At 35.4% G+C, this 56245-nt stretch carries 65 protein-coding genes (1 of these 65 cut by a window edge); 43 read left to right on the top strand and 22 right to left on the bottom strand.

Going from position 1 to position 56245, the window contains the following annotated elements; translation table 11 throughout:
- From ACFEMA_RS12990 to ACFEMA_RS12980, 3 genes are all read right to left on the bottom strand, one after another.
- A protein-coding gene (locus tag ACFEMA_RS12990; protein ID WP_411768639.1) for a SusC/RagA family TonB-linked outer membrane protein crosses the window boundary here: on the bottom strand, positions 1–3003 show its 5' portion. It extends 120 nt beyond the left edge of the window; 3003 of the gene's 3123 nt are visible here — the first part of the coding sequence; it begins with the start codon at positions 3001–3003; the stop codon falls past the left edge of the window.
- Positions 3004–3115: 112 nt separating this feature from the next.
- Positions 3116–4753: an aryl-sulfate sulfotransferase gene (locus tag ACFEMA_RS12985; protein WP_411768638.1), complete on the bottom strand. Its 1638-nt coding sequence runs from the start codon at positions 4751–4753 to the stop codon at positions 3116–3118.
- Between the two features lie 58 nt (positions 4754–4811).
- Positions 4812–6479, bottom strand: a complete 1668-nt coding sequence (locus tag ACFEMA_RS12980) for a POTRA domain-containing protein (protein WP_411768637.1) — start codon at positions 6477–6479, stop codon at positions 4812–4814.
- Positions 6480–6683: 204 nt separating this feature from the next.
- On the opposite strand from ACFEMA_RS12980, the gene rpsL reads away from it, so the two are divergent.
- The 36 genes from rpsL to ACFEMA_RS12800 all read left to right on the top strand — a co-directional run bounded on the left by rpsL (position 6684) and on the right by ACFEMA_RS12800 (position 29211).
- Positions 6684–7058: a 30S ribosomal protein S12 gene (gene rpsL / locus ACFEMA_RS12975; protein WP_179354551.1), complete on the top strand. Its 375-nt coding sequence runs from the start codon at positions 6684–6686 to the stop codon at positions 7056–7058.
- Between the two features lie 22 nt (positions 7059–7080).
- Positions 7081–7557 (top strand): 30S ribosomal protein S7, encoded by a 477-nt coding sequence (gene rpsG / locus ACFEMA_RS12970; protein WP_411768636.1) that lies wholly within the window; start codon positions 7081–7083, stop codon positions 7555–7557.
- 6 nt (positions 7558–7563) lie between these two features.
- A complete protein-coding gene (gene fusA, locus ACFEMA_RS12965; RefSeq protein ID WP_411768635.1) occupies positions 7564–9693 on the top strand; it encodes an elongation factor G in 2130 nt (709 codons plus the stop codon).
- A 12-nt stretch (positions 9694–9705) separates the two neighbouring features.
- Positions 9706–10011 (top strand): 30S ribosomal protein S10, encoded by a 306-nt coding sequence (gene rpsJ, locus ACFEMA_RS12960; RefSeq protein WP_007650482.1) that lies wholly within the window; start codon positions 9706–9708, stop codon positions 10009–10011.
- A 167-nt stretch (positions 10012–10178) separates the two neighbouring features.
- The gene (rplC, locus tag ACFEMA_RS12955; RefSeq protein ID WP_411768634.1) at positions 10179–10796 is read left to right on the top strand and encodes a 50S ribosomal protein L3; all 618 of its coding nucleotides are present in this window, start codon (positions 10179–10181) and stop codon (positions 10794–10796) included.
- Entirely contained in the window at positions 10796–11425 is a 630-nt protein-coding gene (rplD, locus tag ACFEMA_RS12950; protein ID WP_411768633.1) for a 50S ribosomal protein L4, read from the top strand. The genes rplC and rplD overlap by 1 nt, the downstream gene beginning before the upstream one ends.
- A gap of 7 nt (positions 11426–11432) precedes the next feature.
- A complete protein-coding gene (rplW, locus tag ACFEMA_RS12945) occupies positions 11433–11723 on the top strand; it encodes a 50S ribosomal protein L23 (RefSeq protein ID WP_411768632.1) in 291 nt (96 codons plus the stop codon).
- Positions 11724–11731: 8 nt separating this feature from the next.
- On the top strand, positions 11732–12559 hold the full coding sequence (gene rplB / locus ACFEMA_RS12940; RefSeq protein ID WP_411768631.1) for a 50S ribosomal protein L2: 828 nt from the start codon (positions 11732–11734) through the stop codon (positions 12557–12559).
- Between the two features lie 10 nt (positions 12560–12569).
- Positions 12570–12848 (top strand): 30S ribosomal protein S19, encoded by a 279-nt coding sequence (gene rpsS, locus ACFEMA_RS12935; protein ID WP_008269180.1) that lies wholly within the window; start codon positions 12570–12572, stop codon positions 12846–12848.
- A 5-nt stretch (positions 12849–12853) separates the two neighbouring features.
- Positions 12854–13261 (top strand): 50S ribosomal protein L22, encoded by a 408-nt coding sequence (rplV, locus tag ACFEMA_RS12930; RefSeq protein ID WP_411768630.1) that lies wholly within the window; start codon positions 12854–12856, stop codon positions 13259–13261.
- 9 nt (positions 13262–13270) lie between these two features.
- Positions 13271–13990, top strand: a complete 720-nt coding sequence (rpsC, locus tag ACFEMA_RS12925) for a 30S ribosomal protein S3 (RefSeq protein ID WP_411768629.1) — start codon at positions 13271–13273, stop codon at positions 13988–13990.
- 20 nt (positions 13991–14010) lie between these two features.
- Positions 14011–14430: a 50S ribosomal protein L16 gene (rplP, locus tag ACFEMA_RS12920; protein WP_411768628.1), complete on the top strand. Its 420-nt coding sequence runs from the start codon at positions 14011–14013 to the stop codon at positions 14428–14430.
- Between the two features lie 11 nt (positions 14431–14441).
- The gene (rpmC, locus tag ACFEMA_RS12915) at positions 14442–14633 is read left to right on the top strand and encodes a 50S ribosomal protein L29 (RefSeq protein WP_411768627.1); all 192 of its coding nucleotides are present in this window, start codon (positions 14442–14444) and stop codon (positions 14631–14633) included.
- A 17-nt stretch (positions 14634–14650) separates the two neighbouring features.
- A complete protein-coding gene (gene rpsQ, locus ACFEMA_RS12910) occupies positions 14651–14908 on the top strand; it encodes a 30S ribosomal protein S17 (RefSeq protein ID WP_411768626.1) in 258 nt (85 codons plus the stop codon).
- A 2-nt stretch (positions 14909–14910) separates the two neighbouring features.
- Positions 14911–15279 (top strand): 50S ribosomal protein L14, encoded by a 369-nt coding sequence (gene rplN, locus ACFEMA_RS12905; protein ID WP_411768625.1) that lies wholly within the window; start codon positions 14911–14913, stop codon positions 15277–15279.
- A gap of 11 nt (positions 15280–15290) precedes the next feature.
- Complete coding sequence (rplX, locus tag ACFEMA_RS12900; RefSeq protein ID WP_411768624.1) at positions 15291–15602, top strand: 50S ribosomal protein L24; 312 nt, start codon at positions 15291–15293, stop codon at positions 15600–15602.
- 2 nt (positions 15603–15604) lie between these two features.
- On the top strand, positions 15605–16156 hold the full coding sequence (gene rplE, locus ACFEMA_RS12895; RefSeq protein ID WP_411768623.1) for a 50S ribosomal protein L5: 552 nt from the start codon (positions 15605–15607) through the stop codon (positions 16154–16156).
- A 2-nt stretch (positions 16157–16158) separates the two neighbouring features.
- Positions 16159–16428, top strand: a complete 270-nt coding sequence (gene rpsN / locus ACFEMA_RS12890) for a 30S ribosomal protein S14 (protein WP_007094975.1) — start codon at positions 16159–16161, stop codon at positions 16426–16428.
- A 79-nt stretch (positions 16429–16507) separates the two neighbouring features.
- Positions 16508–16909 (top strand): 30S ribosomal protein S8, encoded by a 402-nt coding sequence (gene rpsH / locus ACFEMA_RS12885; protein WP_411768622.1) that lies wholly within the window; start codon positions 16508–16510, stop codon positions 16907–16909.
- A gap of 12 nt (positions 16910–16921) precedes the next feature.
- Positions 16922–17464 (top strand): 50S ribosomal protein L6, encoded by a 543-nt coding sequence (gene rplF, locus ACFEMA_RS12880; RefSeq protein ID WP_411768621.1) that lies wholly within the window; start codon positions 16922–16924, stop codon positions 17462–17464.
- Between the two features lie 10 nt (positions 17465–17474).
- A complete protein-coding gene (rplR, locus tag ACFEMA_RS12875; protein ID WP_411768620.1) occupies positions 17475–17831 on the top strand; it encodes a 50S ribosomal protein L18 in 357 nt (118 codons plus the stop codon).
- Positions 17832–17837: 6 nt separating this feature from the next.
- On the top strand, positions 17838–18362 hold the full coding sequence (gene rpsE / locus ACFEMA_RS12870) for a 30S ribosomal protein S5 (protein WP_411768619.1): 525 nt from the start codon (positions 17838–17840) through the stop codon (positions 18360–18362).
- A 100-nt stretch (positions 18363–18462) separates the two neighbouring features.
- Positions 18463–18642 (top strand): 50S ribosomal protein L30, encoded by a 180-nt coding sequence (gene rpmD / locus ACFEMA_RS12865; protein WP_411768618.1) that lies wholly within the window; start codon positions 18463–18465, stop codon positions 18640–18642.
- 16 nt (positions 18643–18658) lie between these two features.
- The gene (gene rplO, locus ACFEMA_RS12860; protein ID WP_411768617.1) at positions 18659–19111 is read left to right on the top strand and encodes a 50S ribosomal protein L15; all 453 of its coding nucleotides are present in this window, start codon (positions 18659–18661) and stop codon (positions 19109–19111) included.
- Positions 19112–19122: 11 nt separating this feature from the next.
- Complete coding sequence (gene secY / locus ACFEMA_RS12855; RefSeq protein ID WP_411768616.1) at positions 19123–20478, top strand: preprotein translocase subunit SecY; 1356 nt, start codon at positions 19123–19125, stop codon at positions 20476–20478.
- A 10-nt stretch (positions 20479–20488) separates the two neighbouring features.
- Positions 20489–20704 (top strand): translation initiation factor IF-1, encoded by a 216-nt coding sequence (gene infA, locus ACFEMA_RS12850; protein ID WP_007094967.1) that lies wholly within the window; start codon positions 20489–20491, stop codon positions 20702–20704.
- A 24-nt stretch (positions 20705–20728) separates the two neighbouring features.
- Complete coding sequence (ykgO, locus tag ACFEMA_RS12845) at positions 20729–20845, top strand: type B 50S ribosomal protein L36 (RefSeq protein ID WP_008269159.1); 117 nt, start codon at positions 20729–20731, stop codon at positions 20843–20845.
- A 2-nt stretch (positions 20846–20847) separates the two neighbouring features.
- Complete coding sequence (rpsM, locus tag ACFEMA_RS12840; RefSeq protein ID WP_411768615.1) at positions 20848–21222, top strand: 30S ribosomal protein S13; 375 nt, start codon at positions 20848–20850, stop codon at positions 21220–21222.
- 96 nt (positions 21223–21318) lie between these two features.
- Positions 21319–21702, top strand: a complete 384-nt coding sequence (rpsK, locus tag ACFEMA_RS12835; RefSeq protein ID WP_411768614.1) for a 30S ribosomal protein S11 — start codon at positions 21319–21321, stop codon at positions 21700–21702.
- 118 nt (positions 21703–21820) lie between these two features.
- Positions 21821–22426 (top strand): 30S ribosomal protein S4, encoded by a 606-nt coding sequence (gene rpsD, locus ACFEMA_RS12830; RefSeq protein ID WP_411768613.1) that lies wholly within the window; start codon positions 21821–21823, stop codon positions 22424–22426.
- A 96-nt stretch (positions 22427–22522) separates the two neighbouring features.
- Positions 22523–23515 carry a DNA-directed RNA polymerase subunit alpha gene (locus tag ACFEMA_RS12825; RefSeq protein ID WP_411768612.1) on the top strand — a complete coding sequence of 331 codons (993 nt, stop codon included), beginning with the start codon at positions 22523–22525 and terminating at the stop codon, positions 23513–23515.
- 74 nt (positions 23516–23589) lie between these two features.
- Entirely contained in the window at positions 23590–24066 is a 477-nt protein-coding gene (gene rplQ, locus ACFEMA_RS12820; RefSeq protein WP_411768611.1) for a 50S ribosomal protein L17, read from the top strand.
- Between the two features lie 105 nt (positions 24067–24171).
- Positions 24172–25275, top strand: a complete 1104-nt coding sequence (gene carA, locus ACFEMA_RS12815; protein ID WP_411768610.1) for a glutamine-hydrolyzing carbamoyl-phosphate synthase small subunit — start codon at positions 24172–24174, stop codon at positions 25273–25275.
- Positions 25276–25507: 232 nt separating this feature from the next.
- Entirely contained in the window at positions 25508–26800 is a 1293-nt protein-coding gene (gene eno / locus ACFEMA_RS12810) for a phosphopyruvate hydratase (RefSeq protein WP_411768609.1), read from the top strand.
- Between the two features lie 163 nt (positions 26801–26963).
- Positions 26964–28250 carry a citrate synthase gene (locus ACFEMA_RS12805; protein ID WP_411768608.1) on the top strand — a complete coding sequence of 429 codons (1287 nt, stop codon included), beginning with the start codon at positions 26964–26966 and terminating at the stop codon, positions 28248–28250.
- A 49-nt stretch (positions 28251–28299) separates the two neighbouring features.
- The gene (locus ACFEMA_RS12800) at positions 28300–29211 is read left to right on the top strand and encodes a dimethylarginine dimethylaminohydrolase family protein (RefSeq protein ID WP_411768607.1); all 912 of its coding nucleotides are present in this window, start codon (positions 28300–28302) and stop codon (positions 29209–29211) included.
- Here ACFEMA_RS12800 and ACFEMA_RS12795 read toward each other — a convergent pair.
- The 7 genes from ACFEMA_RS12795 to rsfS form a co-directional block, all read right to left on the bottom strand.
- Positions 29208–29675 carry a DinB family protein gene (locus ACFEMA_RS12795; RefSeq protein ID WP_411768606.1) on the bottom strand — a complete coding sequence of 156 codons (468 nt, stop codon included), beginning with the start codon at positions 29673–29675 and terminating at the stop codon, positions 29208–29210. The genes ACFEMA_RS12800 and ACFEMA_RS12795 overlap by 4 nt on opposite strands.
- Before the next feature lie 2 nt (positions 29676–29677).
- Positions 29678–29944, bottom strand: coding sequence for an acyl-CoA-binding protein (locus ACFEMA_RS12790; RefSeq protein WP_411768605.1), 267 nt, complete (start codon positions 29942–29944; stop codon positions 29678–29680).
- On the bottom strand, positions 29941–30594 hold the full coding sequence (locus ACFEMA_RS12785; RefSeq protein ID WP_411768604.1) for a phosphatidylserine decarboxylase family protein: 654 nt from the start codon (positions 30592–30594) through the stop codon (positions 29941–29943). The genes ACFEMA_RS12790 and ACFEMA_RS12785 overlap by 4 nt, the downstream gene beginning before the upstream one ends.
- Positions 30584–31408, bottom strand: coding sequence for a phosphatidate cytidylyltransferase (locus ACFEMA_RS12780; protein ID WP_411768603.1), 825 nt, complete (start codon positions 31406–31408; stop codon positions 30584–30586). Before ACFEMA_RS12780 ends, ACFEMA_RS12785 begins: the two co-directional genes overlap by 11 nt.
- Entirely contained in the window at positions 31409–32017 is a 609-nt protein-coding gene (locus ACFEMA_RS12775) for an LUD domain-containing protein (protein WP_411768602.1), read from the bottom strand.
- 105 nt (positions 32018–32122) lie between these two features.
- Positions 32123–34063, bottom strand: a complete 1941-nt coding sequence (ftsH, locus tag ACFEMA_RS12770) for an ATP-dependent zinc metalloprotease FtsH (RefSeq protein WP_411768601.1) — start codon at positions 34061–34063, stop codon at positions 32123–32125.
- A gap of 33 nt (positions 34064–34096) precedes the next feature.
- On the bottom strand, positions 34097–34468 hold the full coding sequence (gene rsfS / locus ACFEMA_RS12765) for a ribosome silencing factor (RefSeq protein ID WP_411768600.1): 372 nt from the start codon (positions 34466–34468) through the stop codon (positions 34097–34099).
- Positions 34469–34564: 96 nt separating this feature from the next.
- Between rsfS and ACFEMA_RS12760 the strand changes: the two genes are divergently transcribed.
- Complete coding sequence (locus tag ACFEMA_RS12760) at positions 34565–35296, top strand: biotin--[acetyl-CoA-carboxylase] ligase (RefSeq protein WP_411768599.1); 732 nt, start codon at positions 34565–34567, stop codon at positions 35294–35296.
- Here ACFEMA_RS12760 and ACFEMA_RS12755 read toward each other — a convergent pair.
- Both ACFEMA_RS12755 and pyrE read right to left on the bottom strand, forming a co-directional pair.
- A complete protein-coding gene (locus tag ACFEMA_RS12755) occupies positions 35293–35688 on the bottom strand; it encodes an SRPBCC family protein (RefSeq protein WP_411768598.1) in 396 nt (131 codons plus the stop codon). The genes ACFEMA_RS12760 and ACFEMA_RS12755 overlap by 4 nt on opposite strands.
- Before the next feature lie 24 nt (positions 35689–35712).
- Positions 35713–36357, bottom strand: a complete 645-nt coding sequence (pyrE, locus tag ACFEMA_RS12750; RefSeq protein ID WP_411768597.1) for an orotate phosphoribosyltransferase — start codon at positions 36355–36357, stop codon at positions 35713–35715.
- Positions 36358–36550: 193 nt separating this feature from the next.
- Between pyrE and ACFEMA_RS12745 the strand changes: the two genes are divergently transcribed.
- Positions 36551–37132, top strand: a complete 582-nt coding sequence (locus ACFEMA_RS12745) for an NUDIX hydrolase (protein WP_411768596.1) — start codon at positions 36551–36553, stop codon at positions 37130–37132.
- Here ACFEMA_RS12745 and ACFEMA_RS12740 read toward each other — a convergent pair.
- Together ACFEMA_RS12740 and ACFEMA_RS12735 are read right to left on the bottom strand one after the other, a co-directional pair.
- A complete protein-coding gene (locus ACFEMA_RS12740; RefSeq protein ID WP_411768595.1) occupies positions 37110–37868 on the bottom strand; it encodes a class I SAM-dependent methyltransferase in 759 nt (252 codons plus the stop codon). The genes ACFEMA_RS12745 and ACFEMA_RS12740 overlap by 23 nt on opposite strands.
- A 3-nt stretch (positions 37869–37871) precedes the next feature.
- The gene (locus tag ACFEMA_RS12735; protein WP_411768594.1) at positions 37872–39608 is read right to left on the bottom strand and encodes a M14 family metallopeptidase; all 1737 of its coding nucleotides are present in this window, start codon (positions 39606–39608) and stop codon (positions 37872–37874) included.
- 111 nt (positions 39609–39719) lie between these two features.
- On the opposite strand from ACFEMA_RS12735, the gene ctlX reads away from it, so the two are divergent.
- Positions 39720–40652, top strand: coding sequence for a citrulline utilization hydrolase CtlX (gene ctlX, locus ACFEMA_RS12730; RefSeq protein WP_411768593.1), 933 nt, complete (start codon positions 39720–39722; stop codon positions 40650–40652).
- 9 nt (positions 40653–40661) lie between these two features.
- On the opposite strand, the gene ACFEMA_RS12725 is transcribed toward ctlX, so the two are convergent.
- Complete coding sequence (locus ACFEMA_RS12725; RefSeq protein WP_411768592.1) at positions 40662–42734, bottom strand: ATP-binding protein; 2073 nt, start codon at positions 42732–42734, stop codon at positions 40662–40664.
- 311 nt (positions 42735–43045) lie between these two features.
- A complete protein-coding gene (locus ACFEMA_RS12720) occupies positions 43046–43411 on the bottom strand; it encodes a bleomycin resistance protein (RefSeq protein WP_411768591.1) in 366 nt (121 codons plus the stop codon).
- Between the two features lie 120 nt (positions 43412–43531).
- On the opposite strand from ACFEMA_RS12720, the gene argS reads away from it, so the two are divergent.
- Positions 43532–45313 carry an arginine--tRNA ligase gene (gene argS / locus ACFEMA_RS12715; RefSeq protein WP_411768590.1) on the top strand — a complete coding sequence of 594 codons (1782 nt, stop codon included), beginning with the start codon at positions 43532–43534 and terminating at the stop codon, positions 45311–45313.
- A 1-nt stretch (position 45314) separates the two neighbouring features.
- On the opposite strand, the gene ACFEMA_RS12710 is transcribed toward argS, so the two are convergent.
- The 4 genes from ACFEMA_RS12710 to ACFEMA_RS12695 are packed head-to-tail and all read right to left on the bottom strand — an operon-like array spanning position 45315 to position 49925.
- Complete coding sequence (locus ACFEMA_RS12710) at positions 45315–45851, bottom strand: YfiT family bacillithiol transferase (RefSeq protein WP_411768589.1); 537 nt, start codon at positions 45849–45851, stop codon at positions 45315–45317.
- A gap of 47 nt (positions 45852–45898) precedes the next feature.
- Positions 45899–48439, bottom strand: a complete 2541-nt coding sequence (locus ACFEMA_RS12705; protein WP_411768588.1) for a TonB-dependent receptor — start codon at positions 48437–48439, stop codon at positions 45899–45901.
- Complete coding sequence (locus ACFEMA_RS12700) at positions 48432–49349, bottom strand: FecR family protein (RefSeq protein ID WP_411768587.1); 918 nt, start codon at positions 49347–49349, stop codon at positions 48432–48434. The genes ACFEMA_RS12705 and ACFEMA_RS12700 overlap by 8 nt, the downstream gene beginning before the upstream one ends.
- A gap of 60 nt (positions 49350–49409) precedes the next feature.
- Positions 49410–49925: an RNA polymerase sigma factor gene (locus tag ACFEMA_RS12695; protein WP_411768586.1), complete on the bottom strand. Its 516-nt coding sequence runs from the start codon at positions 49923–49925 to the stop codon at positions 49410–49412.
- Positions 49926–50236: 311 nt separating this feature from the next.
- On the opposite strand from ACFEMA_RS12695, the gene ACFEMA_RS12690 reads away from it, so the two are divergent.
- The 3 genes from ACFEMA_RS12690 to ACFEMA_RS12680 all read left to right on the top strand — a co-directional run bounded on the left by ACFEMA_RS12690 (position 50237) and on the right by ACFEMA_RS12680 (position 52788).
- A complete protein-coding gene (locus ACFEMA_RS12690) occupies positions 50237–51289 on the top strand; it encodes a hypothetical protein (RefSeq protein WP_411768585.1) in 1053 nt (350 codons plus the stop codon).
- A gap of 107 nt (positions 51290–51396) precedes the next feature.
- A complete protein-coding gene (locus tag ACFEMA_RS12685) occupies positions 51397–52167 on the top strand; it encodes a membrane metalloprotease (protein WP_411768584.1) in 771 nt (256 codons plus the stop codon).
- Positions 52168–52200: 33 nt separating this feature from the next.
- A complete protein-coding gene (locus ACFEMA_RS12680) occupies positions 52201–52788 on the top strand; it encodes a porin family protein (protein ID WP_411768583.1) in 588 nt (195 codons plus the stop codon).
- A gap of 54 nt (positions 52789–52842) precedes the next feature.
- Here the strand turns inward: ACFEMA_RS12680 and ACFEMA_RS12675 are convergent, their stop codons facing one another.
- Both ACFEMA_RS12675 and ACFEMA_RS12670 read right to left on the bottom strand, forming a co-directional pair.
- A complete protein-coding gene (locus ACFEMA_RS12675) occupies positions 52843–55071 on the bottom strand; it encodes a TonB-dependent receptor plug domain-containing protein (protein ID WP_411768582.1) in 2229 nt (742 codons plus the stop codon).
- A gap of 82 nt (positions 55072–55153) precedes the next feature.
- On the bottom strand, positions 55154–56044 hold the full coding sequence (locus tag ACFEMA_RS12670; RefSeq protein ID WP_411768581.1) for a FecR family protein: 891 nt from the start codon (positions 56042–56044) through the stop codon (positions 55154–55156).
- Between the last annotated feature and the right edge of the window lie 201 nt (positions 56045–56245).

The raw sequence follows: 56245 nt of genomic DNA, 5'->3' as shown, positions 1-56245 counted from the left end.
GTTTTCTCCAGTTATAGATACTCTAAGGTCATCGATGTCGAATGCTTCTTTTACTTTACTACCAAAACTATAGGATAGGTTAACATTTTTTAAAGATAAAAATGATGCATCAGTTAAAAAGCGATCAGAATTTCCTCTTACTAAATCTGGATTACCGTTTTCTAGTCTCGGGACATCTGTAATATCACCAGGTTGTCTCCATGCTCTTAGAATATCTGGGTGAAGTGAGCGCCCATACGTACCAGCGTGCATTAAACCAGAATAACCATTATCTAAGACAGATCCACCAATGCCATATGTAAATAACACATCTAAACTAAAGTTTTTATATGTAACACTGTTTAAGACAGATCCTAGTACATCTGGAATTGATGTATCACCAGTATAGACTCTTTCAGTTTCAGTCCAATCGTTCGTCGTTTGTATACTACCATCTGCATTAAGCACTGGTACACTTTCGTTATCGTCATTCAATTCATATAAAAAGAATAATTGATCTCCATTAGCTGGATCTACCCCTGCAGTTGGAAGCAAGTAAAAATCATATCTAGAGCGTCCTTCTGCCCATCTTTGATTACCGACTATAACTGGAGATGGTAAGCTGGTAATTTCGTTTTTAAATGTAGAAGCCTGAAGATTTAGATCCCACCTAAAGTCAGCAGTGTTAAATAAATGTGCGGTCAATCCAAATTCCAATCCAGAGTTATATAAATCACCAACATTTACAGGAACTTCATTTAACCCATTACTAGGTGCTATTGGTAAAAGATATAAAAGATCGGTAGTTGTTCTTTTATAATATTCAGCGGATCCTTCCAAGAAATTGTTAAAAAGACCAAACTCTAATGCTATGTCAAAAGTTTCAATAGTTTCCCATTTTAAATCACTATTCCCAATATCTGTAAATAGAACAGCAGGACTTCCAGCAGCTGATGTTATACTAAATAAAGGTTGAGAAACATAAAAACCACCTAATCGATCATTACCAACTTCACCCCAAGATGATCGTATTTTAAGTTGATCCACAAAAGATACGTTCTCCATAAATTTTTCTTGGTCTATACGCCACGATCCGCCAACAGAGTAAAATGTACCCTTTCTACTTTCTGGACTAAATACGGAAGATTCATCTTGTCTCACAGAACCACTTAAATAGTACTTATTATCATAGTTATAATTAAGTCTTGAAAAATAACTTTCTATAGCTTTATCATTTGTAGCACCATCGAGGTCTACAATATTTGCAAAGTTGTCAAATTCAAAAATCCCGTTAGCAGCTTGCTGAGTCGCAAGACCACCAATGTCACTAAATATCCACTCAAAACTTTCGTGACCAACAGTAACATCAAGATTGTGATCACCAAAACTTTTGGTGTAGGTAAGAACTTGATTAAATGTTTCTAAATCTCTTCTTGCGCGGTCTTGGCTATATCTTCCGACAGGTTGCGCATCTCCAATAAGATTATTTTCATATTCTCTTTCAACAAGGTCATTGATGTCTCTAGAATATAAAACTCTCAATTTTAAACCGTCAATAATTTTTATTTCTGTAAAAAGTCTCATGCCATAAGTGTTGTCTTGATCTCTCTCATCATTTAATAACAATTCTTGAAGCGCATGACGTCCTTGGTTAACAGGCCTAGATCCGATATTAAATTCTGAAAACCCTTCACCGTTGTCAAAAATAGGGTTTCCAAAATCATCTCTAACTAGATTACCGTTTAAATCGTTGACGAAAACTGGGTAAATAGCACCTATATTCTGTGCAAAAGAAAATGGATTCACAATACTACCAGTACCTCCAGAACTTGGCCCTCTTGCTTCAGTAAGAGCTATATTGGCAGTACCACCAATTTTTATACTTTCACTTACGTCAAACTCAGCATTAAGTCTTGCTGTAATACGATCAAACTCAGACCTAATGACATAACTTTCTTCGTCTAAATATGAAGCGGAAAAGAAAACGGTATGATCTTCGCCTCCAGAAGAAACGTTAACATTGTAGTTATTTCTAACTCCTGTACGCTGTAAAGTATCAAACCAGTCTAAACTTTGATAGATGACTTGAGCATTAGGATTTAATTGACCATCAGTACCAACTATTTGATCGTTAGGTACATTAAAAGGGTTATAGCCTAATTGATTGTAAATATTAGCACTTGCAAAGGCAGGATCACCGCCTCCAGCAGATGAATTTTTTAGAGCCTCCCACATGGCTTCATAATATTGTCCAGGGCCTAATCGATCATATAAAGGGACTGCATTTGTAACCATACCTGTTTGAGCAGAGAAGCTTACTCTTGTACCACTTTTAGATCCTTTTTTGGTTGTTATTATAATAACACCTCCGGCAGCACGTGATCCATAAAGAGAGGTCGACGCAGCATCCTTAAGTATAGTAAAGGACTCGATATCTTCTTGATTGATTGCATTGAGTGAACCTGAGTATTGAGCGCCATCCAATATAATAAGAGGAGCTGCACTTCCGTTAAGTGTACCTACACCACGGATAACTATACCAGGGGATGCACCAGGTCCAGCTGGTGAAGTAAATTGAACACCAGTTGCTCTACCTTCTATTGCAGAAATTGGCGAAGTTACATTTCTTACAGCTAAGTCTTTAGCTCCAACTACATCCGCAGAACCAGTAAAGGCTTCTTTTGTGGTTTGCCCGTAAGCTGTAACAATAACTTCATCAAGAGCTGTTGCATCTTCTGCCATATTAACATTAATGACGTTAGATGCACCTACAATAACTTCTTGGGTTGTAAAACCAACATAAGTGAAAACTAATGTAGCTCCTTGATTAGCATTAATGGTATAATTACCATCAAAGTCAGTTGAGGTACCTATTGTGGATCCTTTTACGACTACAGTTGCACCAGGCAGAGGAACACTGTTATCGTCGTAAACTGTACCTGTGATTGTTTTTTCTTGTGCAAAACTAAATTGTACACATAGCACTAGCAACAAGGCTAGTGCCTGTTTAAAAAGTTGTTTCATTCTTTGATTTTTTGAGTTAGTGGTTTAAAAGTCTTAATAAATGATTAAATAAACAACAATAAATAGTTAATTTTTAAATCTTAAAAAATAAGCTCGCACATAATCCTACACTTCAATACTTGATAATTTTCTTACTTATTTGATTACCATTTAAATATATGTTTAAGAAATATACACCATTTTTATATTGCGATAAATCAAAACTCGCAGAATAGGTTTCGGCTATTTTGGCACCAATGATGTTATAAATCTCAATTTTATCGATATCAAACCTAGTATTGATATTGATGACACTTTGAGTAGGATTTGGGTATATTGAAACCGTATGAGACTCATTTTGATTAGTAGACAAAGTAGTGCATGCTACATTCATAGATGAGTTATCCTCAATAGGGTCATCTGGCGTAAGATCCCTACTGTCAAAGGCAGGATAATCTAAGGGATATTTAATGGCCCTAAACGATAAGTTTGCAATTCCACCTGGATCATCCCCCTGAGAAGCAATATCACCATTGTTGTTGTTTACAGGACTAATATATTCCCAGACTTTGTTCTCTAGTTGATCGATTTCAAAAAACCTACCATTAAAACCTTCACATATAAGCGTATTACCATTTGGAAGTCTCTGAGCACTACTCAAAATACTTGAATAAAAATCTGTTGGTGTTGGAGTATTATAAATATAATCTGGTGCTAATGGCGCATATGCAGTGTTAGCAGTATAATTATAAAAGCCTGGGGAGCTTTCAGGTAAAGTAAATACATAGACATCTGAGAAAAGAGGCGTTCTCCCATTACCATTATTAAAGAGAATCATTTTACCAGCGTCGATAAGTCCATCTTCAATAATGTAAGGATAATGTTGTCCATATAATAAACGATCTGTTTCATCCCCATGTCTGTAAGATTGAGGATTACCCCATCGGTATAAAAAATCACCACCGTTGCCGTAAGTGCCTCCTGAACTTGATGCTGCTTCTAGAGAAGTTGTTGAGTGGTCAATAATATATATTTCACTAAGATTCCTTGAGCTAAGTATAATTTGATCTAAAGCTTCATTATATTGAACTGAATTCATGTGAAGCCAATTTGAACCTCCCGAACCCCCATTTAAAAAGTTAATATCTAACTTCCCCTGACTGAGGCCTACATCACCAAAATTATCCTTTGTAGCATCAAAATCCTGTATTAAATGATCGTTGATATTCCATTCCCATACTACAATAGCACCATTTAAACCAGATGGCGTTACCTCTATAACTTGCTCATTATATAGATCTGATTCAGGGAGTAATGAGGGATTTCTACCTGCTTGGATGGCTTCAGCATTACTCATCACTGTTGCAGCTAGAATTAAAACATTACCATTGGGCATTGGATAAACGTCATGGTGTTGTCTCATTTGAGGGGTGTCGTATAAGTACTGCCATGTTAGGTTGCCATCCCAATCAAATTTTTCAACAATACCACCTTGCCCCCCAAAAGTGATATCACCCGAGCTTGTTCGGCCAGCTCTTAGGATACTGCCATCTTCTAATAAATATACAGCATTGCCAGGCGGGTAGACACTCGACCATTGATTTATAACTTCTCCACAATTATTTATTAAATAAGTTTCAGTACTGGCAGTAAAGAGAGTATATCCTGGTGCTGCATCTTCAGTATTTATAATTGTACCTACTGTATTTTGAGCTAGTGCAAATGAGAAAAATAAATTTATTGAAAGTAGGGTTAGTAATTTTCTATTCATAATTTTTTAGTAATATGAAACAAATCTAACGAATTGAAATTTATATTCAATTTCAAAATTAAAATCTAGCCGTTAAACTAATATGTACTTTAGAGTCCGATATCTTAAATTGTTGACCTTCGGTTTTGCCACTAGAGTAATTTAATTTAAAAAGCCCTGCATTTGTCAATAAACCAAATCCAAACCCAAAACCGAAGAGTTTAGTTTTAGAGTCGACGATGTCATTCTCGAAGTAAGCCGCATCCAAAACGGAATTCACATAAATTGTATTGCTCAATCGGTAGCGGTATTCAGTATTTATGACTCCATAAAGATTTGCAACTAAACTGTTCTCTTCAAATCCTCGAATGGAATTTATGCCTCCAAATCTGTAAAGCTCATTGTCTAGGAAATTGTCTGAAAATAGACTAACTGCTTTTGCCTTAATGAAAATGCTATTCCTATCATTTAGGTTGAATATTTTAAAACTCTCAATTTCAAGCACAGTCTGGTCTATCACTGTTGAGTTGTTGTCTCTCTTTCCAAAACCAAATGAAGTTTCAAAAAACATGTTTACAGGAAAAAGAAAGTCATAATTTTGCGGCCTTATAAATTGATAGCTTAGATTATAAAAATTAGACGAATAATCTTGAAGGTCACTAAAAGATGTGCTTAATAGGTTGCTGGAGTTTATGCCTTTTATACCAGCACCTATTTTGTGATTTGGGTTGATTTGATAATTTATTTTTACAAATTGACTTGTTGTGCTAAAAGTGGTGTCCTTTCTAAAGATATTGAGCCCTACATTAATTTCTATTGGTGAAGAAAAAATAAAAGGGAGGCTCGCATTAATATCTATGGTTTGCTGGTCAATCTCATCACTTTTATAAAAGAGGCTTAGAGACTCTCCATAATTAAGATTATTTGTTAGTTGTAAATCTAGATAACCGTCGAACTCTAACTTGTTGGTGCCTTCATTTGTTCCAAAACCTAAAAACCCATCAAAATTATTACTCTTTGATTTTTCGGTATATATATATAATATGGTAGAATCGTTTGTAAAAAGGACCTCAGGTTCTTTTACTTCTTTTGCAAAGCGCAGCTGCTGTAGAGTAGCAGACCTTTTTCTTATTTGAGTGAGGTTAAATGACTTTCCGGTTTTTAGCTTCAAAAAATGCTTAACATAGGACTTTGGAAATTTCTCATAGCCTTTTACAATTATCTTATCAATTGTTCTTTTTTGATTACTTGTTGTTTCAAGAGTTGCTGAAAGTGTGTTTGAATGCTCTCTTTTAATATCATTTAGCTTGAGTTGTGAAAACGGATCGCCTTGTTCAGCCATCACTTGGTTAAGTGTGGCAAGTTTTGTCTCTAATTCACTGAATTTTATTTCGATAAGAGATTCTGAAAGTTTTAAGCCAGCAGATTTTAAAATGCTAATATCAAAGTTGTCCTTAATATATATCTTTACGGCATTAATTTTATCTCCTAAATAAAATTCGGCTAAATAAGTGCTGTCATTTTCTTTTATGATTTGATTCAGCTTAGTGTCTATGTAACCATTTTTAATAAGACGTTTAGAAATGGAGTCAACCTCACTGCTTAAGCTTTTAAAATCTTCATGAGATTTAGAATAGTTTAAAGAATCAATAACAGAAGTAGTGTGCTGAGATTCTCCAGAAGCGTTTAGAGTTAATTTTTGACCATGTATAGTTGCCGAGATGCAATTAAAAAAAAGAAGGAGCAAACAATAATTACGCATCATTTTGTTTCGATCACTTTAGTTGCTTAAGCGAGTAATTAATGTAAAAGTAACCTTTAATATATATGGTAAAAACGAATAAGTCAAATTCTTTGCAAAATTAATTCATTAGTGTTTGAATAATTGAGATTAATTTCTACCTTTGCAGCCCTCAAAAGTGAGGGTTTTAATATTATATAGTAAAATTATATGCCAACAATTTCACAATTAGTACGAAAAGGAAGAGCCAAAATAACCAAGAAGAGTAAATCGGCTGCTTTAGATTCGTGTCCTCAGAGACGTGGTGTATGTACTCGTGTTTATACAACGACACCTAAAAAACCAAACTCAGCAATGCGTAAGGTAGCAAGGGTTCGTTTAACAAACGGTAAAGAGGTGAATGCATACATTGGTGGTGAGGGTCACAACCTACAAGAGCACTCGATAGTATTGGTTAGAGGTGGAAGGGTAAAAGATTTGCCAGGTGTTAGATATCACATCGTTCGTGGAGCATTAGATACAGCAGGTGTATCTGGTAGAACACAACGTAGATCTAAGTATGGTGCAAAACGCCCTAAAAAGTAATTAAAAACTTTAAGAAGAAGACATGAGAAAAAGAGCAGCAAAAAAGAGACCTCTTTTACCAGATCCAAGATTTAACGATCAGTTGGTAACACGATTTGTCAATATGATGATGTGGGACGGTAAAAAGTCTGTAGCTTTTAAAGTATTCTACGACGCAATTGATATTGTTGAGGAGAAAAAGAACGACGACGAAAAAACAGCATTAGAAATTTGGAAAGAAGCATTATCTAACGTTATGCCTCACGTAGAAGTACGTAGCCGTAGAGTTGGTGGAGCAACATTCCAGATACCAATGCAGATTCGTCCAGACCGAAAGGTTTCTACTGCAATGAAATGGCTAATCAGCTTTTCACGTAAAAGAAACGAAAAATCTATGGCACAAAGATTAGCAGCAGAAGTATTGGCTGCAGCTAAGGAAGAAGGTGCTGCTGTTAAGAAGAGAGTTGATACTCACAGAATGGCAGAAGCAAACAAAGCATTCTCACACTTTAGATTTTAATAAACAATGGCACAAAGAGATTTAAAATATACAAGAAATATAGGAATTGCTGCGCATATTGATGCCGGTAAAACAACAACTACAGAGCGTATCCTTTATTACACAGGTGTATCCCACAAAATTGGTGAGGTACATGATGGTGCTGCTACTATGGACTGGATGGAGCAAGAGCAAGAAAGAGGTATTACAATTACTTCTGCTGCTACAACTTGTACCTGGAAGTTTCCAATGGAAAATGCACAGCCATTACCTGAAACAATGGATTACAACTTTAATATTATCGATACTCCTGGTCACGTAGATTTTACTGTTGAGGTAAATCGTTCGTTACGTGTATTAGATGGATTGGTTTTCTTATTTAGTGCAGTTGATGGTGTTGAGCCACAATCTGAAACTAACTGGAGACTTGCCGATAACTATAAAGTACCTCGTATAGGTTTTGTAAACAAAATGGACCGTCAAGGATCTAACTTTATGGCAGTTTGCCAGCAAGTTAAGGACATGTTAGGTTCTAATGCTGTACCTATTGTAATGAACATCGGTGACGAAATCGATTTTAAAGGTATTGTTGACTTGGTGAAGAACCGTGCTATCATTTGGCATGATGAAACTCAAGGAGCGACGTTTGACGTTGTTGATATTCCTGAAGAATTAAAAGCAGAAGCAGCTGAACTAAGAGGTAAACTTATTGAAGAAGTTGCCGCTTATGATGAGAATCTGTTAGAAAAATATATGGAGGATGAAGATTCTATTACAGAAGACGAAGTGCATGCTGCACTTAGAGCTGCTGTGATGGATATGTCTATCATCCCAATGATCTGTGGATCTGCATTTAAAAACAAAGGAGTTCAGTTCCTTTTAGATGCGGTTTGCCGTTACTTACCTTCTCCAGTTGATAAGGAAGGTATTACTGGTGTTAATCCAGACACAGAAAAAGAAGAATTACGTAAGCCAGATGTAAAGGAGCCTTTTGCTGCTTTAGCATTTAAAATTGCGACCGATCCTTTCGTAGGACGTTTAGCATTTTTCCGTGCCTATTCTGGTCGTTTAGATGCGGGATCTTATGTACTGAATAATCGTTCAGGTAAAAAAGAACGTATCTCTCGTATTTACCAAATGCACTCTAACAAACAAAATGCTGTCGATTATATCGAAGCTGGTGATATTGGTGCAGCAGTTGGTTTTAAAGATATTAAAACAGGTGATACCCTTTCAGACGAAAAGCATCCAATTGTTTTAGAATCTATGAACTTTCCAGATCCAGTAATTGGTATCGCAGTTGAGCCAAAGACTAAGGCGGATGTCGATAAATTAGGTATGGCTTTAGGAAAGCTAGCTGAAGAGGATCCAACATTTACTGTTAGAACTGATGAAGCTTCTGGCCAAACAATTATCTCTGGTATGGGTGAGCTTCACTTAGATATCATTGTAGATCGTTTGAAGCGTGAGTTCAAAGTTGAGGTGAATCAAGGTCAACCACAGGTTGAGTACAAAGAGGCAATTACAAGAGCTGCTGATCATAGAGAGGTTTATAAGAAGCAATCTGGTGGTCGTGGTAAATTCGCAGATATTGTATTTACAGTTGAGCCTGCTGAAGAAGGAAAAGTTGGTTTAGAGTTTGTTTCTGAAATTAAAGGTGGTAACGTTCCTAAGGAATTTATCCCTTCCATTGAAAAAGGATTTAAACAAGCAATGATCAATGGTCCACTTGCAGGATTTGAAGTTGATGCGATGAAAGTGACATTGAAAGACGGATCTTATCACGATGTGGATTCGGATCAATTATCATTCGAATTGGCAGCAAAATTAGGATTTAAGAATGCAGCTAAAGCTGCTAAAGCTGTAATAATGGAACCTATCATGAAACTTGAGGTGATTACGCCAGAAGAAAACATGGGTGATATTGTTGGGGATTTAAATAGAAGAAGAGGTCAAGTAAGTGATATGGGTGATAGAGCTGGTGCAAAAACTGTTAAGGCAACTGTACCGTTATCTGAGATGTTTGGTTATGTTACAACATTAAGAACATTATCTTCAGGTAGAGCAACATCAACAATGGAATTTTCACATTATGCTGAAACTCCATCTAATGTATCAGAAGAAGTAATTAAAGCAGCAAAAGGCGTAGAAGCTTAAAACTAAAAGAAAATGAGTCAGAAAATTAGAATAAAATTAAAGTCTTACGATCATAATTTAGTTGACAAGTCTGCTGATAAGATTGTAAAAACAGTAAAAAGTACTGGTGCTGTTGTAACGGGTCCAATCCCATTACCAACTCACAAAAAGATTTTCACTGTCTTACGTTCACCACACGTAAATAAGAAGTCGAGAGAGCAATTTCAATTAAGTTCTTATAAGAGGTTATTGGATATTTACTCTTCATCTTCTAAGACGATTGATGCTCTAATGAAGCTTGAATTACCAAGTGGAGTTGAGGTGGAAATCAAAGTGTAAGTGTCATTCCTGCGAAAGCAGGAATCTCATGAATAGAAACAAATAGTTTCAAAAACATGTCCAGAGCTGCGAGCAAAGGAAAAACGGTAAAAATACAATTCAAGGCTGAAGTGTATTTCGGCCTTGAGTTTTAAATAACAAATAGTAATAATTAATAATTAATAAATATGTCTGGGTTAATTGGAAAAAAAATCGGTATGACCAGCATTTTCGATGAAAATGGAAAGAACATTCCATGTACAGTAATCGAAGCTGGACCATGTATCGTTACCCAAGTCAGAACTGAAGAAGTTGACGGCTATAGTGCTGTTCAATTAGGTTTCGATGACGCGACAGAGAAAAGTGCTACTAAAGCAGACTTAGGTCATGCTAAAAAGGCAGGTACTTCTGTAAAGCGTAAAGTTGCTGAATTCAAAGGTTTTGATGCGGAGTACAAATTAGGTGACGCTGTCACTGTAGAGCACTTTATTGAAGGTGAATTTGTTGATGTGTCTGGCACCTCTAAAGGTAAAGGATTTCAAGGTGTTGTAAAACGTCACGGTTTTGGTGGTGTTGGTCAAGCTACCCATGGTCAGCATAACCGTCTAAGAGCTCCTGGTTCTATTGGTGCAGCTTCTTATCCTGCGAGAGTATTCAAAGGAATGAAGATGGCCGGAAGAATGGGTGGTGAGAAAGTGAAAGTTCAAAATTTAAGAGTTTACAAAGTAGTTCCAGAAAAGAACTTACTTGTTGTTAAGGGATGTGTTCCTGGTCACAAAAATTCTTATGTAATTATTCAGAAGTAATGAAGGTAGCAGTTTTAGATATTAACGGAAAAGACACTGGAAGGAAAGTTGAACTTTCTAAAGAAGTGTATGCTATTGAGCCTAACAACCACGCTGTTTACTTAGATGTTAAGCAATACTTAGCAAATCAGAGACAGGGTACGCACAAGGCTAAAGAAAGAGCTGAGATTACTGGTAGTACACGTAAGATAAAGAAGCAGAAAGGTACTGGTACTGCAAGAGCAGGTAGTATTAAGTCTGGTATCTTTAAAGGTGGTGGTCGTATGTTTGGTCCTAGACCGAGAAATTACGGTTTTAAATTAAACAAAAACGTAAAGCGATTAGCACGTAAATCAGCATTAAGTATTAAGGCAAATGATAAGTCGATAGTTGTATTAGAAGATTTCAATTTTGATGCACCAAAGACTAAGAATTTTACCAATATTTTAAAGGCTTTAGAGGTTGAAAACAAAAAATCTCTATTTGTGTTGGGGACGTCGAATAATAATGTATATTTGTCGTCACGCAATTTAAAGAGCTCTGAGGTCATAAACAACTCAGAATTAAACACTTATAAAATTATGAATGCTAATAAAGTTATTCTTACAGAGAGTGCTTTAGAAGGAATTGAATCGAATTTAAGTAAATAGAACAACGATGAGTATCTTAATAAAACCTATCATCACCGAGAAAGCGACCATGCAAAGTGAGTCGTTAAATGCATATGCATTTGAGGTGAATACAAAGGCGAACAAGATAGAAATCAAAAATGCAGTTGAGGCTGCTTATGGAGTTTCTGTTGAAAAAGTTCGTACTATAAATGTCCGTCCAGAAAGAAGATCTCGTTATACAAAAACGGGTATTCAACATGGTAAAACAAATGCTGTTAAAAAGGCAATTGTACAACTGGCGGAAGGTGAAACAATAGATTTATACGCTAACATGTAATTAGACTTATGTCAGTAAGAAAATTAAAACCGATCACATCAGCTCAGCGATTTAGAGTAGTAAATGGATTTGACGCCATCACTACTGATAAGCCGGAGAAGAGTTTACTCGCTCCGAAAAAAAGATCTGGTGGTAGAAACAGTCAAGGAAAAATGACCATGCGCCATATGGGTGGAGGTCATAAAAAGAAGTATCGTATTATAGACTTTAAACGTAACAAAACTGGAATTCCAGCAGAGGTTAAGTCTATAGAGTACGATCCAAACAGAACAGCATTTATTGCTTTGTTGAACTATCAAGATGGTGAGAAGCGATATATTATAGCTCAAAATGGTTTACAGGTTGGGCAAACAGTTGTATCTAGTGAAAGTGGAGCTGCTCCAGAAATTGGAAACGCAATGCCATTAAGTGAAATCCCTTTTGGTACAATTATATCTTGTATAGAATTACGTCCTGGTCAAGGTGCTGTAATGGCACGTAGTGCTGGTGCATTTGCACAGTTAATGGCAAAGGATGGTAAGTTTGCAACGGTAAAATTACCTTCTGGTGAAACACGCTTAATTTTAGCAACGTGTATGGCTACGATAGGTGTGGTTTCTAATTCAGATCATCAGTTAATTGTATCTGGTAAAGCAGGTAGAAGTAGATGGTTAGGAAGAAGACCTAGAACAAGACCAGTGGTAATGAACCCAGTCGATCACCCAATGGGTGGTGGTGAAGGTAAGTCTTCAGGTGGTCACCCAAGATCTAGAAATGGCATACCAGCTAAAGGTTATAGAACACGTTCTAGAACTAAGTCGAGTAACAAATATATTGTAGAACGTAGAAAGAAATAATTAAGATAGTATGGCACGTTCATTAAAAAAAGGACCTTATATCCATTATAAATTAGAAAAGAAAGTTGCAGAAAATGTAGCTTCAAACAAAAAGACAGTTATCAAAACTTGGTCTAGAGCATCTATGATTTCTCCAGATTTTGTTGGTCAGACGATTGCTGTTCATAATGGAAGACAATTTGTTCCTGTTTACGTAACAGAGAATATGGTAGGTCATAAGTTAGGAGAATTTTCACCAACGAGATCCTTTAGAGGTCACGCAGGTGCTAAGAATAAAGGTAAAAAATAAGAATCATGGGAAGTCGTAAAAAACAAATGGCAGATGCCATTAAGGCTGAGAAAAAGCAGGTTGCTTTCGCTAAGCTAAATAACTGTCCTACATCACCACGTAAAATGCGCTTAGTTGCGGATTTAGTAAGAGGTGAAAAGGCAGAGAAAGCTCTTCAGATTCTTAGATTTAGCCAAAAAGAAGCTGCTCGTCGCTTAGAAAAACTAGTATTATCTGGTATTGCTAACTGGCAAGCTAAAAACGAAGAAGCTGATATTGAGGAAGCAAACTTATTTATTAAGGAAATAAGAGTAGATGGTGGCGCAATGTTAAAGCGTTTACGCCCTGCACCTCAAGGTAGAGCCCACAGAATTAGAAAAAGATCTAATCACGTTACAGTTGTGATAGATGCATTAAATAAAACACAAAGCTAAGATAGAGATATGGGACAAAAGACAAATCCAATCGGAAATCGCTTAGGTATTATCAGAGGATGGGAATCTAACTGGTATGGAGGAAATGATTATGGAGACAAGCTTGCCGAAGACGATAAAATTAGAAAATACGTTCACGCACGTTTATCTAAAGCTAGTGTAAGTAGAGTAATTATTGAGCGTACGCTTAAACTTGTAACCGTTACTATCACTACTGCTAGACCTGGTATTATTATCGGTAAAGGTGGACAAGAGGTAGACAAGTTAAAAGAAGAGCTTAAAAAGATTACTGGTAAAGAGGTTCAGTTGAACATCTTTGAGATTAAAAGACCTGAGTTAGATGCTCATTTAGTAGCAGCAAGTATTGCTCGTCAAATTGAAAGCCGAATTTCATACAGACGTGCTATAAAAATGGCAATAGCTGCAGCGATGCGTATGAATGCTGAAGGTATTAAAATTCAAATTAGTGGTCGTTTAAACGGTGCTGAAATGGCACGTTCTGAGCACTATAAAGAAGGACGAATTCCTTTATCTACATTCAGAGCTGACATCGATTATGCTTTAGTTGAAGCACATACTACTTATGGTAGGCTAGGTGTTAAGGTCTGGATCATGAAGGGCGAGGTTTACGGAAAGAGAGAGTTATCACCACTAGTTGGTTTATCCAAGAAGCAAGGAAAAGGCGGACGTGGAGGTAACAAAAGAGGGAACCAACGTCGTAGAAAGTAATTTTTTAAAGTAAACAAGAAATGTTACAGCCTAAAAGAACAAAATTTCGTAAGCAGCAAAAGGGACGTATGAAGGGTAATTCCGGAAGAGGTCATTTGTTATCAAATGGAACATTCGGCATTAAGTCTTTAGATTCCTCATTTATTACTGCACGTCAGATAGAAGCAGCACGTATTGCCGCTACACGTTATATGAAGAGAGAAGGATCAATCTGGATTAAAATTTTTCCAGACAAGCCTATCACAAAGAAACCTCTTGAAGTACGTATGGGTAAAGGTAAAGGTGCCGTTGAATATTGGGCAGCTGTCGTAAAACCAGGTCGTATATTATTTGAAGTAAGTGGTGTGCCAATTGAAACAGCTCAAGAAGCGTTACGTTTGGCAGCTCAAAAACTTCCGGTAAAAACCAAATTTGTAATAGCTAGAGATTACGAAGCTTAATAAAAGATATTATGAAGCAATCAGAAATTAAACAGCTATCTACAGCTGAGTTACAAGAGAAACTTAGTGAAACTAAAAAGAGTTATGCGGACCTAAAGATGGCTCATACGGTGTCTCCACTAGAGAACCCAATTCAATTGAGAAACGTGAGACGCACAGTAGCACGTTTAGCAACAGAGTTAACTAATAGAGAAGTGCAATAATTGTATTCTGCTGAAAGATGGAAAAAAGAAACTTAAGAAAAGAACGTATAGGAGTAGTTACTAGTAACAAAATGCAAAAGTCAATTGTTGTTGCTGAGGTAAAGAAAGTAAAGCATCCTATGTATGGAAAGTTCGTGTTAAAGACAAAGAAATATGTCGCACACGATGAAACAAACGACTGCAACATTGGTGACAAAGTAAAGATCATGGAAACACGACCTTTAAGTAAGTCTAAATGTTGGAGATTGGTAGAAATAATTGAAAGAGCGAAGTAATTATGGTACAACAAGAATCAAGATTAAAAGTAGCTGACAATACAGGAGCAAAGGAAGTTTTAACTATCCGTGTTCTTGGTGGTACAAAGAGACGTTATGCCTCTGTAGGTGATAAGATTGTAGTTTCTGTGAAAGCAGCAACTCCAAACGGAAACATTAAAAAAGGTGCTGTGTCTACAGCAGTTGTTGTACGTACTGTAAAAGAAGTGAGACGTCCAGATGGATCTTATATTAGATTTGACGACAACGCTTGTGTCCTTTTAAACCCACAAGGTGAAATGAGAGGAACACGTGTTTTTGGACCAGTAGCTAGAGAACTTCGTGATAAACAATTCATGAAAATTGTATCATTGGCACCAGAAGTGCTTTAATTGATAAAAAAATGACAAAGCTTAAAATAAAATCAGGAGATACTGTACAAGTCATTGCTGGTGATCACAAAGGATCAGAAGGTAAAGTACTTAAAGTATTAATAGATAAGAACAAAGCCATCGTTGAGGGTGTAAATATGGTAAAGAAACACACTAAACCATCTGCACAAAGTCCTCAAGGCGGTATTGTTGAGAAGGAAGCAGCTATCCATATCTCTAACTTGTCTTTATTGACAAGTAAAGGAGAAACTACGCGAGTAGGTTACAGAATGGACGGCGACAATAAAGTGAGATTTTCTAAAAAATCAAATGAAGTAATTTAGTTATGGCTTACGTTGCAAGATTAAAACAAGAGTATAAGGAAAAAGTAATTCCTGCTCTTACGGAAGAATTCGGATATACAAATGTAATGCAGGTTCCTAAACTTCAAAAGATAGTTATATCTAGAGGTGTTGGTGCTGCAGTTGCAGATAAGAAGTTAATCGACCATGCTGTTGATGAATTAACAATGATATCTGGTCAAAAAGCAGTAGCTACAATGTCTAAAAAAGATGTTGCTTCTTTTAAATTACGTAAAGGAATGCCAATTGGTGCCAAAGTAACTTTAAGAGGTGAGCGCATGTTTGAGTTTTTAGATCGTTTAATTACTTCTGCGTTACCACGAGTTAGAGATTTCAACGGTATTAAAGCCACTGGTTTTGATGGACGTGGAAACTATAACTTAGGTGTTACAGAACAAATCATTTTCCCAGAAATTGATATTGATAAAATCAATAAAATCAACGGTATGGATATAACTTTTGTGACCACTGCAGAGACAGACAAGGAAGCAAAATCATTATTAACAGAACTGGGAATACCGTTTAAAAAGAATTAATTATGGCTAAAGAATCAATGAAAGCCCGTGAGGTAAAGCGTGCAAAAATGGTTGCTAAATATGCTGAAAAACGTAAAGCTCTTAAAGAAGCTGGCGATTATGAGGCGTTGCAAAAGTTACCAAAGAATGCTTCACCAGTCCGTATGCACAATCGTTGTAAACTAACAGGGAGACCTAAAGGTTACATGAGACAGTTCGGTATCTCACGTGTTATGTTCAGAGAAATGGCAAACAAAGGGTTAATACCTGGAGTTAAAAAAGCAAGTTGGTAAATCTCGATTATCGAGTAAATTATAAATTGGTCTCAGGTTTGGCAATAATGTCAAAAACCGTTACCGCAAATTAATAACTATGTATACAGATCCAATAGCGGATTATCTTACGCGAGTTAGAAATGCTGTTAAAGCAAACCACAGAGTGGTTGAAATCCCAGCATCTAACTTAAAAAAGGAAATGACTAAAATATTATTCGATCAAGGATATATTTTAAGTTATAAGTTTGATGATGACTCAACTGCACAAGGAACAATTAAGATTGCCCTTAAGTACAGTAAAGACACTAAAGAGTCAGTTATCAAAAAAATTCAAAGAATCAGTAAACCAGGTTTACGTAAGTATGCCGGTGCTAACGAAATGCCAAGAATCTTAAATGGTTTAGGTATTGCAATTGTGTCTACATCTCACGGTGTAATGACAGGTAAACAAGCGCAAAGAGAAAACGTTGGTGGCGAGGTATTATGTTACGTTTACTAAAAACAGGAAATTATGTCTAGAATAGGTAATAACCCAATAACAATTCCTGAAGGTGTCACTGTAGAAGTTAAGGACAACTTAATTACTGCTAAAGGTAAATTAGGTGAATTAACTCAAGAGTTTTCAGAAATTGACGTTAAGATCGAAGACGGCACTATTACATTAGAGCGTGCTTCAGATAAAAAAGATTTAAGAGCAAAACATGGTCTTTATAGAGCATTAATTGCTAACATGATTGAAGGTGTATCTAAGGGATGGACCAAAGAATTAGAATTGGTTGGTGTAGGTTATAGAGCATCAAACCAAGGGCAGAAATTGGATTTAGCTTTAGGTTTCTCTCACAATATCATTTTAGATATTGCGCCAGAGGTAAAAGTAGAAACTGTTACAGAAAAAGGTAAAAACCCAATAGTGAAGCTAACATCGTTTGACAAACAATTGGTTGGTCAGGTTGCTGCAAAAATACGCGGTTTCCGTAAGCCAGAACCTTACAAAGGAAAAGGTGTGAAGTTTGTCGGTGAAGAAATAAGAAGAAAAGCAGGTAAATCAGCTTAATAGTAAAGTTATGGCATTGACAAAGAATCAAAGAAGAACGAGACTTAGAAATAGAATCCGAAAGATAGTTTCTGGTACAGAAGCTAGACCAAGGTTATCTGTTTTTAGAAGTAATAAAGAAATTTATGCTCAGATCGTAGATGATGTAACTGGTAAAACTATTGCAGCTGCATCCTCAAGAGATAAAGACATTAGCAAGGCTAAAGGAAATAAGTCAGAAATTGCAACTTTAGTAGGTAAGTCTATAGGTGAAAAAGCAATGAAGGCTGGTGTAGAAACTATTTCTTTTGATAGAGGTGGTTACTTATATCACGGAAGAGTAAAATCATTAGCAGAAGGTGCTAGAGAAGCAGGACTTAAATTTTAAGACATTATGTATCAAAAATATAAAAACGCAGAGCTTGTAAAGCCAGGAGGATTAGATTTAAAAGATCGTTTAGTAGGTGTACAGCGTGTAACTAAAGTAACAAAAGGTGGTAGAGCCTTTGGTTTCTCAGCAATCGTAGTTGTTGGTGATGAAGATGGAGTTGTTGGTCATGGTTTAGGAAAATCTAAAGATGTAGCTACAGCAATTGCTAAAGCTATTGAGGATGCTAAGAAAAACTTAGTACGTATTCCATTGAAAAAAGGAACACTTCCACATGAGCAAAAAGGAAAGTATGGTGGAGCTAGAGTAAACATTATACCTGCAGCACCTGGTACAGGAGTTATTGCTGGTGGAGCTGTAAGAACTGTGTTAGAAGCAGTTGGTGTACACGATGTACTTTCAAAATCTCAAGGATCATCTAACCCTCATAATGTTGTAAAAGCGACTTTCGATGCTTTACTACAATTAAGAGATGCAGGTGTTATTGCTAGAGAAAGAGGAATTTCTCTTGAAAAAGTTTTTAACGGATAGTAATAGACTTTAGTCTTTAGTATTTAGACGATAGTTAAGATTTAAAAAAACATTTGAAGCTTCTAACGACTAAAAACTAATAACTGATAAACTAAGAAAAATGGCAAAGATTAAAGTAAAGAAAGTAAAAAGTGCAATCAATAGAACCCAAAACCAAAAGCGTATTTTAGAAGCTTTAGGTTTAAAGAAGATTGGTCAGGTTGTTGAGCACGATGCCACACCAAACATCCTTGGTATGGTAAATAAAGTTGAACATTTAGTTTCTGTAGAAGAAGCTTAAAAATATACACTTAATAATGGATTTAAGTAATTTAAAACCTGCAGAAGGTTCAGTAAAAAGTCAAGGAAAACGCATCGGACGCGGTCAAGGATCTGGTAAAGGTGGTACTGCTACCAGAGGGCACAAAGGTGCTAAGTCACGTTCTGGTTATTCTAAGAAAATAGGTTTTGAAGGTGGACAAATGCCACTTCAAAGACGTGTTCCTAAGTTTGGTTTCACAAATATTAACCGTGTTACTTATCAAGGAGTAAATGTTGATACACTTCAACAGTTGGTTGATGAGAAGAAAATTAAGGACACTGTTGATTTTGAAACATTGATGAGTTTAGGATTAGCTGGAAAGAATGATCTAGTTAAAATCTTAGGACGTGGTGAATTGAAATCAAAACTAAAAGTAACTGCTCATAAATTTACTGCTACAGCAAAAGCTGCTATTGAAGCTGCTGGTGGTGAGGCTGTAACTTTATAAGACCGTACAGAATGAAATTAATAGAAACATTAAAAAACGTCTGGAAAATTACTGAGCTAAAGGATAGAATCATTTTAACCTTAGGGTTATTATTGGTCTATCGTTTTGGTGCTCAAGTGGTTTTACCTGGTATTGATGCTGCTCAGTTAGGTGGATTACAAGATAATGCTGATGGTGGCATCTTAGGATTGTTAAACGCTTTTACTGGTGGTGCTTTTGCAAATGCTTCTGTATTTGCATTGGGTATTATGCCTTATATCTCTGCTTCGATTGTAGTTCAGTTAATGGGAATTGCTATTCCGTATTTACAGAAACTGCAAAAAGAAGGTGAGAGCGGACGTAAAAAGATCAATCAGATTACCCGTTGGTTAACGATTGCTATCTGTTTGGTGCAAGCACCAGGATATTTAGCAAGTTTACCAGCTTTAGGTATTCCGCCACAAGCCTTTTTATTAGGTAATGGAACGTTATTCTATTTTTCTTCTATCGTAATTTTAGTAACAGGCTGTATTTTTGCAATGTGGTTAGGTGAAAAAATTACAGATAAAGGTATTGGTAATGGTATCTCTCTATTAATTATGGTGGGTATTATTGCTACGTTGCCGCAATCTTGGTTGCTAAATGCAGCATCAAGAACCTCTGGTGATGGTACAGGTGGTATTATGATGATTTTAATAGAACTTGTTATTTGGTTCTTAATCATCTTGGCATCAGTTTTGCTGGTAATGGCAGTGCGCAAGATACAAGTGCAATATGCTCGTAGAACTGCTTCAGGTGGTTATGAGAAGAACGTATTTGGATCGCGCCAGTTTTTACCGTTAAAGCTAAACGCATCAGGTGTAATGCCAATTATCTTTGCTCAAGCAATTATGTTTGTGCCTGGATTAATCGGTGGATCATCTTGGTTAGAAGGCACAGAAACTGGTCAATGGATGCAAGCAAATTTTTCTGACATCTTCGGGTTTTGGTATAATTTAATCTTTGCATTATTGATTATTGTTTTTACGTATTTCTATACTGCAATTACAGTGCCTACTAACAAAATGGCAGACGACTTAAAACGAAGTGGTGGCTTTATTCCTGGGATTCGTCCTGGAACGGAAACTTCAGAATATTTAGATAAGATAATGTCTCAAATAACCTTACCAGGCTCTATTTTCTTAGCATTGATAGCTGTGTTCCCAGCATTCGTTGTAAAGTTGATGGGAGTTCAGCAAGGTTGGGCATTGTTCTTTGGAGGAACATCACTTTTAATTATGGTTGGAGTTGCAATTGATACGATGCAACAAATAAATTCTTATTTGTTGAACAAGCACTATGACGGCTTAATGAAAACTGGTAAAAATAGAAAAGCGGTAGCGCAATAATATTTAAACTATGGCAAAACAAGCAGCAATAGAGCAAGACGGAACAATTATAGAAGCATTATCTAATGCCATGTTCCGTGTAGAATTAGAAAACGGTCATATTGTGACTGCACACATCTCTGGTAAAATGCGTATGCATTATATTAAGTTACTACCAGGGGACAAAGTAAAATTAGAAATGAGTCCTTACGATTTAACGAAGGCTCGTATAACGTATAGATACTAATAAAGTATTTTAAAACAAAAACAGATGAAAGTAAGAGCATCAGTTAAAAAAAGAAGTGCTGATTGTAAATTAGTACGAAGAAAAGGAAGACTTTACGTCATTAACAAAAAGAATCCAAGGTTCAAACAAAGACAAGGATAATTATGGCAAGAATTGCAGGTGTAGACATACCAAAACAAAAAAGAGGAGTAGTCTCTTTAACTTATATCTATGGAATAGGTAGAAGTAGAGCAAAAGAAATTTTAGCCGCTGCTAAAGTTGATGAAAGCACTAAAGTAGATGATTGGACCGATGATGAAATCGGAGCTATCCGTGAAGCTGTTGGTACTTTTAAAATCGAAGGTGAATTACGTTCTGAAACTCAGTTGAACATTAAGCGATTAATGGATATTGGATGTTACAGAGGTATTCGTCATAGATCTGGACTTCCATTAAGAGGTCAGCGTACTAAGAACAACTCTAGAACACGTAAAGGAAGACGTAAAACAGTTGCTAACAAGAAAAAAGTAACTAAATAATAATAGTCTTTAGTCTTTAGACGTTGGAAAGAATCTGTTTGAAATTTAACGGTTTAGGATTCTAGCGACTATTACTAAAACTAAAAACTAAAACATATGGCAAAGTCAACAACAAAAAAACGTAAAGTCATCGTTGATGCAATGGGAGAAGCTCATATTACAGCATCTTTCAACAACATCATTGTATCGCTAACGAATAAAAAAGGGGATGTCGTTTCTTGGTCATCAGCTGGTAAAATGGGCTTTAGAGGTTCTAAAAAGAACACTCCTTACGCTGCTCAGTTAGCTGCTGAAGATGCTGCAGGTGTAGCTAAAGAAGCTGGACTAAAAAAGGTAAAAGTTTATGTAAAAGGTCCTGGTAACGGAAGAGAATCTGCTATTAGATCTATACATAATGCTGGTATTGAAGTTACAGAAATCATTGATGTAACACCATTACCGCACAACGGATGTCGTCCACCAAAAAGAAGAAGAGTATAATCTGAACTTTCAGATATATTTCAATATAAATAATAACAAGTATCAACGAGAGGTCAACGATTTTTGAAGGATAAGATTAAGACCTTAATTCAAGAGTCACTCTCAAAACAAATTTAAAATGGCAAGATATACTGGTCCTAAAACTAAAATAGCCCGAAAATTCGGTGAAGCTATCTTCGGAGATGATAAAGCCTTCGAAAAAAGAAATTACCCTCCAGGGCAACACGGTAACAACCGTCGTCGTGGTAAGAAATCTGAATATGCTATCCAATTAATGGAAAAGCAAAAAGCAAAATATACCTATGGTATATTAGAAAAGCAATTCAGAAACATGTTTAAAAAAGCAACTGCTGCTCCTGGTATTACAGGTGAGGTGTTACTTCAATTATGTGAGTCTCGTTTAGATAACGTGGTTTACAGAATGGGGATTGCTCCTACACGTAGCGGTGCAAGACAATTAGTATCTCACAGACACATTACAGTGAATGGTGAAAAGGTAAACATTCCTTCTTACCAATTAAAAGCTGGAGATGTTGTAGGTGTTAGAGAAAAATCTAAGTCTTTAGAAGCTATTCAGAATTCATTGGCTAATTCTAGCAATGTTTATGAGTGGATCACTTGGAACAACGATACTAAAGAAGGAACTTATGTTTCTGTTCCTGCAAGAATTCAGATTCCTGAAAACATCAACGAGCAAAACATCGTTGAATTGTACTCTAAATAATAAATTAATCACTATTGGTATTTGGCCAAAGGGTTTATGGGACTTCTTCAAACTTATAGACCGCGCAACTAAATAACAATTAAAACGAAGAATAAAATGGCAATATTAAATTTTCAGAAGCCCGACAAAGTAATCATGATTGATTCAAATGACTTTGAAGGCAAATTTGAATTTAGACCTCTAGAACCAGGTTATGGATTAACAGTAGGAAACGCTTTAAGACGTGTTTTACTGTCTTCATTAGAAGGTTTTGCAATCACTTCAGTTAGAATAGAAGGTGTAGATCACGAGTTTTCTACAATTTCTGGAGTCGTTGAGGATGTTACTGAAATGATCTTAAACTTAAAGCAAGTTAACTTTAAGCGTCAGATTGATGAAATCGATAACGAAACTGTTACGATTTCAATCTCTGGGCAAGAGCAAATCACTGCTGGTGATTTTCAAAAGTTTATCTCTGGTTTTCAAGTCTTAAATACGGATTTGGTGATCTGTAACTTAGACCCTAAAGTCAATATCAATATGGAATTAACTATTGAAAAAGGTAGAGGTTATGTGCCAGCTGAGGAAAACAAAAAATCTTCTGCACCAATCGGAACCATTTTTACAGATTCAATTTACACTCCTATAAAGAATGTAAAATATAGTATCGAAAATTTCCGTGTTGAGCAGAAAACCGATTACGAAAAATTAGTTTTCGAAATCATTACTGATGGATCAATTCATCCTAAAGATGCATTAACTGAAGCGGCCAAGATATTAATTCACCACTTTATGTTATTCTCTGATGAGCGTATCACGTTAGAGGCTGATGAAATTGCACAGACTGAAACTTATGATGAAGAATCTCTTCACATGAGACAACTATTGAAAACCAAATTGGTTGATATGGATCTTTCTGTACGTGCATTAAACTGTTTAAAAGCAGCAGAGGTAGATACTTTAGGCGACTTAGTATCTTTCAACAAGAACGATTTAATGAAATTTAGAAACTTTGGTAAAAAGTCATTGACTGAGCTTGAAGAGCTTGTGAATGTAAAAGGCCTTAATTTCGGAATGGATTTAAGTAAATATAAATTAGACAAAGACTAATTATTAATTAATCATATTTTGCTCTCCAGACTGTAAACGTCAGGATTTGGTAGCAAGATGATAAAACAAATGTCATGAGACACGGAAAAAAATTCAATCACTTAGGCAGAAAGACAGCTCATAGAAGAGCAATGTTAGCCAACATGGCTTGTTCTTTAATAGAGCACAAGCGTATTAACACAACAACAGCAAAAGCGAAAGCTTTAAAACAGTTTGTTGAGCCTTTAATTACTAAGTCTAAAGAAGATACAACACACAACAGACGTATTGTTATGGCTAGATTAAGACAAAAGGATGCAGTTGCTGAATTATTCAGAGATGTAGCTGAAAAAGTTGCTGATAGACCAGGTGGTTATACACGTATCATCAAATTAGGAAATAGACTTGGTGATAATGCTGATATGGCAATGATAGAGTTAGTAGATTATAACGAGCTTTATACAGCTGGTAAGCCTGCTAAGAAAACAAGAAGAAGCCGTAGAGGCGGAGGAGGTAAAGCAACAGCGACACCTGCACCAACAGAAACTCAAGCTTCTAACGAAGAAGAATAAATGTTGATAAGCATTAATAAATATAAAGGATAAGCTATTTAAGTTTATCCTTTTTTTTTGGAATTTTGTAAACAAGGTTCAACGATTATAAATACAATTCAGTAAATGAAGTACACACAGCGGAAAAAAGCGCTTATTTTATTGGCAGATGGTACCATTTTTCATGGTAAATCTATTGGAAAAGAAGGTTCTGCCTTCGGTGAGGTATGTTTTAATACCGGTACAACGGGCTATCAAGAAATTTTTACAGACCCCTCGTATTTTGGACAAATTATGGTGACAACCAATGCGCATATAGGTAATTATGGTGCGCATGACGAAGAGGTTGAATCTGATTCTATAAAAATAGCAGGATTAGTTTGTAAAAATTTTAGTTTTGAATATTCAAGACCAGATGCGGATAGCTCTTTAAAAACTTTTTTCGAAGAAAATGACACTCTAGCCATTTCAGATGTTGATACCAGATCTTTAGTAAGTTATATCAGGGATAATGGGGCGATGAATGCCGTAATCTCTACTGAAGTTGATAATATTGATGAATTGAAAAAGCAGCTTGCTGAAGTTCCTAGTATGGATGGTTTGGAATTGGCATCTAAAGTATCAACAAAGGAGCCTTACTTTTATGGTAATGAGAATGCCAAATACAAAATTTCAGCCTTGGATATCGGTATTAAAAAGAACATCCTTCGTAATTTGGCAAAGCGAGATGCCTATATAAAAGTCTTTCCGTACAACGCTAAGTTTGAAGATTTAGAATCCTTTAAACCAGACGGCTATTTTCTATCTAATGGACCTGGTGATCCAGAACCTTTAGTCGAAGCTCAAGAGGTAGCAAAGGAGATCATTAAAAGAGATTTGCCACTTTTCGGAATATGTTTAGGTCATCAAATTATTGCTTTAGCCAACGGTATTTCTACATACAAAATGCATCATGGTCATAGAGGGATTAATCACCCTGTAATAAACCTATTAACTGGTAAAGGTGAAATCACTTCTCAAAATCATGGTTTTGCGATTAGCAGAGAGGAAACTGAGAAGCATCAAGATATTGAGATTACGCACCTACATCTCAACGATGATACCGTTGCAGGAATAAAAATGAAAAGCAAGAATTGTTTTTCAGTACAGTATCATCCAGAGGCGAGTCCTGGTCCACACGATTCTAGTTACTTGTTTGACGAGTTTATAAATAATATTCAGAAAAACTAAAATGAAAATGGCAATGAAATATACAATTCATTGCCATTCTTTAATTACGAAAACATTTTCGCTTACTATTAATACAATAATAACAGTAGCAAAGCCTTATCAGGATTGATTTTCGTAAATTTGATAAACTTAACAGTGAACTGTTTCACTGTGCTTGTCGAAGTGCTGTCGTAGTGATAGAGTTACAGTTTCAGCGACTGAAAAATTAAAACCAATTAAAATATAAATATTCATGAGCATTATCATTAATATACACGCAAGACAAATTTTAGACTCAAGAGGTAATCCAACTGTTGAGGTGGATGTTATTACAGAAAATGGTGTCTTAGGAAGGGCAGCAGTACCTTCTGGTGCATCAACTGGTGAGCATGAAGCTGTTGAGCTCAGAGACGGTGGAGATAATTACATGGGGAAAGGTGTTTTAAAAGCCGTTGACAATGTAAACTCCGTTATTGCACAAGAATTGCTTGGAGTTTCTGTTTTTGAGCAGAACCTTATTGATCAGATGATGATAGATTTAGACGGTACACCTAACAAATCAAAGTTGGGAGCAAACGCTATTTTAGGGGTCTCTTTGGCAGCAGCAAAAGCGGCGGCTAATGAATTGAATATGCCTTTATACCGTTATGTTGGTGGTGTTTCTGCAAACACGTTGCCAGTGCCAATGATGAATATCATTAATGGAGGTTCGCACTCTGATGCTCCTATCGCGTTTCAAGAGTTTATGGTAATGCCTGTAAAAGCAAAAAACTTTACACATGCTATGCAAATGGGTACCGAAATTTTTCATAACCTTAAAAAAGTATTGCACAATCGTAATTTAAGTACTGCGGTAGGTGATGAAGGAGGTTTTGCACCAAATTTAGCAGGAGGAACCGAAGATGCTTTAGATACCATTGCAAAAGCAGTATCTAATGCTGGGTATAGTCTTGGTGATGATGTTATGATTGCCTTAGATTGTGCTGCGGCAGAATTTTACAAAGATGGCAAATACGATTATACCATTTTTGAAGGTGAATCAGGACAAGTGAGATCAAGCCAAGAACAAGCAGATTATTTAGCCGAACTTTCTGATAAATATCCAATATTATCTATAGAAGATGGTATGGATGAAAATGATTGGGATGGCTGGAAATACCTAACCGAGAAAATTGGTGATAAAGTACAATTAGTGGGTGACGATTTATTCGTAACTAATGTTGAGCGTTTATCACGTGGTATTGAAAATGGTATTGCCAATTCAATACTTATAAAAGTAAACCAGATCGGAACACTTACAGAAACGATTGCTGCGGTGAATATGGCACATAATGCTGGTTATACCTCGGTGATGTCTCACAGATCTGGCGAAACGGAAGATAATACCATTGCAGATTTAGCTGTGGCTCTAAATACAGGGCAGATTAAAACAGGTTCTGCTTCTCGAAGTGACCGTATGGCCAAATACAATCAATTATTAAGAATTGAGGAGGAGTTAGGTGAGGTTGCTTATTTTCCACAAGAAAAAGCATTTAAAGTAAACTAAAAGAATAATCTATATAAATGTAAAAAGCGACACTTCAAATAGAAGGGTCGCTTTTTTGGTTAATAATGCTTCATAAACTGTTAAAACCATTGTAATTCCACTTCCGAAATTGTTCGATATTTCGTACTTTTGCATACCTAAAATTAAGAAAAACCCAATATATATGTCAGATAAAGCCGTATTAGAAATTAATGGAGAAAAGCATGAGTTTCCTATTGTAACAGGAACCGAAAATGAAGTAGCGATTGATATTAAGACCTTAAGAGGAGTCACTAAAGGTGTTACTACCATTGATCCTGGCTATAAAAATACGGGAAGCTGCGAAAGTGCCATTACATTCTTGGACGGTGAAAAAGGTATTTTAAGATATCGAGGTTACTCTATTGAAGAATTAGCCGAAAAAGCAGATTTCCTAGAGGTAGCTTATCTATTGATTTTTGGAAATTTACCAACGGTTGAGCAATTAGAGAAGTTCCATATTGACATAAAGGCAAACTCTGTTGTTGACGACGACATAAAAAAGATATTAGATGCTTTTCCAAAGACCGCCCATCCAATGGGAGTCTTATCATCTTTAACAAGTGCCTTAACAGCATTTAATCCAAGTTCTGTAAACATTGATTCTGAAGAGGATATGTATAACGCCATTGTTAAGATTATGGGTAAATTCCCTGTTTTAGTGGCCTGGACGATGCGTAAAAAACAAGGTTTACCATTAGATTATGGCGATGATAAACTAGGTTATGTAGAAAACATACTTAAAATGATGTTTAAAAAGCCTCATGGTGATTATGAGCAGAATCCAATTTTAGTGAATGCACTCGATAAATTATTGATTCTTCATGCAGACCACGAACAAAACTGTTCTACGTCAACAGTAAGAATTGTTGGTTCATCCCATGCTGGTTTATTTGCTTCTCTTTCTGCTGGTATCTCAGCTTTATGGGGCCCATTACACGGTGGTGCAAACCAGGCAGTTTTAGAAATGCTAGAGAAAATTAAAGAAGACGGTGGTGATACCAAAAAATATATGGCCAAAGCAAAAGATAAGCAAGATCCTTTTAGACTTATGGGCTTTGGACATAGAGTTTACAAAAACTTTGATCCGCGTGCAAAGATTATTAAAGTTGCTGCGGATGAGGTATTGGGCGATTTAGGTATTGAAGACCCAATCTTGGATATTGCTAAAGGATTAGAAAAAGAAGCATTAGAAGATAAATATTTTGTGGATAGAAAGTTATATCCTAATGTAGATTTCTACTCAGGTATCATTTATAGGGGTATGGGCATCCCCGTAGAGATGTTTACTGTAATGTTTGCCCTAGGAAGATTGCCAGGATGGATAGCACAATGGCGCGAAATGCGTTTACGAAAAGAGCCTATCGGGCGTCCACGTCAATTATATATAGGTGAAAACCATAGGCCGTTTAAGTCTATTGAGAACAGATAATAAATAGATTAAGCTTCATATTTTATGAAGCTTTTTTACTTCTTCCATAATGAAATTTAATATTCAAAACGAAACTTCGCGACTAAGAGCTGTTGTATTAGGGACTGCACAAAGTAATGGCCCTATACCTACTTTAGAGGAGTGTTATGACCCAAAAAGTTATGAGCACGTTTTAAATGGAACGTATCCGATTGAAGCGGATATGAAAAAAGAAATGGCAGCCGTAGTCAAAGTGATAGAAAAGTATAACGTTAAAGTTTATCGCCCTAAGGTGATTGAAGATTACAATCAAATCTTCGCTCGTGATATTGCTTTTGTTGTAGAAGATAAATTGATAAAAGCTAATATTTTACCAGATAGAGATCGTGAGATAGAAGCAGTTTCGTATGTGTGGAAAGACGTCCCCAAGGAAAATATTATAAAATTACCAGAGGAATGCCATGTAGAAGGAGGGGATGTTATGCCATGGAATGACTATATTTTTGTTGGTACATATTCTGGTGACGATTATGCAGATTATATTACTGCGCGTACAAACATGGATGCTGTTATTGCTTTACAGGAGTTATTTCCTCACAAAACTGTAAAGTCTTTTGAATTGCGAAAATCCAACACAAATGCAAAAGAGAATGCTCTACATCTAGATTGTTGTTTTCAGCCTATCGGGAGGGATAAAGCCATACTTCATAAAAATGGATTTTTAGTAGAGAAGGAATACCAATGGCTAGTTGACTTCTTCGGAAAAGAAAATATTTTTGAAATCACTAAGGAAGAGATGTACAATATGAATAGTAACGTCTTTTCAATTTCGGAAGAGGTCATTATTTCTGAACAAAACTTTACACGCTTAAATACTTGGCTGAGAGCAAATGGCTTTATAGTAGAAGAAGTACCTTATGCCGAAATTGCTAAACAAGAAGGTCTGTTGCGATGTTCTACAATGCCTTTGATACGTGATTAATTACGTATCATTTTCTTAATTAAACTAATCTGCCCAAGGTGATAGTAACTGTGTTCTATCACTGCTTCAATATTTCGTAAGTAAGATCCATATTGTTCCTTAACAAAAGGCTCATTAAGCTGGCCATTTGGTAATAGACTTATTAACCTAATGAATTCTTGTGCATTTTTAATCAAGGCTTTTTTTCTGTTATCCCACTTTGGATGAGATGTAATTTTAGGACAATCAAAACTATATTTGTCACTTATGTCCAAGGGACCACCTTTAAGGACTTTTATAAGACCTTCAAGGTAATAATTAATATGAAAGGTTAAAGCTGCAATAGTATTAAGGGAATTGACTTTTTCTTCAGATTCTTGCCATGACACATCCTTTAGAATAGCTTTATAATTTGTATTTGCAATAAAAGTTCCGTCAATATAGACTTCCTTTAATCTAGACGCTAAACTTTCAGACAACTCCATAATTAAGTTCTGTATAAAAAGTAATTATTCACCAAGTTGATGTATTCTCTTTTAGCTTCATCTTGCGAAATATTTTTAACCTGAAAGAGCGCATTGGTCTTAAATGCGTTGATGATAGGTTTTTTACTACTTGGTCTCCCGTAGTCATTGGTGGCTTTTTTATAATAAGCATAAAGACGCAATAGGAAGTCTGCAGGGAATGGATCAGTATGATCGTTAACTCGTTTTACTGCAATTTCAAATTCAGTATGTAATTCTTCTGAGCTCATCCCATTTCTGCAATCACGCTTTCGCCTCCACGAACACGTTGATTGAGTTCTACTTTAATATCTGCGTTTAAAGGTAAAAATAAATCGACACGAGACCCAAACTTTATAAAGCCGGAGTCTTCACCTTGTTTTGCATTTTCGCCCACAATAGCATAATTAACAATACGCTTAGCCATTGCACCAGCAATTTGTCGGTAGAGGACTTTTCCAAAAGATTCATTTTCTACGACAACTGTTGTGCGTTCATTTTCTTCACTGGCCTTTGGGTGCCAAGCCACAAGATATTTTCCTGGATGATATTTACTGTAGGCAATTGTACCAGAAATAGGATGGCGTGTCACATGCACATTAATGGGGGACATAAACACCGAAACCTGTATACGCTTATCTTTAAAATATTCTTTCTCTTCAACTTCTTCAATAACGACTACTTTACCATCAACTGGCGATAATGCATGCTGAGAATTAGAATGTGTATTGCGTTTTGGATTTCTGAAAAACTGGAGTATTAAAAGAAAGAACCCCAAGACAACGACCATTAATGTTTTGCGCAACCATTCTATTGTGATGAGATTATCAATCACAAAAAATGAAACCACTACAAATACTAGCGTGATTAAAATTATTTTTTGTCCTTCTTTATGAAACATAGGTTAAAATTCTAAGGAATAAATATATAAAAGGTGCTGCAAAGATAATACTATCTAATCGATCTAACAGACCTCCATGACCAGGCATTATAACTCCACTATCCTTAACACTTGCTTGCCGCTTAAACTTAGATTCTATTAAATCGCCTAAAGTTCCAAAAACACTAATGATAATTGCCATTAACAGCCAATCATTAGAAGTAAGGGTTTCAGTATATTTAGCAACAAAGTAGCTTGCCACACAAGCAAAAAATAGTCCGCCTAAGAAACCTTCAACTGTTTTTTTTGGTGATATGCTTGGAAATAGTTTTTGTTTTCCGAAATTTTTGCCAACCATATAGGCAAAACTATCATTAACCCATACAAGCAAAAAAGCCCCTAATAGCAACAGAGGACTGAATGTACCCTCATAATTGGCAATAAGGAGTAAAAACACGAATCCACTAGATAAGTAAAAGGTTGTTGTGATATAACGTTTGGATTCGAAAAGCGGAATTCGCTTTTCAGCAAATAAATCTTTTATTAAAATTAGATTTACAAAAATGGTAGTTACCAACAGGATTTGAATGCCTTCATTACTGCCATTAGCCAATGAATCATTGACTAAACACCAGTACCAAAATCCAAAATATAAAATCGCAAAAATAACATATTGCGTTTTTGCTTTTAATAAAATCAGTTTACTGTATTCTACTAGGCAAACAAACCCAAAAATAAAAAGCAAAACTAGTAGTGCAGACGACCAAAAAAGTGAAGCAATAAGTAGAGTAGCATAGAGAGCGCCAGAAATGGCACGTATTGTTAATTCTTTCATCTATAGGTCCTCTAAAAGTAGCAGATATAAGTTTTTAGAACTACTTCCATAAGTAAGAAAATCTTTATCTACTTCCGTTTTAAAATGTTTTATGGTTGTGATATTGGTAGGGATTTTTGATCTATTTTTTTCTTTAATCCCTTTTAAACCTTCTCCTATATTTTCAACCAATTGACTTGTGGTAGCGTAGACAATAAAATTGGTCGGTAATTCTTTTAATTTTTTTTCTGCAATTTGATTTGAGGAAATCAATAATGAACCATCGTCAGAAATAAGGTACTCACACGTTGTAAAAAAGAATGTGCTTTCCGATGTTTTTTTAGACGTTTTAAATTGAAATTCTTTAAACATCTCATTTAACTGTTCATCAAAGACTAAAACAGTTTTATTTTCCCAATCATTTTCAACGAGGATATTCTCTAGAGACCTATTGACTTCTTGAATGTTTTCGCAGTAAAGGAACTTACCACCATTAGCTTTGAAATTTATTGTAAATCGCTCATCGACAGGTAGCTTCACTTCGGGCATATATTTGCCCCGCTCTTGATTTGGAATATGTTCTTCGGATTTGCTTGATTTGCCCCCAAAGATTCTTCTAAATAAGCTCATTAAATCGTTGCTATTAATAATCACTCTTTGACGAGATTATCAAATATAAAAAAACTTAAACTAACTCTTGGCTAATTTAAGTTTTTTCGATGTTCTACAAGTGCTCTATTCTTCTTCCTCAGTTGAACTTTCTTTATCTTCAAAAGCACGTTTCCCAAATATTTTTTCGAGATTATCTTTAAAAATAACTTCCTTTTCTAAAAGGACTTCAGCGAGCTCAGTAAGTTTGTCTTTGTTCTTTTCGAGAAGATCAATTGCTCTTTTGTATTGCTCTTCAATAATGTCAGATATTTCCCTATCTATAAGTTCTGCAGTTTGTTCACTGTACGGCTTTGTAAAGCCATATTCGGATTGACCTGAAGAATCGTAATAAGTAAGATTACCAACTTTGTTGCTTAAACCATAGATCGTTACCATTGCTCTGGCTTGTTTGGTAACCTTTTCAAGGTCACTCAATGCACCAGTCGATATTTTATCAAAAATGACTTTCTCTGCAGCTCTACCGCCTAAGGCAGCACACATTTCATCCAGCATTTGTTCTGGCCTCACTATCAAACGTTCCTCGGGTAAATACCAAGCGGCTCCTAACGAACGTCCTCTCGGAACGATAGTTACTTTTACTAATGGTGCAGCGTGCTCTAACATCCAACTTACGGTTGCATGACCCGCTTCGTGATAGGCTACAGCTTTCTTTTCGTCAGGCGTTATAATTTTATTTTTCTTTTCTAGCCCACCAACAATACGGTCAACAGCATCTAAAAAATCTTGTTTGTTTACAGCTTTTTTGCCTTTCCTCGCTGCAATTAAAGCTGCCTCATTACAGACGTTTGCAATGTCAGCACCCGAAAATCCAGGTGTTTGTTTTGCTAAGAAATCAATATCTAAATCATTTTCTTTTTTGAGTGGACGTAAATGCACTTCAAAAATCTCTTTTCGTTCCCTAACATCCGGAAGGTCTACATAAATTTGACGGTCAAATCGCCCAGCCCTCATCAATGCACCATCAAGAACATCAGCTCTGTTGGTTGCTGCTAATACTATAACATTAGTATTGGTGCCAAAACCATCCATTTCAGTCAGTAACTGATTCAATGTGTTTTCGCGCTCATCATTAGATCCTGAAAAATTGCTTTTACCTCTTGCTCGTCCAATGGCATCAATCTCATCAATGAATATAATAGAAGGTGATTTTTCTTTAGCCTGTTTGAATAAATCTCTTACCCTAGAAGCTCCAACACCTACAAACATTTCCACAAAATCAGATCCTGATAAGCTAAAGAAAGGTACTTTAGCTTCACCAGCTACTGCTTTTGCCAATAAGGTTTTACCTGTTCCCGGAGGGCCGACCAGTAAAGCTCCTTTAGGAATTTTACCACCTAAAGATGTATATTTTTCTGGAAACTTTAGAAAATCTACAATTTCCTGAACTTCTTCTTTAGCACCTTCAAGTCCAGCAACATCTTTAAAAGAAGTTTTAGTGTCTGATTTTTCATCAAACAACTTTGCTTTCGATTTTCCAATATTAAAAATCTGACCACCAGCTCCACCGCCACCACCAGAAGACATTCGGCGCATTATAAATATCCAAACACCAATGATTAAAATGAATGGTAAGAGCTGTAGAAAGAAATCTCCCCAAGCATTACTCTCAACATCTGCATCTCTTACTGTGGAAAGATCATTTTCCCTAATAATAGTATCAATTCTATTTTCAAAATTCTGAAGATCACCAAATTTTAAAGTGTAGTTCGGAATCTCAGAAGAAGGTATCAAAGATGTTGGTTTTGCATTCTCGTGGACTTTCTTTTGTAGTGCTTCTTCCGTAAGATAAACCTTAGCTGTTTTAGTATTACTGACTATAATAACCTCTTTAATATCACCACTTTCTAAATACGAAATAAAGTCAGAATTACTGATTTCCTTGGTGCTGTTAAAGGCGCTGCCACCGAGGAGTTGAATTCCTAAAAAGGCTGCTATAATGATACCATAAATCCAATACGGATTTAATTTTGGTTTTTTATTTTGTTTTTTGTCGTCTTTTGCCATCTTGTTGCCGCAACTGCGGTAATCTTTTTTTGTTTAGTAGCTTGTTTCTATAACGGTGGTTTTAGCGTCCCCCCAAAGACTTTCAATATCATAATACTCTCTCACATGTTTTTGAAACACGTGAACGACGACATTGACATAATCCATTAAGACCCATTCTGCATTATCAGTTCCTTCAATATGCCATGGTTTGTCCTTAACAGTTTTGCTTACTTGTTTTTGTATGGAATTAACTACGGCGTTTACTTGTGTATTAGAAGTACCTTCGCAAATAATAAAATAATCACAAACCGTATTTTCTATATCTCTTAAATCTAATATTACAATCTCTTTTCCTTTGACCTCTTCTATACCAGCAATAATGGTTGTTATCAACTGATCTGCATTACTATTGTCTTTCGTCATTAATTTAAATTAATTTTGTGCAAAGTTATTATTTTTTTAGTTCTTTTAAGACCTTATTTGTCATAAGAAAACCATAAATAACACCCAGCGATTATTATGCCTATAATCAAACTTAATGCCATTGATTCGACCAACGCTTATATAAAGCGGAAGGCTTTAATGCGCGAGCTAGAAGATTTTACTACTGTGGTAGCTAAATTACAGACAGAAGGAAGAGGGCAAATGGGCACTAGATGGCAGTCCGAGGGCTCTAAAAACCTTATGTGTAGTATTTACAAACGTATTTCGGGGGTTGAAAATAACAGGCAGTATTATATAAGCATGATTACTGCCTTGGCTGTAACTGATGCATTAAAAACCCTAAATATCCCGAAAATATCCATAAAATGGCCTAACGACATTTTGTCAGAGGGTCATAAAATTGGGGGGATCTTAATTGAAAATCTAATTAAACATAATAAAATACACGCCACTATTATTGGGATTGGACTAAATGTGAACCAAAAATTCTTTTATAAGCTGCCAAAAGCGTCTTCGTTATATGTTTTGACGGGTCAGTTATTTGATACTGATGAATTAATGACTCTTATTTTGAAGCATTTAAAAGAGCAATTTCGATTGCTAGAAAATCATGATTTTAAACTCATAAAATCCAATTACGAGGCATTATTATTTCGAAAGCAAAAACCATCAACTTTTGAAACCAGCTATGGAAAACACTTTACGGGCTACATCAATGGTGTCACTGAAGACGGAAAGTTAGAAGTTATGGTAGAAGACGGTATATTGAAGACTTTTGACCTTAAAGAAGTATCTTTAAAATACTAGATTGCAGTCTTCATGTTGGTTGCTAGGGTTTCAATGAATTTAGAAATAGGCCCTTTAATCATCATGGCCATCATTGGGTTAAAATCACCTTCAAACTTAAGCTGAACTTCACTTTGATTTTCAGAAATTTCTAGAATATTTCCTATTAAAGAAAAATCTAACTTACCTCCAGCAGCACCAAGAACAATTAAACTGTGAGGATGTGCCTCCTTTTTCTTTAAGATAATCTCTGGCATTCCTTTTAGGGCAAAAACAAATTTATCGTCGTCTAAAACTTCAAACTTACTTATGTTTTCGGGCATAAGCTGCTCAAAATTTTTGACATCAGATAAAAATTCAAAGGTGTCTTTGGCTGATTTGTTAAGCGTTACTTTTGGAGATTCTAAATTCATAGTATTGTTTTTGCTTTTTGTTTGTCAAATACCGTTCCATTCACTCGGATTGGCATTCCAAAGCGCTAAGACTTTTTGTTGTTTACTGTTAATGTAGTGTGTATCCAAAGCTTGCTCTAAAAGATTCTCGTAATTACTCAACGTGTGCAAATCGATCTCAGCGGATTTAAAATTTTCTTCAGATACATTAAAACCGTAACTAAAAATGGCCACCATTCCTTTTATGTTAACATTGGCTTTTTCTAGGGCCTTAACAGCATTAAGACTACTCTTGCCAGTACTGATTAAATCTTCTACGACAACAACATTTTGACCCGCTTCTATATGTCCTTCAATTTGATTTTGACGTCCATGACTTTTGGCTTCGGGTCTTACGTAAACAAAAGGTAAGTTAAGATAATCTGCTACCAAAGCCCCAATACCGATTGCGCCTGTTGCTACACCCGCTACGACATCAATTTTGCCATACAATTCTTCTATTTGATAGGCTAGTTGTTCCCTAACGTAGTTCCTTATCATTGGGTAAGATAACACTATTCTATTGTCGCAATAAATCGGAGACTTCCAACCAGACGCCCACGTAAAGGGTTCATTAGGCTGTAATTTAATGGCGTTAATCTTTAGAAGTAATTCTGCAGTTTTTTTTGCAGTGTCTTTGTTGAGAATCATGCTGTAAAATTAATGAATTTAAAAATTTCTGGTAGAAATATTTTTAAATTTAATAGTCTTATTTTTATTGTCTTTTATACCAATTGGCTTGAGTATTTCAGTATTATTTTAATTTTAAGTTTTAGGTATTTGTATTTTTCTATTTTAAAAAAGCTATACATTTACTAAATAATTGATAAACAGAATTCAATTTATGCATACTATTTATGTTGGTGATAAGCCCATATATCTAACAACAGAAGTTAAAAAAGAAACTAATTTTAAGGTGTTTTTATTAAAGTCCGTAAAATTAGGGAAGGTTATAAAAATGCTAAACAAAACCGATTTGGAATGCGTTTACCTTGTAGATGATAACCCTAAAAAATTATTGAAACGTTTTTTAAAGAAACTTCCCAATGTTATAGCTGGCGGGGGAAAGGTCTATAATGAGAAAGGGGAAATTTTATTTATCTATAGAAATGATAAATGGGATTTGCCAAAAGGGAAAACTGAAAAAAAGGAATCCATTGAAGAGACCTCGATTAGGGAAGTAGAGGAGGAGACAGGAGTAAAAGGGTTGCAAATAATCAAACCATTACCAACCACTTACCATATTTTTAAAAGAAATGGAAGACATAAGATAAAAGTGACGTATTGGTTTGAGATGTCCACAACTTATGAAGGGACATTGAACCCTGAAGAGGACGAAGGTATAACAAAAGTAGAATGGCTCGATGAAAAGAAGATCGAAAAAGCCATGGAAAACAGTTATGCTAATATTCAGGTTTTGGTTTAGTTAACTCTTTTGTTGCAATTATAACATGTTCATGTTCATCAAGACCAATACGGTTGTTCTTAGCCTCCTTGTATTTCAGCCTTTTAGTTTTAAAACCAACACTTTCTAGTCTTTTAAGTATTCCGTCTATCGAATAAATTCTAACATGATCTTCTTGCCCAAAATGTTTTAATCGATCTAATTTGGATGTCATATTTGAATTTTCGTAAATATCCCCTTCTTTAAATGGGGTTTGTATATAGACTTTGCCATTAGGCTTTAATATGCGATACAATTCTTTCATGGCCTTTTTATCATTTTCCACATGTTCTAAAATATGGTAACAAATGATAATGTCATAGCTGTTGTCGATTTCCTCAATACTTTCAATATTAAAGGATTTATCAGCCTTAAATTCACCATCATAATCTGAAGTAATGTAAGATTTAAACTTAGTCTCTTTTATTTTAGTGACCAAAGCTTCATTTGGTGAGAAATGCAAAACAGTTTTATGATTTATTTCAGGTTTTAAAATCTCCCATAGACGTCGTGTTCTTGAAAGGCTCCCACAATTTGGACAAATCCTTAGGTTATTATTAGTAATAATAAATGACCTCATATTAAAGTCACAAAGGTTACAGTGGTAGGTGGACCCTTTGTAAAAACGTGCCAAGGTTTTTCTTAGTTTATCCTTATTTTTTAGCACATAATGCTCAGGTAAAAGGGTGTAGACGGTGTTTTTAAGAGAGTTATACATAGGCTATTTTAAAACTCTGTAAACAGGATATTGTAAATGAGCTTTTTCGTAATGTTCACTTTGTTTATGAAGCCAATCTAATTGGGCATACCAATTGTTTGCAAAATCTTCATCAAATGATTTTCTAAGATTAAAATCAATCTGCAATTGAGGATTCTGAGCCAATAATAATTTGGCTTTATCTTCCCAGACATAAGGGGAAAACCCTTCCTTTTGCTGTAAAATGGTGTCAAAGAAGTTCCAATTGAAAAATGAATCTGTAGCTTGGGGTTCTAACGTTTCCATAAGATATCTAAACCCTTTTTGGTTTGTATCTATCATAATATCACCAGCTCTAAATGTTACATCTTCAGTAGAAGCGGTAAGCTCAACATTATAGTGAGGGTAGTGGCCCTCATAAGCATTTATTCTCGTTTGATAGTCTGATATTTTATAAGATTCTACGGATAGTGTTGTGTCTTTCTCAATAGTGCTAAAACTTATGGCATTGGCTTTTAATAGCTCCAATACATTGTGCCAGCCTTGAGGAATGATGTAGGCTTTTGGGACAGTTACTTCCACTTTTGGTTTGAAATAATTCTGATACTCAACCTCTTTGGTAAAGGGCTTTGTTCTGTCGTATTTTAAACGGTTTGCACCTGTAATTTCACTGGGAACCATTTCTCCTTCATACCCTTTAAAATTTAAGGTGCTGACTTGGGTGGTGTCGAGTTGCCACGTCAATGGATATGTTGTGTTGTTGGTTTGATTTTCAAAAGCCTTTTGTCTCAATTGCTTAATTTTACTACCATGAGTTTCTGTGAGCTCTAACATACTTTTCATGAGGTCATAAGTGCCTTCTACACGCTGCTTATACGGTTTTAGCATGTGTGTTTCCACCATCATTCCAAGAGAATTCCAAAGTGCTGTATATCCTGTAGAATATCTGGGCGAATCAAAAAATTGTGAAAAGCCTTTTTCAGGGACACTATTAAAGACATTGACATAAGGCGTTATATCCCACGATTTAGCCTCTAATTTAGTTTCTAATTGTGGCATTATTGTATCATTAAGAAATACTCCTAAGCCACCCCCTAACTTGTTGTGCTGTGTAAATAAATGAGTTAAGGTATATTGATAGTCGGCGCCATTGCTTACGTGGTTGTCTATGAATACATCTGGACTTAACAATTGATATATCTCTGCAAAAGCTAATGCATTTTTAGTATCAGATTTTATAAAATCACGATTCAAATCATAATTCCTGGCATTACCCCTAAAACCATAAGATTTTGGGCCGTTTTGGTTAGTGCGTGTTGTTGAGTTTCTATTAAGGCTGCCACCAATATTGTAAATGGGAATTGTTACTAAAACTGTCTGTTCTGGAGCTTCAATTTTTTCTTCAACAATATCCCTGAATAATAGCATTGTAGCATCAATACCATCAGATTCACCTGGATGAATACCATTATTTATAAGTATTACAGCATTTTCTTTTTTAAAACGCTGTACATCAAAATCTTCATTCATATTTAAAGTAACAATATGAAGTGGTTCACCTGAATCCGTTGTGCCCATTGCTTTTATTGAAACTTGAGAATAGGCATCAGCTAGATCCATATAGAATTGAATTGTTTCATGGTATGTGGCTGTTTCTTTGCCTTCGCTCTTTTCAAATACAGTAGTAAAATCCTTAGAGTGTTCAGTGGTCTTATCTGAGCATGAAGTTATTAGTACTAGAAGCAAAAACAGTTTTCTCATAAGTCTTTATTATTTACTGTAAACTTAGTTATTTCAAATTAAAATTAAAGGCATTTCTACACCGTAAAAAAATCCTAAAAGATTAATTTTGTTCACAAATCAAATTGATTAATGCGACAGATTACAGATACCATTTTAATGATCCGCCCAGTGAATTTCAGAATGAATGAACAAACTGCGGTGAATAATTATTTTCAGGAAGATTTAGAATTAAAGAATATTGAAATTAATACCGAGGCTAAAAAGGAATTCGATGCTTTTGTAGCAAAATTACGTAGTGCTGGTATTACGGTCATTGTAGAAGAGGACGATAAAACTAGTGATACCCCAGACTCTATTTTTCCTAATAACTGGGTTAGTTTTCATGATAATGGTGATGTTGCGTTGTATCCCATGTTTGCTGAAAATAGACGAAAGGAACGCCGTGAGTCTATTTTTTTGAGATTAGAAGATGAAGGTTTTTATATTAAAAATATCGTTGACTATACTTCGGCTGAAGACGAAGGATTTTTCTTGGAAGGGACGGGGAGTTTAATGCTTGATCGTATAAATAGAGTGGCGTATTGTGCTTTATCTCCGAGAGCGGATGAAGAATTGTTTATTGAGTTTTGTGAGGATTTTGAATATTCGCCTGTAGTGTTCCAGGCAAATCAAACGGTTGATGGAAAACGCTTACCTATTTATCATACCAATGTTATGATGTGTATTGCCGAGAATTTTGCCGTGATATGTTTAGATAGTATTGATGATAAAAAAGAAAGAAAAAATGTGGTTAAGCATTTAAAGCAATCTCGCAAAGAAATTATCGCGATTAGTGAAGCTCAAATGCATCAATTTGCTGGTAATATGCTACAATTAAAAAGTGGTAATGGGCAGACTTACCTGGTAATGAGTCAAGCCGCTTTTAATAGCCTTTCTGGTGAACAAGTTAAATCTATTGAAACACATTGTGAAATTCTTTCAAGCCCACTAGATACCATTGAAACATGTGGAGGTGGTAGTGCACGTTGTATGATGGCGGAAATCTTTCTACCTAAAAACTAAAAAGCAGAATTACGCTTTTTCTGATGCTCTCTGGGTATTTTCAGGTTTAGAACCAAGTGCAGCTTTTGGCAGTTCAATAAAGAATTTACTACCAATATTTGGAGTGCTTTCTACCCAAATACGACCGTTGTTTAATTCTACTAAGTCTTTAGCAATAGTTAGGCCCAAGCCTGTTCCTTTTTCATTTTTAGTACCTACCGTAGTAAAGTTGTTACGAGCGTTAAATAATTTTTCGATATTTTCTTGAGATATGCCTATACCTGTATCTTCGACACATATCAATGCATTGCCGTTGTAATCTTGGTTAGAGACAGTAATAACATCTCCTTTTCCACTAAACTTAACAGCATTGGTAATAAGGTTCTGAATAACAATTTCTAGCATACTTCGATCCGCATACACAAAATCACGTCTCGACTCATCAATAATCATAATGCCCTTGTCCACTACTTTTTTATCTACCAGTGCTATTTTGGTTTGAAAAACTTCTTGAATATTAAACAGTTCTGGTTTTGGGTTTAAATTTTGCAGTTGCGATTTAGACCAATTTAAAAGGTTGAAAAGAAGGGAAGAAGCATTGTTTGCGTTTTCACTCAATTCCGGAATCAATTGGTTAAATTCTTCTTTGGTGATAGCATCATCTTTTAACAAGTCTAAAAAGGCTTTAATGGAAGAAATAGAATCTTTTAAATCGTGAGAAACAATTGAGAATAACTTATCCTTAACTTGATTGACCTCTTTTAGCTGAGCGGTTTCTTCCTTGAGATGCTTATTTTCTATCTTCAGGGATTTTGAACCTCCCCGTAATTCTTCAAGTTGTTTTTTGTCCTTGTCATTTTTGAGATACATAAAAATGAGCAAAGCAAGACTTACTAAAAGTCCTGCTATTAATCCATAAATTAGAATTGGGTTAGAGGTTTTCGTTTCAGAGTTGTCAGGCGGATCACTAACAATAGGATTCTCCATCTGTATTGGTTCTGCCTCATTAATCTCAGGTATTATAACTGGAATTGTATTGCGACTCAGTTCTTCTTTGAGGTCGTAAAATTGATTCTGCCAGTAAAATGCATTTTGAAACCGTCCTCTTGAAGAATCTAAAGCAATCCTAAGTCTATAGTTGGCTAACAATTCCTGTTGATTATCAGTCCGGGTGGCAATTCTATAGGCTTCAACAATTTGGTTTTCTGCCGTTCTGAAGTTTTTTTGTTTTAGGTTAAGGTCTGCCACAGCATTTAAGGATTCTAAAACACCTTTGTCATTATTAATCCGACGGTTATATTTTAATCCTTCAACCAGATACTCCGCTGCTTTGTCTTGGTTGTTGAGTTTTAGATAACTCATACCAATTTGAGGCAGAATACTACCTCTAAGTTCTTGATCTGTTTCAGGATCGAAACGGTTTAAAGCACGCTCGTAAAAAGTAATGGCTCTTGTATAGTTATTTTGATCAAAATGAATCTTAGCTATTGTAATGAGTGTTTGTTTGATTCCGTTTTCGTCATTAAGACGTTCTCTCACTTGAAGTGTCTTTGTGCTATAGTCTAAAGCCTTGTCTAATTGATTGGTGTTGTAATAAGCATCTGCTAGGTTGTTATATGCAACACTTAACTCCTCGTCGAGGTTTCGATCTTCAAATATAGGAATGGCAGAAAGAGCATGCTGTAGTCCAAAGGCATAGTTTCCTCTTTTAATTTCAATCAGTCCAATCTGGTTATTGACTTTAGCAACCCCAAGTGTATCCTGTAACTGTTGAAAATACGTTTTTGATGCTCTGTAATTTTCTATGGCATTGAGATAGTCGTTACGTTCGCTATAGATTCTCGCTTTATAAAACGTTGTTTCAGCAACACCTTTTTCATAGTTAATGTTTTCTGAAAGCTCCGAGGTCTGGTTGATGAAGAGAAGCGCTTTATCATAAGCTTCGACTTTTAATAGCTCATCAATCAACAAAAGTGACGTCTCAACTTTTGTTGAATCCTGAGCCTGATACGCCAATTTTACCGTAAGCTCATCTATCTTATCGTTTTGAGAAGTAACGACAAGGGAAAGCATTAAAGCAAAAATGAGGTATAACTGCTTCATGCACGGATGAGTTTACATTTTATTTTAATGTATTGGTGATATAACCTTTCTGAGAGGGATTGAAAGCGTAAGGTCACACAAAACAAAAACAAAACTGTTAATGTTTGAATGGGCGTCATAAACGTTTTGGGACGTTAATTAATAGCAACTCAAAAATCATCAAACAAAGTCTTAAATACTAATTTATAAGAGGTACTACCAAAAAATCGGACAAATGGAGCTATTCATTTTTAAGCCATTTTTGCAATTGCCGACCAAGAGCAAAAAAAATAGGGAAAATGCACTTTTGTCGATAAACGGTACATACTTCATTATTCAATGTCTTGTCCAAATTTTATAAGATTTCCGTCTAAATCCAAAATTGCAAATTCGCGCATGCCATAAGGTTTATCTTCCAATTTTCCGTTGGGATGGATCACATCAAATTGTTTTAATTCTGAATAAAGTCCATCAATATCGGTAACGTCAACATAACAGCTTGTGTTTTCTGGGTGAATTTTATTATCGCACTTCCAGAAGTGAACAATGAATTCGTCTCTTGCAATCACTGCATAATTTTCATCTTGATAGCCAATACGATTAAATCCTAATTTTTCTTGATAAAATTTTACAGTTCTATCGATATTTAAAGATGCCAATACGGGGATGCCTCGTATTAAATGTTTTTGTCGTTTCATTTTGGGAATTTAATCCCGTAAGTTAACGAATAATAGGCTTAGTAAATCTTAATAAAACAATAAAACCATTATCTTTGCAGGCGTTTAGTAACAATGGATTAGACGGTAAAGTAACGATAGATGAATCTTCAAAACACCTTAGAGCATAAAGTTAAAGCAGCTTTTAATTCCCTTTATAATTTAGAATTAGATACTGTAGAATTTCAAGCAACACGTAAAGAGTTTGCAGGTGATATCACGGTTGTTGTTTTCCCTATGTTACGTGTTAAAAAAGGAAATCCTGCTGCTATTGGGGAGGCTCTAGGACAATATTTAGTCGATAATGTTGATGAAGTCAAGGCTTTTAATGTTGTAAAGGGCTTTTTGAATATCGAAATCAGTGATGATTACTATATCAGTTTTTTTAATGCAATAAAAAACAATGAGCATTATGGTTTTAAAACCCCAGAAAAGGGTGATAAGGCAATAATGGTTGAATATTCTTCGCCTAACTCTAATAAACCCTTGCATCTTGGTCATGTTAGAAATGTACTATTAGGCTATAGTGTTTCTGAGATCATAAAAGCTTCAGGGAAGAGAGTGTATAAAACACAAATTATAAATGACAGAGGTATACATATTTGCAAGAGCATGTTGGCTTGGCAACGCTTTGGCGATGGTGAAACACCAGAATCTACAGGGTTGAAAGGCGATAAACTGGTCGGAAATTACTATGTAGAATTTGATAAAGTCTATAAATCTGAAGTCTCTAAATTAATGGATGATGGGTTAACTGAAGATGAAGCTAAAAAACAAGCCCCGATTTTATTGGAAGCCCAAGAAATGCTCCGAAAATGGGAAGCTGGTGATAAAGATGTGGTTGCACTATGGGAAAAAATGAACGGTTGGGTGTATGAAGGGTTTGAAGAAACCTATACAAATATCGGTGTAGATTTTGATAAGTATTATTATGAGAGTCAAACATACCTTTTAGGGAAAGAGTTTATTGCAGAAGGTCTTAGATCTGATGTGTTTTATAAGAAAGATGATGGTTCTGTTTGGTGTGATTTAACCGAGGATGGACTTGACGAAAAAATTGTACTTCGTAGTGATGGTACAGCGGTATACATGACCCAAGATATCGGTACTGCCATTCAGCGTATAAAGGATTACCCAGATGTAGGAGGAATGGTCTATACCGTGGCTAATGAGCAAGATTATCACTTTAAGGTCTTGTTTCTTATTTTAAAAAAATTAGGTTTTGATTGGGCTGAAAATCTATTTCATTTAAGTTATGGAATGGTGGATTTGCCAAGCGGAAAAATGAAGAGTAGAGAAGGAACGGTAGTCGATGCAGATGATCTTATTAAAGAAATGGCAGATACTGCTGAATCCATATCTAAAGAATTAGGAAAACTTGATGATTATAGTGAAGATGAGAAAGAACAGCTCTACAAAACTATCGGCTTAGGCGCATTAAAATATTATATCTTAAAGGTAGATCCTAAGAAACGAATCCTTTTCGATCCTAAAGAATCTATCGATTTCCAAGGCAACACGGGGCCGTTTATTCAATATACTTATGCGAGAATTCAATCTATTCTTAGAAAAGCAAGTCTAGATAATGTTATACCGAGTTCAGTAGAAGTATCTCTACACGATAAAGAAAAACAACTCATCAAACAGTTGGAACAGTTCCCTGAAGTCATTCAAAATGCAGCAGAACAACACAGTCCGGCTTTGGTTGCAAATTACACGTATGATTTGGTTAAAGACTTTAATTCCTTCTATCAAAATGTGTCCATTCTAGGGGCAGATTCAGAAATTGAAAAATCATTTAGGGTTGATTTGTCTAGAGTAGTGGCAACAACTATAAAAAATGCATTTAGTATTTTAGGGATTGATGTCCCAGAACAAATGTAATTTAGAACTGACCTTTATATTTTAGTGCCTGTTTTATATGAGCTAAATGATGATTGCTATGCCAGGCATACATGCCAATGGTTTCTTCAATCGAAAATCTTTTACCATGTTCTGGATGAATAAATTCTTTTTTTAAATCTTCTTCTGAAAAACTTCTTAATAGAACCCCCAATTTTGAATGTACACCAGATATAATTGAAACGGAAGTGTCTATAGGGTGTTCGTAATCTATCAATGTTGCCCACCTATCTTCAAAATAAGGTCTAATGGTCGGTACATTTTCTGTCATTGCCAATTTAAAACGGATTATGCTATTGATGTGGCTATCGGCTAAATGATGCACGACTTGTTTAATAGTCCACCCATCTGGACGATAGTTGTAATTTAATTCAGTTTCATTAAGATTTTCAGTTAATCCGATAACTGATTTAGGTAAAGTTTCAATATCTGTAATCCATTCATTAAGATGTGTGTCTGATATTGTTTCAGGTTTTTTGAATTCCCCGATAGGGTATTTCAAACTATAGAGATCATCCATGAGTGTGATTTTTTTGAAAATAAAGATACTTCAAATTGAAAGATGAACTAGAAGCGCACCCTAAAACTAAGGTTTGGAGTAAAGCCCAAGGATCTATTTTCAATCTCGATAGCATTTTGGTCATCATTTGGATCCACTTCGTAATACCGGATAATGGTATTTCTCTCATTGGTGACATTTAAGACTCCTGCTTTTAATGACGCATTAATATTTGAGGATAATTTAAAGTCATAACTCAGTGAGGCATCGAGTCTCATAAAAGGGTCGAGATTTTCACCATTTGGAGAATCATAGTTTACAAATGTAGTATTACCATCTTGTACGGTTTCATTCCCTTCAACAGGAATGGTATAAGGTCTTCCCGAACGCCACTGACCGCCAATGGCGACCTTTAAACGTTCTAAAATATCGTAATTAAAGCCTAAATTAACGGAGTGCCTTATGTCTACATTATTTGGAAAGCTACTTGGTGTAAAGGCTTCAAATGTATAATCATTAGTACTGTAGGTGTAGCTTAGATAAGCACTATAGTTTAAAGCGGTTTTGTTGGCTAAAAACTCTAAGCCTTTTGCCGTATAACTTCCAGTAGCACTTCTGAATTGAAAATTGTTGTAAAACCCTTGATTTGACGCTGTAATACCATCGACCTCCTTATAAAACGAAGTCACATCGATATTAAAATTATTTTTAGTGTAACCAATGCCAAAAGAGCCTTGTTTGCTGGTAGAGATAGGTATTTCATTATTGTCGGCTAAAACCCATCGGCGATTTTCCACTCCCAAAAAGTCATCCTGAAAATCTATTCTTTGTGTTGCAGACTGATTTTTAAACTCCCCCTCTAATTTTAACGCAAATTGTTCAGATAATTTTTGTCTGATATTCAATCGTGGCTCTACTAAGAATTTTTCAAACTTTTGAAAATAATTACCTCTCACACCAATTCTGAAGTAGGTGTTCCCTTTATTATATTCTGCTTCTGTAAATAGTGAATGATTAATGAGTACATCTTTTTTTGTTCTTCCAAAAGCAGGGTTGCTAACAGTGGTTTCATTTAAAATACCCGTTTCATTGAGTTGATAACCCATCAACAAATTAAGGTGAGGTTTCAAATTATAATTGACATTCAGTTTTAAACCCGTATCCAAAACATCATTGGTTTGGGTGACTTGCTGGTCAGTTTCAATGCGAGTATCAGTAGCATCAACATTGTAATTAGAATAATAGGCTATGAAGTGAGAACTCCATCTCTTAGACCATTTTGAATTCCAATGCGCACCAACACCCAGATTCTCTTGCTGAAGATTACTGGTTCTTGAGGTTGTTGAATTGTCTTCAGTAGTAATTTGCTCACTATAATCGAGATTGTTTTTAATCTGAATGACATTTGCTCTAAAACTATGGTTCTCATTTAAGTCGAATAATACTTTTGCTGTATAATCATAAAATGAAAAGTCTGAATCTGTACTGCTATTATTTATGGATTCGCTATTGGTATTGATATCACTGTCCTGAAAGCTACGTTCAAAATAATTGTCATAAGTCGGAGTGGTAAAAGCATCGGTAAATGAACGTCTCCCCGAAATATGAAGGGCTAATTGTGATGACACCGGAATTTCTAAAAATGCATCCCCACTAATTAAATTCAATCCAGCACCTCCCTTAATGTCCTGGTTAATTTCATCCTTTGTGAAAATATTAATGGTACTGGACACTCCATCACTAAACTCACTACTCGTGCCATTTTTACTAACAATGACTTTATTAGTTAGATTAGGGTTGTACGCCGAAATCAATCCGAAAAAATGACCTGAGTGGTACATTTTAATACCATCCCATAGAATCAGGTTTTGATCGTTAGTGCCGCCTCTTACGTTAATATTGGCAATACTTTCATCTGCACTTTCTACACCAGGCAATACCTGTATAGACTGTAAGATGTCCGGTTCTATAAGCCCTGGTAAGATCCCAAAGACTTCAGTATTTAAAACTGTACTTCCATCAATTCGTTTTTCTAAACCTGTAGTTAAAAATTTGGTGATCAGAATTTCATTCAGTTCTTCTGTGTCTTCTTCTAAAACCAATTCAAAGCAGTTGCCATCTGGCGAAAACAAATCCTTAGCCGCTATAATTTTAGTTTCAAATCCTATATATGAAATAATGAGTTGCGCATTTTTAGGGATATTATTTAGTCTAAAATACCCTTCAGCATCAGATACGGCACCAGTTGAGGTGTTTTCAACGATGATATTTACACCCAAAAGTGGGCTTTTGTCTTGTGAAATAAGAATTTGTCCACAAGCATCAATTCTTTTATTCAAGGCTGAAACCGTAATATAACGCTCATCTATAATCTCAAAATTTAAAAGTGTCCTTTTATTGAGATAGGTGATCGTTTCAGACAATGACATATCCTCTTTTGGTAAGAGGATTTTTAAAGTGTTTACGTCTTCAACAGCGTACGAAAATTTTACTGAGAATTTAGCTTCGGTGAGTTCAATAAACTCTTGTAATGGAATTTCTTTCCCTTTGCCTTGGGAAAACCCAACGCTGCATATAAAAAAAAATATGTAAAGTATTAGTCTATTCACCGTTGTACGTGTACAGTGTTACTGAATTACCATCAATTTTATAACTTAATTGTAAAGGCACCGTAACCGATTGTAGTGCCGTGTTTTTATTGTCATGGGTAAAACTACCTGTAAACAATTGAGAAGTGTCAATACCTTCAGGCTTAATTTTTAAACCGTATTGGCGTTCTAATTCATCAATCACTTGTTTCAGTGGAACAGCATCAAAACTCGACTCTTTAAGTAACCAAGACGGTTCTGCATCAGCTAAATCAGAAGAAACACTCACAATTCCGTCAATAACCCTAAAGCGATTCCCGATAGGTAATTTTACAGTTTCATTATTATGTGTTACGCTTACCAAGCCTTCAAAGCATTGTACTTCAAAATAACCATCACGCTCCTTAACATTAAACTGTGTGCCCAGTACTTTTACAATTCCTGCATCGGTATTAACACTAAAGGTTTGCCCTTTACTGACTTTAAAATAAGCTTCTCCATCTAAAATAACGTCTCTATTATCTTCCCATGTTCTTTTATTGAAAGCTAATTCCGAAGCTGCATTTAATATCACTTCAGAATTGTCTGGTAAGTTTAAGGTTTGGGTTTCGGCATAATCCGTAGAAAATGATTTCTCGTTATTAAAGAACGCAAAATACGATGCACCTAATGCTACAATTAAAATAGCTGCAACTCGTAAAAACGATTTAAAATTAAGAGGAATAACCTTTGTTTCTTTTTTCTCTGTAGCGTGTTTGGCTTTAAATTCATTTAAAGCACGTTCAACATCAATTCTTGGGGCTTGAAGCTGTTGGGAATAATGGGCAATCTTATCTAAAGTAGAAATATCTTCAGACTGCTTTAAGTCGTTAATTTCTTGTTCAGAAAGCTCATTGTTGAACCATTTTAATATGTCTTTTTCGTTTTTCATGATCTATGCTTCTGTAAATAAGACAACTCTACTTTAGTTTACCCTACCTTAATATATAAATTAAATACCATCAATTTTTTCCCTTAGACTTTTTAAAGCTCCAGACATTCGTTTTTCCACTGCTTTTTGAGAAATATCTAACAATTCTGCAATTTCCCTATATTTTTTCCCATCGATACGATTAAGTAAAAATACCTCGCGTTGGGCATCTGTTAAATCCGAAATGGCATGTTGCAGTTTTTTTTTGAACTCTTCTTCCTGTAAAAGATATTCCGGATTTTGATTATTGGTATCATTATAAGGAGATGCCTTGGCATAATTTAGAACAACCTTTTCGTGCTTTACCTTATTAAGGAATAAATTATTAACGGTTGTAAATAGATACGTCTTTGCCTTTTCAAAATCTATTTTAGAACAGTTTTCCCATATTTTAGAAAAAGCATCTTGTACCAAATCCAAAGCACCGTCCCTATCTCCACATTTGTAAAAGGCAAAATTAGTAGCACCTTGGGCGTGGGTTTTATAAAAGCTATTAAAGGTAACTTCCTCACAAAGATTGTTTTGGGTGTCTCCCATAAATTTAAATTGACGTTTTACTATTTATAAGGGTTAAAATTATAAGAAAAGATGAGGATTTCATCGTAATACATTCAAAATTTAAAGCAAAATGAGTTACTACTTTTTATTCTAATCTTCATTTTTGTATATAAACTATTTCTATAGTTTATACGTATTTATTAGTGTTACGGTTTATTTGAGGTTGTTTTTTGAAAAAAAAATTAAAATCAGGGTAGGGTAAACTAAAAGATGGTTGTCTTACTAATAGAAAGGCGAAAAACTCGCTATTCATTTTAAAACAAAATATAACCCAAATTAAAATTGAAATTATGAAAACTTTAAAACACATTTTAGGATTGACCTTAATAGGACTACTTAGTTTTACCTCTTGTCAAAAAGAAGAAGACAATACATTCGGAGATGAGCCTAATACAAACGGAGTTGATTCCGTAACCAAAAGTAATTTAGAACGTTCTTCAATGTTCGATGGATCTTTTGATGACTTTTTAGATGGTAATGCATGTACATCCGTTTTGTTACCTGTTACAGCAGTAGTAAACGGAACACAAGTAACAGTAATCAGTGAATCTGATTTAGATATTGTACTAGATATTTTAGGAGAATTTAATACTGATGATGATCAGGTAATATTACAATTTCCATTAACAGTAATGACAAGTAATTATACGGAAGTTGTTGTTAATTCTCAAGGCGAATATGATGCACTTATTGATGCATGTGAGGAGGCTGAAGCCGCTGGTGAAGATGCTATTTCTTGTTTAGATGTTGAGTTTCCTATGACTATTTTAACGTATAACATTAATGCTGAACAAACAGGAAGTGTTGTATTTGAATCTGAAGAGCAATTATTTACGTATATGAGTAACCTAGGTAATGATGAATTGTTTTCTGTAAACTACCCAATTTCGGTTGAATTTAGTAACGGAACAACAGCAAGTATAGATGGTGACTCAGAACTACAAGCTAGTATTGATGACTGTACCTTTACTGAAGATGAAATGGATGAAGCTGAAGAAAATGCTGATGCTTTAGAAGAAATTCTAGTAGATGGTATGTTTAGAGTAGAATCGTTTATCAATACAGGTGTTGATACTGCAAATGATTATGTAGAGTTTACTATTGATTTCTCAAATGACTTAACTGTAAGAGCAGAAAACAATGTAAATGCGTTGATAGAAGATGTAGAAGGAACATACGAAGTCACATCTGAAACTGAAGTATTCTTGAGTTTACAGTTTGAAAATTCAGCAAGTTTTGAATTGTTGAACCAAACTTGGGAAGTAACAAGCTTTAGTAGTACTTCTATAGAATTAGTAAGTACAACAGATGCAGCAGTAACATTAGTGTTAACCCAAATCTAAAATACCTATTAATATTTACATAGTTAACCTATAATTTAGTTATGTTAGAACGGCTGCCCCACCCAAAGGCGGCTGTTCGCATACTAAAAATTTAAAATAAAAAAAGAATGAAAAAAGTACTGATCTTATTGTTAATTGTTTTTGTAAGTGTATCCTGTTCAGAGGATGATTCTAATAATGACGGCTCTGGCGGAGTGGATATGTCCGCAAATTTACAGCCGACCGGGAGTTCATCCAACGATTTACTTTCAGACATCACCTATACCAGCATCGTTATTGAGTTGGTCTATGTTGAGGGATTTCAGCCCACACAAACAGCAGTAAGTAACTTTGTTTCATTTTTAGAAGATAGAACATTTAAACCAGGAGGCATTACTGTAGAAGCGAGATCCATTCCTTCTCCAGGGTTGTCGCCATATACAACCCAAGAAATAGCCGATATAGAATCCGCTAATAGAACAAAATATAATACGGACAATCAGGTGGCTATCTGGGCATTTTTTGCAGATGGAGAAGCCGATGGTAATTCCGATAATGAGTTGACATTAGGAACAGCCTACAGAAATACATCATTTGTAATTTACGAAGAAAGCATCGATGATCTTTCTGGGGGGACGTTTCAACCAAGTCAAACAGTTTTGGAATCCACGGTTATACATCATGAATTTGGGCATATTTTAGGACTCACCAATTTGGGTGCTCCTTTACAAAGTGACCATGAGGATGAGGAAAACCCAAAGCATTGTGATGTAGAATCTTGTTTAATGTACTTTGCTGCAGAAACCGGTGCCGGTGCGACGGAAATGGTATCTGGGGGTAATGTGCCGCAACTCGATTCTCAGTGTATTGCGGATCTTCAGGCAAATGGGGGGAAATAAAAATAATGACAATTAACTTAAATTTAAAACAAAATGAAAACAACACTTATAACAATAGCAATGAGTTTGGGGTTAATTTTATCCTTAAACGCACAAGACGGGACAACAAAAAGAAAATCTAATGCAGGACTTAAAGGTGGTTATAATCTAGCCGCAGTAAGTTTTGATGGAGAAGGAGAAACTGGTCAACGAAGCAGCTTTCATATTGGTTTGTATGGCGAATCCTTTTTAAATGAGAACATTTCCATTCAGCCAGAAATACAGTACTCGCAGCAAGGCTATAAAGTAGAAAGCGGCAACAGTACCTTTACCCAAAAATTGAATTATATCAATTTACCGATAATGCTTAAAGGGTACTTGAGTAGCAATTTTTTCCTTGAAGCAGGGCCTCAGATAGGATTGGCCATTTCTCATAAAGAGGAATTTGAAGGTTCTTTATTTGAAGGCGAATCCGAATTCGATCCAAACAGTTTCGACTTTGGAGTCAACTTTGGTGGTGGTTTTAAAACCGTTTCAGGTGTGAGTCTTGGAGCGAGGTACCATTTAGGGCTAGGAGATATTTATGACGAAGGCAGCCCAAAAAACAGAGTATGGCAGTTTTATATTGGGTTTGATTTTTAAATGTACCTAGATGATTAATACAAGAAAAAGGCTTCTACATTTAGGAAGCCTTTTTTAATTAAAATGAATACGGCAACTAAAGTTCGGTGTCAATTTTAAAGCCGTGTTGACGTTTTCAATGACTTCATCATTGTCGTTTAACGTGTAATAGCGATTGATAATGTTAGTGGTGTTGGTTAAATTCCAGATAGAAAGGCCAATTTCAATTTTTGAGTTATCGCTGAGATCAAATTGATGAGATGCAGAAACATCTAATCGTAAGTAATCTTCAAGTCTTTGGTTGTTTGGCGACGCATACTCAATGCCACGCGTGTCCGGGTCTTGATTTTGTAATGGTGTGGTATATGGTCTCCCTGAGTGCCAATTAAGACCAGCAGCAACTCTAAAGTTTTTTAAGTTATAAGATAATGAGGTGTTGACGACATGTGTAATATCTAAGTTATTAGCGAATGATTGCCCTTGATTAAAATTTTCAAATTCATAGTCATTTTTACTATAGGTATAACTTAACCACGTGCTGAAGTCACCTGCTCTTTTCTGTAGAAGCATTTCAACACCTTTTATTTTATAAAACCCAGTATCCGTTTCAAATTGAAATTGGTTCTGAAATCCTTGTGACCTCGAGTTGATGCCGTCCACGGTTTTTATATAGCCTTCGGCGCCAATAAGCCAACCTTTGTTATTATAATTTAACCCGAATGACACCTGAGACCCTTGTACTACTGGAACTTCGTCAGCATCATTAGTATTGGATAATTGCCAACGACGTTTTTCAATACCGAAGAAATCTTGCTGTAAATCTATAATCTGAGTGATGGATTGATGTTTGGTTTCTGCTAAAAATTCAGCTCTAAAATGGTTTAAAAATTTCTGATTAATAGATAAGCGTGGCTCAAAGAAGATGTCTTCAAACTTTTCAATATAATTACCTCTCAGTCCAATTCTTAAATAAGTGTTTTTTGAATTTGAAGTAAACTCTGCTTCAGAATAAATAGCATGAGTTCGCAAGACTTCTTTAATTAAACTTCTAAAACGTGGTTCATTGACGTCTTCGAGATTAGTAACACCAACTTCATTAAGCTGATACCCCGTATTAAGATTAAGATTTTTGTCTAAGGCTTTTAAGACATCAAACCGAATCCCAAGGTCTTCAACACGATTTCGTTGAATCAATAACTGACCAGCCTCAACGACATTGTTAAACCCATTGAGCTCATAATTTGAAAAATAAATCTGGGCTGAACCTTCTGTACTTTTATTAAACCTAGTACTAAATGAAAGACCACCTGCAAAACTCGTTTGGTCTAATTCGCTTCGGGTTGATTCTGTTTCGTTATTAGAATCTATGGTGGTTTGGTCGTAGTTTAGGCTATTGTGTATGGATATAAAGTTAGCTTTTAGTTTTGTGTTAGGGTTGATGTCGTATATATATTTTGTGCTAAAATCGTAGAAATAAAAGTTGTCATTTTCTGATAATTTTCTAGTTGAATTAAGTTCAGAATCACTAAATATTCTTTCAAAATAAGCATCATAAGTTGGTGAAACTAAAGCATCGGTAAATGAACGCCTAGCTGAGACCTGAAGTTCAGACTTAGTTGTTACTGGAATTTTAGCAAAACCATCTGCACTCAATAAATTTAGTCCTGCACCAGCAGTAAACTGAGAAGCACGTTCGCTTGAGTTTTCTATATGTATTAGCCCAGATACACCAGAGCCATATTTAGCACGAGTACCATTTTTGGTGACGTTTACGGTTTCTGTTAAATAAGGATTAAAGGCTGAAATTAAACCAAAAAAATGACCTGTTTGGTACATGCGCATTCCTTCGTATAGTATCAGATTTTGGTCATTGGTGCCACCTCTCATGGTAATATTTGAAATCAATTCATCAGAACTGACAATGCCAGGCAATGATTGTATGGTTTGTAAAATATCTGGTTCAATGAGTCCTGGCAATATTTCAAAGTCTTGTGGAACTATTTCGATATCCCCGTTTATATTTTTAGAAATCCCTTTGGATAAGAAGTTTTGAATGACAACTTCATCTAATGTTTGCAAATTATATTCAGGCTTAGACGGCTTAGGATCGTTAGGCTCAATAGAAATAAAACGCCCGCTAAGATCATTGAAGATTAAATTAGTGTGTTGTGATAAGTAGTTGAGTGTTTGCTTTAACGAGAAATCTTTACTGGGTGGGGTAATAGTTATGTTTGCAACCGTAGAGTCACCGTAAGAAAAACGAACATCAAATTGTTCTTCAACAATTTTTAAAATGGAGGTCAAGGGTAGTTTTTCGCTAGTGTCTTGAGAAAAGGCTACTAACGAAAGCTTAAAAAAAATGAGCAGCAGAAGGCTTTTTTTTAAACTATTCACCTGTAATGATAATCTCTGAGTTGGTTATTTTAAAATCCAATTGCAAGGGTAAGGTAATGGATTTTAATGCCAATTCTAAATCATCGTGAGTGAAACTTCCAGAAAACATTGCCTCATCATTAACGTTTTCGACAGTAACACGAACACCGTATTGTCGTTCTAGCTCATTGAGAACAAATTTAAGTGGACGACTCTCAAAATGGCTTTCTTGAGCCATCCAACTTGGTAGCAATTGGGTTTCTTTTTCATTAGTAATTATTTTCCCATCAACGATAGCAAAGCGTAAACCTGGAGATAATTTTACGGTTTTATTATTATGTGTTACAGCAACCAATCCTTCATAGCAAGTCACTTCAAAGTAATTTTCACGATGCTTTACATTGAATTCAGTACCTAAAACTGCTACTTTACCTGCGTCTGTAATGACTTCGAATTTTGAGCCTTTAGCCACTTTAAAAAAGCCTTCTCCGTTAAGATGAACTTCTCTTGTTTTAGACCAGTTGTTTTTATTATATGTAAGGGTAGATTCGGCATTTAGGTTTACGGTTGAAGCATCAGGCAGAGTAGTGATGGTTTTAGCTGCCAATTCCGTACTGACATTGGTATCTAAATTTGTAGTTACATAAAACACACTAAAGCCAATGGCTAATATGGCGGCTATTTTTAGTAGTGGACGTATCCAATTCGTTTTTGGCTTGGCTTTTAATTTAGAATTAAGCACATTTAACTCTGAGGTGAGGTCATAGTTAGGTGCCTCAAATCCTTTTAAGGTATTTGAGAGCGCTACTAAATCCTTAGAATCATCAAGAGCTTCAAAAGCCTTTTGTTCTTCAGGACTTAGGTCATGGTCTAACCATTTTTTTATGAGTGTTTCTTTATTCATTTTTACTCCTATTACTTATATAACAGTTGAGGTTAAAAAACTCCTACCTAACTTCAGTATAAAGTTTAAAAGCTTGAATGTATAAAGTTTAAAATTTGTATCATAAACTTCTCACTTCTCACTTCTCACTTCTCACTTCTCACTTCTCACTTCTCACTTCTCACTTCTCACTTCTCACTTCTCACTTCTCACTTCTCACTT

It is taken from the genome of Winogradskyella sp. A3E31 (assembly GCF_046720935.1).
GTDB lineage: Bacteria > Bacteroidota > Bacteroidia > Flavobacteriales > Flavobacteriaceae > Winogradskyella.
Note: the sequence above shows the minus strand (reverse complement) of the source record. Positions and strands in the feature narration are given on the sequence as shown.

Bases quoted from the DNA above. Each gene is read 5' to 3' on its own strand.
- ACFEMA_RS12985 (WP_411768638.1), bottom strand. From the start codon at position 4,753: ATGAATAGAAAATTACTAACCCTACTTTCAATAAATTTATTTTTCTCA.
- rpsL (WP_179354551.1), top strand. From the start codon at position 6,684: ATGCCAACAATTTCACAATTAGTACGAAAAGGAAGAGCCAAAATAACC.
- rpsG (WP_411768636.1), top strand. From the start codon at position 7,081: ATGAGAAAAAGAGCAGCAAAAAAGAGACCTCTTTTACCAGATCCAAGA.
- fusA (WP_411768635.1), top strand. From the start codon at position 7,564: ATGGCACAAAGAGATTTAAAATATACAAGAAATATAGGAATTGCTGCG.
- rpsJ (WP_007650482.1), top strand. From the start codon at position 9,706: ATGAGTCAGAAAATTAGAATAAAATTAAAGTCTTACGATCATAATTTA.
- rplC (WP_411768634.1), top strand. From the start codon at position 10,179: ATGTCTGGGTTAATTGGAAAAAAAATCGGTATGACCAGCATTTTCGAT.
- rplD (WP_411768633.1), top strand. From the start codon at position 10,796: ATGAAGGTAGCAGTTTTAGATATTAACGGAAAAGACACTGGAAGGAAA.
- rplW (WP_411768632.1), top strand. From the start codon at position 11,433: ATGAGTATCTTAATAAAACCTATCATCACCGAGAAAGCGACCATGCAA.
- rplB (WP_411768631.1), top strand. From the start codon at position 11,732: ATGTCAGTAAGAAAATTAAAACCGATCACATCAGCTCAGCGATTTAGA.
- rpsS (WP_008269180.1), top strand. From the start codon at position 12,570: ATGGCACGTTCATTAAAAAAAGGACCTTATATCCATTATAAATTAGAA.
- rplV (WP_411768630.1), top strand. From the start codon at position 12,854: ATGGGAAGTCGTAAAAAACAAATGGCAGATGCCATTAAGGCTGAGAAA.
- rpsC (WP_411768629.1), top strand. From the start codon at position 13,271: ATGGGACAAAAGACAAATCCAATCGGAAATCGCTTAGGTATTATCAGA.
- rplP (WP_411768628.1), top strand. From the start codon at position 14,011: ATGTTACAGCCTAAAAGAACAAAATTTCGTAAGCAGCAAAAGGGACGT.
- rpmC (WP_411768627.1), top strand. From the start codon at position 14,442: ATGAAGCAATCAGAAATTAAACAGCTATCTACAGCTGAGTTACAAGAG.
- rpsQ (WP_411768626.1), top strand. From the start codon at position 14,651: ATGGAAAAAAGAAACTTAAGAAAAGAACGTATAGGAGTAGTTACTAGT.
- rplN (WP_411768625.1), top strand. From the start codon at position 14,911: ATGGTACAACAAGAATCAAGATTAAAAGTAGCTGACAATACAGGAGCA.
- rplX (WP_411768624.1), top strand. From the start codon at position 15,291: ATGACAAAGCTTAAAATAAAATCAGGAGATACTGTACAAGTCATTGCT.
- rplE (WP_411768623.1), top strand. From the start codon at position 15,605: ATGGCTTACGTTGCAAGATTAAAACAAGAGTATAAGGAAAAAGTAATT.
- rpsN (WP_007094975.1), top strand. From the start codon at position 16,159: ATGGCTAAAGAATCAATGAAAGCCCGTGAGGTAAAGCGTGCAAAAATG.
- rpsH (WP_411768622.1), top strand. From the start codon at position 16,508: ATGTATACAGATCCAATAGCGGATTATCTTACGCGAGTTAGAAATGCT.
- rplF (WP_411768621.1), top strand. From the start codon at position 16,922: ATGTCTAGAATAGGTAATAACCCAATAACAATTCCTGAAGGTGTCACT.
- rplR (WP_411768620.1), top strand. From the start codon at position 17,475: ATGGCATTGACAAAGAATCAAAGAAGAACGAGACTTAGAAATAGAATC.
- rpsE (WP_411768619.1), top strand. From the start codon at position 17,838: ATGTATCAAAAATATAAAAACGCAGAGCTTGTAAAGCCAGGAGGATTA.
- rpmD (WP_411768618.1), top strand. From the start codon at position 18,463: ATGGCAAAGATTAAAGTAAAGAAAGTAAAAAGTGCAATCAATAGAACC.
- rplO (WP_411768617.1), top strand. From the start codon at position 18,659: ATGGATTTAAGTAATTTAAAACCTGCAGAAGGTTCAGTAAAAAGTCAA.
- secY (WP_411768616.1), top strand. From the start codon at position 19,123: ATGAAATTAATAGAAACATTAAAAAACGTCTGGAAAATTACTGAGCTA.
- infA (WP_007094967.1), top strand. From the start codon at position 20,489: ATGGCAAAACAAGCAGCAATAGAGCAAGACGGAACAATTATAGAAGCA.
- ykgO (WP_008269159.1), top strand. From the start codon at position 20,729: ATGAAAGTAAGAGCATCAGTTAAAAAAAGAAGTGCTGATTGTAAATTA.
- rpsM (WP_411768615.1), top strand. From the start codon at position 20,848: ATGGCAAGAATTGCAGGTGTAGACATACCAAAACAAAAAAGAGGAGTA.
- rpsK (WP_411768614.1), top strand. From the start codon at position 21,319: ATGGCAAAGTCAACAACAAAAAAACGTAAAGTCATCGTTGATGCAATG.
- rpsD (WP_411768613.1), top strand. From the start codon at position 21,821: ATGGCAAGATATACTGGTCCTAAAACTAAAATAGCCCGAAAATTCGGT.
- ACFEMA_RS12825 (WP_411768612.1), top strand. From the start codon at position 22,523: ATGGCAATATTAAATTTTCAGAAGCCCGACAAAGTAATCATGATTGAT.
- rplQ (WP_411768611.1), top strand. From the start codon at position 23,590: ATGAGACACGGAAAAAAATTCAATCACTTAGGCAGAAAGACAGCTCAT.
- carA (WP_411768610.1), top strand. From the start codon at position 24,172: ATGAAGTACACACAGCGGAAAAAAGCGCTTATTTTATTGGCAGATGGT.
- eno (WP_411768609.1), top strand. From the start codon at position 25,508: ATGAGCATTATCATTAATATACACGCAAGACAAATTTTAGACTCAAGA.
- ACFEMA_RS12805 (WP_411768608.1), top strand. From the start codon at position 26,964: ATGTCAGATAAAGCCGTATTAGAAATTAATGGAGAAAAGCATGAGTTT.
- ACFEMA_RS12800 (WP_411768607.1), top strand. From the start codon at position 28,300: ATGAAATTTAATATTCAAAACGAAACTTCGCGACTAAGAGCTGTTGTA.
- ACFEMA_RS12795 (WP_411768606.1), bottom strand. From the start codon at position 29,675: ATGGAGTTGTCTGAAAGTTTAGCGTCTAGATTAAAGGAAGTCTATATT.
- ACFEMA_RS12790 (WP_411768605.1), bottom strand. From the start codon at position 29,944: ATGAGCTCAGAAGAATTACATACTGAATTTGAAATTGCAGTAAAACGA.
- ACFEMA_RS12785 (WP_411768604.1), bottom strand. From the start codon at position 30,594: ATGTTTCATAAAGAAGGACAAAAAATAATTTTAATCACGCTAGTATTT.
- ACFEMA_RS12780 (WP_411768603.1), bottom strand. From the start codon at position 31,408: ATGAAAGAATTAACAATACGTGCCATTTCTGGCGCTCTCTATGCTACT.
- ACFEMA_RS12775 (WP_411768602.1), bottom strand. From the start codon at position 32,017: ATGAGCTTATTTAGAAGAATCTTTGGGGGCAAATCAAGCAAATCCGAA.
- ftsH (WP_411768601.1), bottom strand. From the start codon at position 34,063: ATGGCAAAAGACGACAAAAAACAAAATAAAAAACCAAAATTAAATCCG.
- rsfS (WP_411768600.1), bottom strand. From the start codon at position 34,468: ATGACGAAAGACAATAGTAATGCAGATCAGTTGATAACAACCATTATT.
- ACFEMA_RS12760 (WP_411768599.1), top strand. From the start codon at position 34,565: ATGCCTATAATCAAACTTAATGCCATTGATTCGACCAACGCTTATATA.
- ACFEMA_RS12755 (WP_411768598.1), bottom strand. From the start codon at position 35,688: ATGAATTTAGAATCTCCAAAAGTAACGCTTAACAAATCAGCCAAAGAC.
- pyrE (WP_411768597.1), bottom strand. From the start codon at position 36,357: ATGATTCTCAACAAAGACACTGCAAAAAAAACTGCAGAATTACTTCTA.
- ACFEMA_RS12745 (WP_411768596.1), top strand. From the start codon at position 36,551: ATGCATACTATTTATGTTGGTGATAAGCCCATATATCTAACAACAGAA.
- ACFEMA_RS12740 (WP_411768595.1), bottom strand. From the start codon at position 37,868: ATGTATAACTCTCTTAAAAACACCGTCTACACCCTTTTACCTGAGCAT.
- ACFEMA_RS12735 (WP_411768594.1), bottom strand. From the start codon at position 39,608: ATGAGAAAACTGTTTTTGCTTCTAGTACTAATAACTTCATGCTCAGAT.
- ctlX (WP_411768593.1), top strand. From the start codon at position 39,720: ATGCGACAGATTACAGATACCATTTTAATGATCCGCCCAGTGAATTTC.
- ACFEMA_RS12725 (WP_411768592.1), bottom strand. From the start codon at position 42,734: ATGAAGCAGTTATACCTCATTTTTGCTTTAATGCTTTCCCTTGTCGTT.
- ACFEMA_RS12720 (WP_411768591.1), bottom strand. From the start codon at position 43,411: ATGAAACGACAAAAACATTTAATACGAGGCATCCCCGTATTGGCATCT.
- argS (WP_411768590.1), top strand. From the start codon at position 43,532: ATGAATCTTCAAAACACCTTAGAGCATAAAGTTAAAGCAGCTTTTAAT.
- ACFEMA_RS12710 (WP_411768589.1), bottom strand. From the start codon at position 45,851: ATGGATGATCTCTATAGTTTGAAATACCCTATCGGGGAATTCAAAAAA.
- ACFEMA_RS12700 (WP_411768587.1), bottom strand. From the start codon at position 49,349: ATGAAAAACGAAAAAGACATATTAAAATGGTTCAACAATGAGCTTTCT.
- ACFEMA_RS12695 (WP_411768586.1), bottom strand. From the start codon at position 49,925: ATGGGAGACACCCAAAACAATCTTTGTGAGGAAGTTACCTTTAATAGC.
- ACFEMA_RS12690 (WP_411768585.1), top strand. From the start codon at position 50,237: ATGAAAACTTTAAAACACATTTTAGGATTGACCTTAATAGGACTACTT.
- ACFEMA_RS12685 (WP_411768584.1), top strand. From the start codon at position 51,397: ATGAAAAAAGTACTGATCTTATTGTTAATTGTTTTTGTAAGTGTATCC.
- ACFEMA_RS12680 (WP_411768583.1), top strand. From the start codon at position 52,201: ATGAAAACAACACTTATAACAATAGCAATGAGTTTGGGGTTAATTTTA.
- ACFEMA_RS12670 (WP_411768581.1), bottom strand. From the start codon at position 56,044: ATGAATAAAGAAACACTCATAAAAAAATGGTTAGACCATGACCTAAGT.